Here is a 57671-nt window from a genome sequence, read left to right on the forward strand (position 1 = left end):
GAAACGATAAAAGTTATTAACACAAAAACGTTTGCGAATTATTATATAAAATAAAAACAATAATTTTTAATGTCCCTATATCGATTTATTAAATATTTAATTATCAAAAGCCTACATGATTATAAAATGAGAACCTATTGAAATTAATTTAACTAACCAAAATACCACAGCTTATGAAAAATAATACATTATTATTTGGCTCTTTATGCAGTAACTCATTACCAAGTGCTACATACAAAAATTATTTTACAGAAAAAATAACAGATAATGCCAAGAGCATTCATAAGCGATGGATGCTGATGCCATTGATGGCATTGGTATTTTTATTTACTAACGGGAATGCGTGGGGGCAGGTTGTTCAAACTTATACCACCGCGGGTTCTTATACTTGGAGATGTCCCGCTGATGTAACCTCAGTTACTGTTGAATGCTGGGGCGGTGGCGGTGGTGGTGGTGGTAATGGTGGCCCTGCAACGTCAAATCACAGTAGAGGAGGTGGTGGTGCAGGAGGCGGTTATGTAAAAAGAACAACTTACACCGTCATACCAGGAACTGTATATTCGATAAATGTTGGTTCCGCTGGTTCTGCAGGTTCTGCAGGAAATAGTTCTACTGCTGGTGGAGATGGAGGTGAGGGTGGAGCTTCTTGGTTTGAAACATCTTCGACAATAGTTGCCGTTGGAGGAAATGGAGGGAAAGGAGGAGGAATTACAAATGGTACTCACAATGGGGCTGGGGGTGCAAAAAAATCATCAGGAAATATTGGATTTGATGTAGGTATTTCTTATTATGGCGGCTCTGGAAGTTCTGGATTAGGTGCCTTTAATAATAGTTCTGCTGCAGTCGGGAATAGTGGTGCTGGTGGCGCAAGTGCTGGCACAAGTGCTGATGGGGGTAATGCAAGTGGTATCACTGCTGGAACGGCAGTTACGGATGGTGTTGCAGGTGTTGGTGGGAGAAATAGCTCTAATAATGGTATTCCCGGTAACGCTGGAGGAGGAGGAGGAGGAGGTGGTTTTAGATGGAGTTCTACTTCTGGTAATTCAGGGGGAGCTGGTGGTGTAGGTAAAGTTGTTTTAACATATTCTTATTGTGCATCTGCAGCGGTCAGTGTTGGTCAGGGTACTTGGACAAACAATCAAAATGATAACACATCGGGATTAGGTGCATGGACTTTATCTAGTGGAGGCGGAGGAGGACACTTTGCTGCCGGTTCTGGTAGTGGAAACGATATTCTTAATGGAGGAACTAACGCCTGGGGTATGTTCGCCAACGGGACCAATCCTGCGTCTAACTTCTCCAATGCTACTCGAACGGTTACTATGAATGTAGGCAATGTGCTTAGTTTCTCAATGGACAATATGGGTGTAAATACGGGTAGCTCCGTTGGTATTAGTCTGCAAAATAGCAGTGGAAATAGTATTATGGAGTTTTATTTTCGTGGTGGTCAATCTATCTATGAAATCGCTGATAATGCCGGTTCAAATATTTCAACGGGTGTCCCTTATACAACAAATGGCTTGAATATTACTATTACTTATGTTTCTACTACCACTTATGATATAAGCATCACTCCCAGAAATGGTTCTACGACAACTATGTCAGGTAGAACTTTTTCTAATCCTCCAGGAGGTCGTGTGCCTGGAATTATTCGTTTTTTCAATGCCGGTGCAGGAGGTTCTGGTGTTAATGTGTATTTTAATAGTCTGACCATAAGTCGTCCAATCATAACGGCTCATCCTTCTACTGGTTCTCAAAGCACTTGTAACGGTAGTGGTACAGATTTGTCTGTAACAGCAATAGGCGCATCTTCTTATCAATGGTTTAGCGCTACTGACGCTGGAGGAACTACGGGTGTTACCAGTCTGGGCAGTAATAATGGTGCGCAAACAGCAACATATACCCCAACAAGTGCGTCTGCGGGCACATTATATTACTATTGCGTAGTAACAGGTTCTTGCGGATCTACTGCCAGAAGCAATGTTTCGGGAGCAGTTACTTTCAATGCGCCAGCAGTAGGGGGTACGGCGTCTGCGACATTTACTTCTCTCTGCTTAAATTCAAGTACGGGTTTAAGTTTAACGGGGCATACAGGAACGATTCAATGGCAAAGATCAGAGGATAATTCAAGTTGGAGTAACATCAGCGGGGCAACTTCAACTAGTTATACAACCCCCAATCTCATTGTTACCAACTATTATCGGGCTGTGCTTACAAACGGGACGTGTACTGCAAATTCAAATGTGCTTACATTAACTGTTCCATCGGCAGGATATGTAAGTAATGCGTCTCTTTCAACTTACAACAGTAGTTGGTCAAATTCCCAAAATGATAATACAACCGGATTTGGAGCATGGACATTATCAACAAGCGGTACTGCAGGATTTTTTACCGGATCTTCAGACATCAATAACGGAGGATCCCGTTCTTGGGGGTTATTTGCAAATAATGGTTCTGTTGCTAATGCTGTGCGTACTGCATCAATGTCCATTGGAAATACAATCAGCTTCTCAATGGATAATAACTGGATTGATAATTCATATAGTGTTGGCTTTAATCTGCAAAATGCAAGCGGAGAAAATTTAATGGGCTTTTACTTTACAGGCGGCGGATCAAATTATATGATCAGTGACAACGCCGGCGCAAATTCATCAGGAGTTGGATATACAGCCGGTGGTTTGGATGTATCAATTGCCTATACCGGAGCCAATACTTATGCTATTTATATAACCGGTAAAGGAGGTACAACAGTATCTCTTACAGGTAGAACCTTCACTACACAAAGTGGTGGACAAGTGCCTGCACAAATTCGTTTTTACAATGGCGGTTCGGGTAATGGCTCCAACTATGACTTATTTTTCAATAGTCTTTCTATTAGCAATCCTGTCATCACTGCGCATCCTTCTACAGATATACAAAGCGTTTGTCAGAATACCTCTGCTATAGCTTTGAGTTTAACTGCATCGGGAGCTACTTCTTATCAATGGTTTAGTGCTACTAATGCGGCGGGCACAACAGGCGTTACCAATTTGGGCAGTGGAAACGGAGCACAAACAAATTCTTATACACCATCTACAGCATCAGTAGGCACACTCTATTATTATTGTCAGGTTACGAATAGCAGTTGTGGAACTGTAATCAGTAATTTGTCTGGTGCGGTAACGGTAACAGCTAGTAATGTCGTTAGTGTAACCATAGCTTCTAGTGATGCGGATAATATTATTTGTTCTGGCACAAGTATAACTTTCACAGCTACACCAACCAATGGTGGAGTTTCACCATCCTATCAGTGGAAGTTAAATGGCGTAAATGTTGGTACAAACAGCGCAACCTATACGACTACCACATTGGCAAATAATGATGCGGTAACGGTTGAGCTGACATCAAATGCAACATGTCCAACTGGTTCACCTGCGACATCAAATAGCATATTAATGACTGTTAATACTAATTGGATTGGAACTACAACATCATGGACAACACCAGAAAATTGGACTTGTGGTGTTCCTTTAACAACAACAGAAGTTAGGATTAGTTCGGCAGGAGCTTATCCTGAAATTAATTCAAATGTCACAATCAGTAGTTTAATATTAGATACAGGAACAACATTAAAAGTAAACCCAACATTCAATCTAACCGTTACAGATGTGATTGCTAATAATGGTATATTGACCATTGAAAATAATGCTAACTTATTACAAACAAATAATGTGGCAAATACAGGTTCTGGTTCAACAATTGTAAAACGAAATTCCAATCCTTTAATCCGTTTTGATTATACGTTGTGGTCATCGCCAGTTGCTGGACAAGGATTGTACGCTTTTTCACCATTTACGTCTGTAGTTCCAAATATTCGTTTTTATGAATACAATCCAATTATCACTTCACCAGCTACAACTGGTGTTTACAGCAATGATTTAGGTTTTACTCTTTCAGGCTTAGATGGAAATAATGTTAATGGCACAGATACATCGAACATTCCTTTTGCAACTGGAAAAGGATATTTAATACGTTTGCCATGGAATCACCCAACAGTTGCGGCTGTTTGGAATGGTCAATTTACTGGTGTACCTAATAATGGTACTCAAAATGTTTCTATTATAAATCAAGGCGATCGATACAATGCCGTGGGAAATCCTTATCCCTCACCCATAAGTATTTCGCAATTTGCATCAGATAATAGTGATAATATTGAGACTACTTTATATTTTTGGAGAAAAACTAACAATGCTGCTAGTCCTTCTTATTGTACTTGGAACACTGCAACGAGTACTTATGGAGATAATGGTCAGGCATATACAGAAAATCCTGCAGGAGTTATACAAACAGGTCAAGGTTTTTTTGTACGTGCAAAAGTTGGAGCAACTACCATAGCTTTTAACAATGGGCAAAGAATTGGGAATAATGCTAATCAATTTTTTAGAACACCTGAAAACTCTTTAACAACTATAGAAGCGAACAGAATTTGGTTGAATATGACAGGTGCTACTGCCGGATTTTCACAATCGGTAGTGGGATACTTTTCCAACTCTGAACTTGGCTTAGATGATACTGATAGTAGATTTTTTAATGACGGTCCTATTTCGCTCACAACCACTATTGCTGGCGAAGATTATGTTATTCAAGGAAGACCATTGCCGTTTGATGCCACTGATGTTGTTCCAATGAAATATAAAGTTACTACTGCAGGAATTTATACTATAGCTATTGATCATGTTGATGGATTATTTATTACAGGGCAAGAAATATTTTTACGAGATAATTTGAACGCTGTAGTGCATAATTTGACTGCTGGCGCCTATACTTTCACATCAGATGCTGGTACTTTTAATAACCGATTTGAAGTGGTGTATCAATCTCAGTTAGCTGTTGACGACCAAATATTCAATAGCAATCAAGTTATCATTTACAAAAACGAAATAAATGACTTTGTTATTAATTCAGGAAATGTTATTATAGCCAATGTAAAAGTATTTGATGTAAGAGGCCGATTGCTTCAAGAGCATAGAAATGTTAATGCGTCTCAAACCACAATAAGTGTTGGTTTAGCCAATGAAATGTTATTAATTCAGATAACTTCAAAAGATGATGTTACAGTAGTTAAAAAAGTGGTCAGATAATAGTTAAACAAAACAATAATATAAGCTGTATAAGTAGAAAAAGTAATGGGGTTTTTAAAACCCCATTACTTTTTTTTAATTTAAAATTTTAGACTGTCCATTGAAAAAAAAAGGTAAGCAAATAAAATCGGACTAAAGCAATTTGAACAAATAAAAAAACTTGAGTAGAAATTGGAAAGATTACAAGACATGTATGTTGGATGGTGAGATTGCTAAAAGCGATTACCAAACAACCAAAACACGATATGAAAATATAATTACGGAATTCAAGGAGAGACAAAATAGGGCTACAGACGAAAAAGGTATTTTTGATTTATATCAGGAAAGCCATAAATAAAATAGAAACATTAGTCAACAATTCACTTATGCTGATATAAAAGATAAATAGCTATTAGTTGGTTCGATATTTCCAAATAAAATCCACTTTGAAAATAAAAAAGTTCGAACCGCGGATATAAATCCTATTTTCAATGAAATTGCTAGAATCAATAAGTCTTACGGTGTAATAAAAAAAGTGGGACAAGTCTAAAAAAAAACAGACTTGTCCCATTGAGTGACCTCGACTGGATTCAAACCAGTAACCTTCTGAGCCGTAATCAGATGCGCTATTCAGTTGCGCCACGAGGCCTTTTTTGTGGGTGCAAATATAGAGAATATTGTTAATGATGCAAATAAAATTAGATATAAAATTTAAAATTTTAAATATAAATTACTCTATATAAATTAACATTCTCAATATCAACTTCAAAAGTCAACTTCAAAAATCAAGTTAAACTTCCAACTTCCAACTCCAAACCTCTAAATTCTATATTCCAACTTAATCCAAAGCCCTAGAAGTAATATAATACCGCCAAGCAATAACAGTCAATTGCCATTTCTTAGCTTTAGAAACATCCAATCCTTGCTTAGTAAAGCTAGGAAGAAGCAGTTTATTGAGTTTTGCCAGTAGTTTATACATTCGGCAAATATAGGGAAAAGAGTGAAAGGCTTAACTACTATAGGATTTTTGGAATTGAAATTGAGGTTGATTTTAAAGTTGAAACAAGTTGAAAAAAAAGCCGCTAATAAAATTAGCGGCTTTTTAATATAAAGTGGTAAGTGTTACGCTTTTTTGACTTTGAGTATGGATTTAGCTTTCTCAACTTCTTTGTTTGGTTCTATTACTTTTTCTTCACTTAAACCGTTTTTCTCCATAAGCTTATTGATTTGTTCTTGCATTTTCTCTATTTGCTTAGACAAATCTTTTTGCTCATTAAAATTAAAGTCAGAGAAAATACTGATTTCATCATCTTCATTGGTTCCAAATTCTTCTTTGATTTTTTCTAATTCATCAGCAGTATAATCATCGCCACCTTCAACAACTTGACCATTTTCTATAATCAATGGTTTTTTACCGTCTTTTTTGTAGATACTTCTTTTTTTGGTTGTAATCGATTTTTTTCCCGGCGTAGAAAAATTAAACGACGGAATGCTATCGTTGTCAAAATTGAAGTTAAATTGCTTGAACGCTTCGCCATTTCCAAAATCGCTAAATGCCATTACATCTTCAAATGAATTGGATGGATTTCCAAAACCTACTTCGTCGTCTTGTTTGTAGAATTTAATCGTTGCAATAGGTTTGTTGTTCTTGTAACTCAGTGAACCTTTGCTTCCGTTTTTATCTTCGTAGGAAACGTCGATAGCGGTGATTTGGTTTTTGTCATTACGCTTCACATTAGCATATTTGATGGTTACGCCATATTCTGCCAAGGCTTTGATGTCGTCTTTCATTTCTTGCTCTGGCGTGGTTGCATTCCATGTCATGAATACATTTTCTTTGGAAGGTTTTTTATCCCAAGTAAACGATTTACTACTGGTTTGCGCAAAACTAAAAATAGAGGTAAGCACTAAGGCTAAGGCTAATTTCAATTTGTTTTTCATATTCTAACGTTTTAAAATTATTGCTTTATTTTATATTCAAACTTAAAAAGTTGTCATAATTTATGAAATAGTGTTTACAAAAATTTAACGTTTGGCTTATTTTTTAGCTTTAGTTTTTTCTTTTTTTTCCATCATTTTGGCTTCTAGTTTTAAGACATAGATTTCCATTTCTCTTTCAAATGCTTCCATCTTTTTTTCAAAAGCTTCCATTTCTTTTTCAAAAGGTTGCATCTGTTCGTCAATATTAGTCATTTTTTCAGCATATGCCTCAATTTGTGGTTCTATGGCTTCCATTTTCTTTTCAAACTCTTCTATTTGTTTCTCAAACTTCTTCCATTCTTTTTCATTGTTTAATGGTGTTCCGCTTGGTGGAGTTGGAGCAGTTGGCATGTTTGGAAAAGTGCCTACATTTACCTTAATTATGGGTGCAACTGGCGGAACTGGAGCAACAGGTGGAACGGGAAAATCAGCATCATATTCGTAATTATATGAATAAGCATAAGTTTCATTTTCGTTATCACCTTGGCTGTTGTTATCATTTTCTTCAGAGCGGTCCAATTGTACTAAACGAGAACTTGAGCTAGTAGTGCTTTGTGTTTTAATTTCGATCGCATTTTTAGTTAGGTAAACCAAAATTGGTGTGATTGGCTCACTACTGTTGATGTGAGAACTACTTTTGTTACCATCTTTACTTTTACAGTCAATTTTGATAGCTGTAATTTCACCATTTGAATTTCTTTTAACTTTAGAGAATTTCACAATTGCACCAGTAACATTTTTTAATCTTTCGGCTTCAATTTTCATTTCGGTGTCTGTAGTATTTTTGTCAATTTTGATACCGTTTTTAGAGTTGTTAGGTGCTTGCAATTTAGAATAATCATTTCCCTTTACTTGCGCAATGGTTTGAATTTGAAACAGTAAGATAAAACCAATTAAAGCAGGAATGATGAGTGCATACTTTAATGAATTTCTTTTGCGTGATTGATTTTTGTTTAACATAACGATTCGTTTTTTGATTAATGATTGATAAAAATTATTAGTAATGGACAAGCAGTTTTGATTAGTAACTACTTTCAATAAAGCGCGTTGATACGATTTTTTGTCTTCCATTTGTTGCATCGCTTTTTGGTCGGCAATGTATTCTAGGTTTTGCAAAATGGCTTTTTTGTACAACCAAACAAAGGGATTGAACCAAAACACAACACAAAACAATTTGGCTACTAAAACATCGATGGAATGTTTTTCTTGGCTATGGATTTTTTCGTGTAATAAAATACTTTGCAGTTCTTCGTTTGTATATAAATCAGGATTAATAACTATGTAATTAAAGAACGAAAAAGGAGCGATGTTTTGGTTTAGATTAACTAGTTTAAAATGTTCTTTTTTAATAATTTGCTGTTGAAAAAGCATTCGATAAAGCGAGATAAAACTCAAGATGATTTTGATCACTAAAAACGAAGCGATGATGATATAACTAACACAAACCAATTGCATCCAATCGAATGCTTCAACAGCCGAAACTTCTTTTATTGCTACTGGATTTTGATTGGAAAAAGCAATCAAATCTTCCATGGTATATTTAGGTCGTTCTACATAAACCACTTTCTTAATAAAATATAACGGCAATAGGAGAGAAGTTATCAATCCTGATAATAAAAACCATCGATTGCTATCGAAAAAAGTTTCTTTTCTAAGCAAAAAATGATACGCCAAATAAAACATAGCAATCAATCCGCTGGATTTTAATAAGTAAATGAAAATGGTTTCCATAGTTTGTTAATTAAAAATTGAGAATTTAGAATTTAGAATTCAGAATGTGTAACATCCTTTATCTATCGTCTTTCTTCTCTATGATAGCTAAAATTTCTCTTAGTTCGTCAGCCGAAATCTTTTCTTCTTCGGCAAAAAAGGAAACAAGGTTTTTATACGAACTATCAAAATAGTTTTCGATAGCGGTATTCATAAAACGTTTTCTGTAATCTTCCATTTGAACAATTGGAAAGTACTGATGTGTATTTCCAAAGGCATTGTGTCCAACAAATCCTTTTTCTTCTAAGTTTCGGATGATGGTAGAAAGTGTATTGTAATGAGGTTGATCTTCGGTGATTTCGGCTAACACTTCTTTTACAAAAGCTTTTTTTAGCTTCCATAAAATTTGCATAATCTCTTCTTCTTTGTTTGTTAACTTTTGCATAGTCATTTCGTTTTTTATATTTCTTCCAATTGGACAGAACAAACGTATAACTATATTTTTAGTTACACAACTATTTTTATAGTTATTTAACTATTTTTTAAGAGAGTTGTTTTTTAAGTCTTTCTTTTTGAACTAATTGATAGGTTATAATTCCTAAAATTGTTCCAATTAATCCAAAGCTTCCCATTAAAATCCAGTTGGATGAGAAACTAAATTTATCAATCATTTCCATTCCAATCATTGGACTAAAAATATGAGCCAAACTAAAACTCATCGTATAAATTGCCATGTATCGACCTTCGTGACCTTTTGGTGCGCGACTTAATGCCACAGAATTAGAGAAAGGAAAAGCAAACATTTCGGCAAAAGTCATTACAATCATCATCATCACTAAAACAGAGGTAAACCCTGAAACAAGTAACAAAAAGAAACTAATTGCCATCAAAAAACAACCTAAGGTTACCACTTTGATTTTATTAATACTTTTTCGTTCAACATAGCTTACAATCGGCATTTCGAGGAAGAAAATCATTATTCCGTTCATGGTTAATAATAAGCCGGTTTGGAATTCGGTTAAACTAAATTGTTTCTTGTGATACAACGGAATGGTGTTAAAGAGTTGGAAAAATAATATTCCGGTTATCAAACACATACTGAGAAAAAACCAAAACGGTTTGTCTTTAAAAACGGAAGTCGTCAATACTTCGCCAGGATGTTCTTTGTCTTGAAACTTTGATTTTTTCTTTTCTTTTACCAAAAGCCAAAATACCAAAATAGCTACAATACACGAAGTTCCGTCAACCCAAAACAATCCTTCGTAGCCAATTCCCATAATGATTAATCCGCCCATTGCTGGTCCAGCGGCAAATCCTAGATTGATGGCCAATCGTACTAAAGTCAACGCTCGAGTTCGGTTTTCAGGTTTGGCATACGCGCCAAGCGAAACAAACATTGCTGGTCGAAACATATCGGCAATACTCATTAAAATAAACATACCAATACATAAACCCGTAAAACTTTTGATGAAAACAAGTGTAAACATTCCTAATCCGCTAAAAAGCAAACTAAAAATCATAATACGATAGAACCCAATTTTATCGGTCAGTTTTCCACCAAGCCATGAACCAAGAAGCGAACCTGCGCCAAAACACACCATAATCCAACCTACTTGACTATAGGAAAAATGTAAATCTTCGTTTAAATATTTGGACAAAAATGGTAAAACCATTGTTCCAGCACGATTGATAAACGTGATGATGGTCAATATCCAGATTTCTCTTGAAAAACCTTTGAAGTTATTGATGTAGCGTTGAAGAGCAGTTTGCAGCATGATGATTGATTGATACAGCAAATTTACAAAGTTCTAGTTCACTTTGTTGTGTTAACTTTAGGACTTTTGAACTATTTTTGTTGAAAATACTTTTTTATGAAATCATTTTTTTCAATCGTATTCATTTTTGCAAGTTCGTTGTTTTTTGCGCAGGAAAATGCTACTCAAACAGCTCAGGAGTTTCAGGATGAACTCAATAAAAGTTACGCCGATAAAGAGAAAAGTCCGTTGACGGAAGAAGATTTTAAAACGTTTACCCATTTGGATTTTTTTCCTATATCGGATGAATTCATCATTAAAGCGAAATTCATTCGAACGCGAAAAGAAAAGCCTTTTGAAATGAAAACCACAACAGCGCGACTTCCTGTTTATAAAAAATATGGCGAGTTACATTTTACTTTTGAAGGAAACGAATACAAGTTGAGCGTATATCAAAATTTGGATTTGATTAAAAAAGAAGGTTATGAAGATTATCTCTTCTTGCCGTTTTCAGATACGACAAATGGCGAAGAAACTTATATTGGCGGACGATATATTGATTGTCGCATCCAAAAAGAACTCGAATGGACGATTGATTTCAACAAAGCTTACAATCCCTATTGTGCTTATAACTACAAATATTCATGCCCAATTGTTCCAATGGAAAACGATTTGCCAATTGCCATAAAAGCCGGAGTTAAAAAATTCCACGACTAATGAAATTCTACAATTTACATACACATAAATTCATCAACAATCCAGATGTTTTTGAACTGGTTAATCAATATCCGTGGGAATTTGACGAAACTATTTCAAACTATTCAGTTGGTATTCATCCTTGGTATATTAATGAAACTCGATTAGCAACGGATTTAAAAATAATAGAGGAGAAGTTACAACTTTCTGAATGTTTAGCACTTGGCGAATGTGGTTTAGATAAACGAATTGAAGTTCCAATGGATTTGCAAATCGAAGTTTTTGAGAAACAAATCGCTTTAGCCGAAAAGTATCAAAAACCATTGGTATTGCATCTGGTTGCTGCTTTTGATGAATTGATTGAAATAAAAAAACACTTAAAAGTTTCAGTTCCAATTGTTATTCATGGTTTTTCTAAAAGTGAACAACTCGCCAAGCAACTAATCGATAACGGATTTTATCTTTCGTTTGGGAAATATTTACTTCGTAATAAAGAAATGGAAACCGTTTTTAAATCCATACCAAACGATAAATTCTTTCTCGAAACCGATACTATAGAAGAAACCTTGGAAGAAGTTTATCAAAAAGCGGCTTTGTGTAAAACTATTTCTGTGGAAGAATTACAAGAAATGGTTGAAAAGAATTGGAATACGGTTTTTTAAAATCCTTCAAAAACACCCAATCCAAATAAAGCAAAATCATATTTTACAGGATCGTTTTGGTCTAATGATTTTAGGTTAGTGTCTAATTCTGATAATGCTTTCGCATCATTTTGCTTTCGGGTTAACAAGTTTAATTTTCTGGCCACATTTCCCGAATGAACGTCTAACGGACAAGATAATTTTGATGGTGAAATACTTTTCCAAATACCAAAATCAACGCCACAATTATCCTGACGAACCATCCAACGGAGAAACATGTTAATTCGTTTGGCAGCCGAACCTTGCAATGGATCCGAAATATGTTTGGTTGTTCGATTGCTATGTGGAATTTCAAAAAACAATCGCTTGAACTCGCTGATATTTTCTTGCATGGTTTTTTCTGTTGAAGCAAAAACAGCTTCTAAACCATTGTGATTTGTATAAATATTTTTTAACCCAATGATAAACGTTTGAAAATCAACAGAATTAAATGTTCGATGTACAAAACCGTTCAATTCTTCAAGTTGATGTTCGTTATGGTTCATCACAAAATCATAAGGCGAATTTCCCATCAATGTCATCATTTTTGAAGCATTGTTGATAATCATTTTCCGATTTCCCCAAGCAATAGTTGCGGTTAAAAATGCAGCAATCTCAATATCTTCTTTGGTTTCAAACCGATGCGGAATTTGAATAGGATCGGTTTCAATAAAGTTGGGATTGTTATATAAAATGACTTTTTCGTCTAGAAATTCTTTGAGTTCTGATGCATTCATATTTTAGGTAATCAATCCATCAACCATAACCAATTTTCGATCTGCCATGTTTGCCAATTCTTCGTTATGGGTAACAATTACAAAGGTTTGGTTGAATTCATCACGAAGTTTAAAAAACAATTCATGTAAATTTTCCGCCGAATGCGTATCTAAATTTCCCGAAGGTTCATCGGCAAAAATGACTAACGGTTTGTTGATTAAAGCGCGAGCAACGGCAACACGCTGTTGCTCACCACCCGAAAGTTCGCTAGGTTTATGTTCAATTCTATGAGAAAGTCCAAGATATTCTAATAATCTTTTGGCTTCAACTTCTGTTTCTGCTTTTTCTTTTCCAGCAATAAAAGCAGGAATACAAACATTTTCTAAAGCTGTAAATTCAGGTAATAATTGATGAAACTGAAAGATAAATCCCAAATGCAAATTTCTAAATTTAGAAAGCTCTTTGTCTTTCATATTCAAAATGTTTTCACCATTTATTTCAAGTAAAGTTTTATTGTTTTTTGAAGGATTATCCAATGTTCCAAGTATTTGTAACAAAGTGGTTTTTCCTGCACCAGAAGCACCAACAATGGAAACAATTTCGCCTTTAGCAATGTGTAAATCAACTCCTTTTAAAACTTCTAAAGTATCGTAGAATTTATGAATATTTTTTGCAGTAATCATACCGATGTAATTTTTACAAAGAAACGAAGTATTTTATAATTAATATCAATTTTATTTATGGTTGTATAATTAATAAAGTTCTGTTAATAATTATTTTTTGTTTAATATTTATCTATATTTGTTAAACAAAAAAATATATAGATGGAAACTGTTATTGAAAAAGAATTATACGATATTTTAGGTGATAATCATCAAATGACTTCTGCTGAAACACCAATGAGAAAAGATGCTTTCTTAAAATCAGACGAAGAAAAAATGAAAGTTATTGAAAACCATTTCTACGAAATTATGCATGAAATGGGTATGGATATGACAGATGATAGTTTGAAAGGAACGCCACATCGTGTTGCTAAAATGTTTATCAAAGAGATTTTTTCTGGCTTAAATCCTGCAGCCAAACCAAAGATATCCGTTTTTGAGAATAGTTATCACTACGATAAAATGCTGGTTGAAGCTAACATTAGTTTTAATTCTACTTGTGAGCATCATTTTTTACCCATAATTGGCAAAGCACATATTGGTTACATTTCTAGCGGAAAAGTAATTGGGTTGTCAAAATTAAATAGAATAGTCGATTATTATTCGCGTCGTCCACAAGTGCAAGAGCGATTAATTATGCAAATTTTCAATGAACTGAAATCGGTTTTGGAAACAGAAAATGTCATTGTTGTTATGGAAGCTAAACATTTGTGTGTTTCTAGCCGAGGTATTAAAGATGAAAGTAGTTTTACATCAACCATTCAGTATGGTGGCGTTTTTAATGAAAAGGAAAATCGAAATGATTTCTTTAATTTATTGAAGTCGGAATAAGTTGGCATTAGTTTTGATAATTATTTAGTGTTTACATAATTATTATATTTTTTACACATTGGAAACACAAATTAAAACTATTGAGAAAAGCACTTTTGAAGCTGACAAAAGCCAAAAACTAATGCTTAGTATTGTTCTAGATTTAGTAGGAATGGCTACGTTTTTAATTCCTGTTTTAGGTGAAATAGGCGATTTGTTTTGGGCACCAATTGCTGCTTATATGATGGCAAAAATGTATAAAGGTTTATCAGGAAAAATGGCTGGAGTTATGACATTTTTTGAAGAAATCATTCCATTTACTGATTTTATTCCGTCGTTTACCTTGATGTGGATTTACACTTACGTAATTAAAGGTGAAATGGAGGAAAGCAACTGATTATTTTTCGAAAAAATTTAGAATAAAACCTAACTTCATTCGATTAATCATTTTTTTAGAAAATGGATAGAAAAATTTCGATTGACCAAATAAATATCCAAATACAATCAACATAAATGGATATAACGGTAGTACTAAAATTAGTAAAATAGGATAGTAAAAATACCAAGCCATGCTTTCGTCGATACCAATGTAATCCATCAGATATTTGGAAATTCTAGCTGATAACGATCCGTTAATTGCAAAAACAATGAATATAATTATTAATTGGAAATTGGAAGTAATATTCCAGCGTTTTTTTAAGTTATTCATTTGAAATCATTGTAATGCAAAATTAACAAAATTATCGGTTAGGCACAAACCCTGCTAATCTTTGATTATAGGTGTTTTGAAAATAAATAAAGTAATTATAAATTAAATAATTCACTTCGTATCCATAATTTACATTTTGATCATAATCAATTCGCATGGTGTATAAATTTGGATCATATTGATACGGATTTTGCGCTCTAATATTCCATTCGGTAACATATCGTATGTTTTTCATTTTCATAAAATTTTCTGAATGATAACCACGAGGAAAAGCACGACCATTAATCCAAGAACTAAAACCAGGATCGATAATTATTACTTCATATTCTAAACTATCGTTGGCAATTTTTACTGTATCAGAAACTTTTTTTGAAGCAATATCATTAGAATTTGTTCCAATATCTTTTGTGCTGTTACAACCAATAACGGAAAGAAGAATAATCAATATTGAAACAATAGATTTCATCTGAAAAGAATTTCTATAAAATTAGTGAAGTTTTTCGAATGGTTTTACTGTTAAAGTGTTAAAAAAAACAGGTCTTGTTTATGAGACAAGACCTGTTTAACTAACCAAAACAAAATTTATTAAAAGCCTAAACCAACCGCCATAGCAGTAGTTTGTATATTGAAATCAGCTCCTTTTGTTGCTACACCAGTAGTTAAGTTTATAGTGTAAACAGATGTAACTCCGTTAACTTTTAACAATGCATAAGCATTATTACTGTTTCCACCAATGTCAAAACCATTATCTGCTTCAACATTAACACCTAATGAACCAACTGGAACTAATGTACCATTGTTAGGTGGATTTTGAGTGTAAAGCATATCCGTTGTTGAATCTATTACAAATAGAGTAGTTGTAGTAGCACCAGCTATATTGTTTGTATAAGCAGCTGCATTTACAAACGGAGTTCCTGGATTTAGCATTCCATCTGTAAATACTACAGTTCCCAAGTCTGGATGTAATCTTAGATTTTGTCCAGTATTACTAACTAATCTAATTCTATCTACAGTAGGATTAAAATCAAAACCAAATGAAGATCCAGATAAAGCTGGCGATAAATCAGAACCAACTTGAGTTAATTGTCCATTTGCAGTATTCACTTTGAAAAGGCGACTTTGATTTGAAACCGCATATAGCGTTCCGTTAGCAGGTCTGAAATCTAGTCCTACAATCATTTCACTTGCCATTAAACCTGTAAATGCAACGGAATTAGCCATTGGACTCATAGGATTAAAACGGTGTAAAAGATTATCTGAAGAAGCAGCAAAAGCAACAGGATTAGTTTTAAAAGCTAAGCTAATAACTTCTGTACCAAAAGTACCAACATCTACTGCTTTTCCTGTAGTCAAATCAATAGTATATAATTTTGACATACTATTATTGTTCGTAACAGCAAGAGCTGCAGAATTATCAGGAAGAATATCAAAATCACCTTGACCTTGGAAGTCAACGGTTAAATTTCCAACTAATTGTAAACCTCCATCGTTTGGTGGATTTTGAATGTATAATTTGTCTTCACCAAAATCAATATCAAAAAGCATAGTTGAACTTGCTCCAGCCATGCTATTTGTATAGGCAACAGCTCCAATTTTTGTATTTGAGTTACCACTGATTTGTGTGTCTGTTGCTGCTACAGCACCAGTTTCTGGATGTAAACGTAAATTCTGTCCTGCCTCTGTAACCAATCTAATTCTATCTACTGTTGGATTAAAATCAATAGAAGCATTCATTCCATTAACTTCAGGAGTGAAAGAAGATGTACCTAATGCAGTAGCTATGCCACTTTGTTCATTAATAAAATACAATCTACTTAAAGAACTCAATGCATATAATTGACCCGTTGCAGGTCTATAATCTATACTAATGATTTGTTCTCCGCTGGCTAATCCTGTAATTGGAGTAGTTGAAATGGCACTATTTAAGTTTCGTGCATTGAATACAGCAATACTGTTGTTTTTTGTTAAAGCTGTAAAGTTTACGTTAGGAGCAACAACTGTATTGTTATTATTGTTATTGTCGTCATCTTCACATGAAATAAAAGAAGTTGATAAACCCACCATCAATAATGATGTCCCAATTAAGTTAAAAAATTTGTTGTTTTTCATGATAAAATTATTTTAAGTTTTGTTTATCTACGAAATGAAAAGCAACTTGGTTTTTTATTTTATAAAAAAAGTCGTGTTTGATAACACGACTTTGAAAACATTAGTATGATTTTAGTTTTATTTTCCAAATAAACGTCCAAGCAATCCGCCTAAACCACCTTTTTTAGAAACCACAGAAGTAACATCTTCCATATCAACTTTTCCGTCATTATTTTGGTCAAGACCGAATTGTCCGCCATATTTAGAAACAGCGTCCATTAAACCGCCACCATTTCCACCAGAAATTGAATTGATTATGTCTTGAATATTCAAACTGCTATCATTTGGATTTTTTGCTTTGTTAATTAAACTCTCTAAAACTTGAGGAATTAAACTATTGGCAACTCCAGTTGAAGCTTCATTACTTAATCCAAATTTTGAACCTAAATTTCCCGAAACTTGCTCGATTAGATTTTTAACAACAGGATTTGAAGCATTTCCTGCATTATTACCTTGAAACATTTCAGCCAATTCAGATATATTTCCACCGGCAACCATATTTTTTAATCCATCTACAATAGATGAACTAGCTTCGTTCATTACTGCATCGTTTTGTTCATTTGGAACAGCTGGATTATTAACAACTGCATTGCCACCATATTGTTTTACTAATTCTGTTAATTGCTCAAACATCTTCATATTTTTTAATGATTAACTATCAAATTTATAAAAAAAATAGCTAGTAATACAATTTATATTATTTTTCGTTCTTTAGTAAACTAATAATTTGCTCCGCTAATTCAGTACCAATTCTATCTTGCGCTTCCAGAGTTGCCGCACCAATATGTGGAGTTAACGAAATGTTAGGATGCATTAGTATTTGAATTTCTGGAGTTGGTTCGTTTTCAAAAACGTCTAATCCAGCAAAGGCTACTTTATTAGAGTCTAATGCTTTTAATAAAGCTACTTCGTCAATAACACCGCCACGAGCACAATTTACAATTCCCACACCATCTTTTAGCAATTGAAATTCTTCATTTCCAATTACATAACCTTCCTGAGCAGGAACGTGAAGCGTTATGAAATCAGCATGTTTGAATACATCTTCCAACGGTTCCGTTTCAAACTCAACATTGATGAATTGACCATTGTAAAACTCAACTTTTACTTCCGCTTTGTCTACAAATTTATCGGCAGCAATAACTTTCATTCCTAATCCAAGTGCCATTTTGGCAACGGCTTGACCAATTCGTCCAAAACCAACAATTCCTAATGTTTTGCCACGCAATTCAATACCGTTAGAATAGGCTTTTTTCAATCCGTCAAAATTGGTGTCGCCTTCCAAAGGCATATTTCGGTTGGCATCATACAAAAATCGTACACCTGTAAACAAATGTGCAAAAACTAATTCAGCCACACTTTCTGATGATGACGCTGGCGTATTAATTACATGAATTCCTTTGCTACGAGCATATTCTACATCAATATTATCCATCCCAACGCCACCGCGACCAATAATTTTTAATCCTGGACAGGCATCAATAATATCTTTTCTCACCTTAGTTGCGCTACGAACCAAAATCACCGAAACGTTATTTTGATTTACATAATTGGCAACTTGTTCTTGTGCAACTTTAGTGGTAATAACCTCAAAACCACCTTTTTCTAACGCTTTAATTCCACTTTTTGAAATTCCGTCGTTGGCTAATACTTTCATTTTTTATGCTGAATTTAGTTCAGCATCTTTCGATGCTAATTATTGTTTATGCTGAATTGAGTTCAGCATCTTTTTAAATTATTTTTTTAGGAGCTGATTCCCGCTTTTCGTTTCAATCTTTTTTGCTTGTTCTCGATACTTGCTTCGCAAACTCGAACTGACGCAAAAAAGGATTTCCACTGCAATCGGGGCTATTTTTCTGCTAACTGCGACTGAATGCTAACTACTTCTTCTAGTTTTTTCATTACGTCAACTAAAACTTGCACGCTTTCTAGTGGCAAAGCATTGTACATTGAAGCACGATAACCGCCAACAGAACGATGACCAGCAAGACCAGAAATTCCGGCTTCTTTCCATAGTTTGACAAATGCTTCTTGATGTTCAGGATTTACTAATAAAAATGTAGCATTCATATTGCTTCGGTCAGCAACATTTGCTGTTCCAATAAACAACGGATTTCTGTCGATTTCATTGTATAATAAAGTAGCTTTGGCTTCATTTATTTTTTCGATAGCTGGAATTCCACCTTGATTTTTCAACCATTGTAAGGTTAATAAACAAGTGTAAACCGCAAAAACAGCAGGTGTGTTGTACATACTTTCAGCCTTGATATGTTTTTCATAATCCAAAATACTAGGAATAGTTTTTCCTGATTTTCCTAGAATTTCTTCTTTTACCACAACCAAAGTAGTTCCGGCTGCACCCATATTTTTTTGTGCTCCAGCATAAATCAAATCAAATTGTGAAAAATCTAAACTTCTAGAAAAGATATCCGAACTCATATCGCAAACTACTGGAACATTTGTCTTTGGAAACGATTTTATTTGCGTTCCAAAAATAGTGTTGTTACTCGTGCAGTGAAAATAATCCGCATCAGCAGGAATTGTATAATCGGTTGGAATATGATTGTAGTTTTGCTCTTTTGAAGAAGCAACGATAATCGTTTCTCCAAATAATTTGGCTTCTTTTATAGCATTATTTGCCCAAGTTCCCGTATCGAGATAAGCGGCTTTTCCACCAACTTTCATTAAGTTTTGGGGTACCATTAAAAATTCTAAACTTGCGCCACCTTGTAAAAATAATGCTTGGTAACCTTTTCCTTCTAAACCTAAAAGTTCCAATACTAACGAACGAACTTCATCCATAACCGCAACAAAATCTTTACTTCGATGGGATATTTCCAAAATGGACAATCCTGAATTATTGAAATTTAAAACGGCTTGTGCCGATTTTTCAAAAACTTCTTGAGGAAGAATACATGGTCCAGCACTATAGTTGTGTTTTTTCATAGTTTGATTTTCAAAAAATTAAAGATGCAAATTACGGAAACTACTATAATAAAACCGATTTTAATTTGCTTTATATCAAAAGGTGTTATTAACGAAAACGGTTTCGTTAATAAGATTTTAATGATGTTATTATTTTAAAATTTTCATTTAAAGAGTAGGGCTTAAATTATTAATTCGTTTCATAAAAGAAAGTAATTTAGTTAAGCTCTCAACATTATGATAGTCCAATAGACATTCAGTTTATTGAAGAAAAAACAATATACTTTTAACTATATTTGAAAACAAATCTAAATATGCCTAATAAATGAAAACAATCCTTTTAATAATAGTAATAATTATAGCATTGATACTACTGGTTGCCTTTATGGTGCCTTTTGTAGGGTTTGCGGCAATGATTGGATACATTATTAAAAACGCTTTACAAAAAAAGACACCCGAGTTTTTAGCGAATGAAAAAATAGAAATGGAAAATAAAGTTCTTGATTTAAAAACGAAATTACAACCAGATCGTATATTTTCAATTTATGAACTAACCAATGATATAGAATACAGCTATAGTAAAGCTATGTCTAATAAATTATCAGGACATATTTTTTCAGAAGATGGTTCCCCAATGATTGCTTTTCAGCGCATAGATAGAGGAATTTATACTAACAGCAGGATTATAGCAAGTGCTACCGATTTTAAAATTTATTTTGAATATAAAAATAACGAAAACTTGGTCTTTTATAATGAGCAATATTTAGGCAAAATTATAAACAATACTACTATTGTTGATGCAACTCATCAACCACTTGGAAGTTTTAACAGAAATCATCTTGATAACGAAAATCGATTTTCAATAGTACTAAACGGAAAGCCATTAGCATTACTTTTTAAAAATTCTGATAGAAAAAATTTTATAGAAAATCCAAGTTTTAGGAAAGTTAATGATCCAGTAGAGTTTAGAAGAAGAAGAAAAATCTATAGAGAAACACCTCCTATATCTAAAATAGTAATTCCATTAAACGAAACTAACGAAACAGAACAAAAATGGATAAATGCATTGTCAGTTTTTGAAATAATTTATTATGGTTTCGAATTTATTTCATAAAATGAAATAAATCATTAAAACTAGCTAATAAAGATTAAATATGAGGCACTTTTTTTGTTAAAAGCTTACTACAAGCAACTAATCCTATGGCTATTGAAAGAAAAACGAATACCAAAACACTACTGTTTATAAGAACTTTTTGCAAACCGAGTTCAGTAACATTTACAAAAGGATAGGGATAAAAATTAGAAATACTACCACGAATCAAGATGAAAGCCAAATAGAAAAGCGGATATAATAACCAACTCGGAATGGATTTCCATGAAGCTTCATTATGCTTTTCATATAAAAACCAATATACAAGGGTAAAAACTGGAATTATAGAATGCAGTAATTCATCAACTAGTTTTTGTATACCAACTGGCGACCAAATGCTTCGTAAAACAATTTGATATACTAAACCAACCACAGCAATATATAACGTAATAGCCGAAAGAATACCTGGTTTTTGTAAACGAAATAGGAGTGAAGTTGGTTTTTGAAGCCAATGTATTGTGTAATAAACTGCTACTATCAAGTTGGTCAAAATAGTAAAAAAACTAAAAAAACGAACTATGGTTTCTGGAACTGATGCTGCACGATTATTTATCATCAAAATAAATTGAGTGATAACGGCAAACCATCCAAGAAAAGCACCAAGTACCAAAAAGTTCTTTTTAGTCATAGATTAGTTGCAATTTGTTTTAGTCAACGGCATAATGGAATTAAACCTTATTTTACTGATATCTATAAATTTTGTACCATCAGCAGTTAATTCGCCACAACCTTTAACCAATTGGTCATCTTGAAGGTGAAAAGCAATTTGACGAACACTTTTTTTTCCTTCCGATTGAAATGTATAATCGGCAATAAGGATATTGTTTTCAAAAGTGCCTTCAAATGTTCCAGTGTTTCTATCTTTTTTTGCTAAAGCGTATTCTATTGTTCTGCTGGCTTTTTTTTTAATTAATTGAAGTTTAATTTCAATTCTAGTGTTGTTTTGATCATACAAATAACAATCTGATTTTGCTTTGGTTTCTTCAACGGTTGGATTTTTTGTTTCTAGTTTTGCTTCCTCTTTTTTACAACCTGTTAAAAGAAATGGTACTAAAAATACAATTAAAAAGATGTTTTTTGTTGTTTTACTTTTTGGTTTTTATTTTTCTAAAACGCATCATCGGAACATCATCCATCATCAAGAGTAGTTTTCCATCACTATCAATAACGGGTTTGCTTATTTTTTTTAGCATCCCAAAAAAAGCAGACTCACCACCGCCTTCGCAATATCTCATTGTTCGAGTGGTTTCACCAAACTGGAGTAGGTTGTTTTCATAAGTAAAGTTGCCAGTATAAGTATTGCAACTAGAGTTTCCGCCATAAGTCATTTCTTTTTCGTTTAGAATAAGCGTTGGTTTAACTTCTGGATACAATCCTTCAAATGCAATACGAGTTCCCGATAAATATTCTAATTCCCAAGTGGTGTTATAGATAGATACTGTAGCAGTACTACTTTTTGCAGTGTTACATCCAACAACGACTACAACCACTACTAATAAAACCAAAATAGCATTTTTCATAATAAAGAGTTTAGTGTATACTGTAATTACAATAAACTGTTTAGCACTGATAAGTACACTACAATTATACCTTTTGTTTAAAGGTGATTTAAAATAACAACAATTTCATTATCAAATATACCAAAAAAAGCTAACTTATAAAAACTATTATAATTTATAACCATAACCATTCATTAGTTATTCATTTTTTGCTGAAACAATAATAGCAGGACTGAGTTGTTTAGTGTTAATATCCGTTCTGCCAGTTAGTGCATTGGGTTGGTAAAACAGCAACTTGGCGTTGATAGTGCTAAGATAACCTAATGGTGGCGCAGAAACAATCCATTCGGTTTCAGGTAACGATTGGTTTTTGGTAATTGGCAGCAATAAATGGCTTTGTATGATTTGGGCATTGGTATCAAAATTAGTTGCCATAGCATAGAGCAACAAATCCACATGGGTTGTTTCGGGCGGAAATGTAATAGCTGATTTAGCTTCAAATGGCGCAATGCTAACCCTAATCTGGTTTTCCGCCGTAGGCGTAACGGTAATTTCGGGTAAAAAATAGGAGGTAAACAAACTGTTGGTGTTCATTTCAAAACCGTTTAAGTAACTCATGTCACTGTTTTGTGGCGTTCGTTCCCCTTTTGGAACGGTTGTGTTGTGCAAAATGGCTTTATAAATTGCTGCGGTTAATCGCCCATGAATATAACTGTCGGTCATTCCTGCTAAAAACGAGAAGTAGCCGTTGCGCAGTATTTTAGCCCATTGGCTACATTGTCTAAACTCGGAACCACTGATTTTAGTAGCATCACTTTGCTGAATAGGTCCGCTTTTCGATTGGAGAATTTGCTTGCCATTGACGGTTCTAAAAACAACATTGCCAATAGCACCACTGATTTTGTTGTTTGCTTTTAATTGTGCCATAACTATCTATCTTTCAGTAAAATTAGCAATTTATTTTATATAAATAAAAATTTTTTAGCAGTTTAATCTGTATTAAATATTTAAAAATACAGACTAAACACAGACTAAATACTGTAATACTATAGATTTAGTAGCACTTTAATTTATCTTTATAAGTAAGAATAAAATTAGTTAGCCAACCGCTACCCAGCAAATGGTTTGCAAAAAGATATTTTATTATAATTTGTTGTTTAAAAGTTGTAACAGGTATAAATATCTATTGTCTATATAAAAAAATAAAAATACAATTCGTAATTTTGAAATTCTATAAAATACCGCTATGAAAATCGTTATATCGCCAGCTAAATCGCTAAACTTTGAGAAAGCACTTCCAACTGCTCGTTTCTCTGAACCTAGGTTTCTAAAAGAAGCCACGACTATCCAAAAGACGTTGAAAAAGATAAAACCAAAGCAATTGATGGAATTAATGGCTATCTCCGATAAACTAGCAGAACTCAACTGGCAGCGCAATCAAGATTGGGAAACACCTTTTACTACAAAAAATGCACGTCCAGCGGTTTATGCTTTTGATGGCGATGTTTATCAAGGTTTAGATGTTTACACGCTGCCTGAAGATAAATTAGACGTTTTACAGAATAAACTTTTGATTTTATCTGGCCTGTATGGTTTGTTGCAACCGCTTGATTTAATGCAACCGTATCGCTTAGAAATGGGAACTTTTTTACCCATTGGAAAAAACAAAAACTTGTATGAGTTTTGGAAAAAAACAATTACCAAGCAACTGAATGATGAATTGCAAAAAGACGAATTGTTTATCAATTTAGCGAGTAACGAATATTTTAGTGCAGTAGATAGTAAAGCATTGAAAGTTCCCGTTATTACTCCAGAATTTAAAGATTACAAAGATGGAAAGCTTAAAATGATTAGTTTCTTTGCCAAGAAAGCTAGAGGATTGATGGTTCGATATATTATCGATACTAATGCTGAAACTATAGATGATTTGAAAGCGTTTAACTACGAAGGTTATGCCTTTGATGCCAATTTGAGCAGCGGCAATAAATTGGTTTTTACTCGATAGAAAATCCCATCTTCTGTTCGAGTGATTTTCTGTTTTAAAAATGTTAGTTTTTGAAATAGAAGATTGTATCGAAAACCTCTGTTAAAGCAATGATGATTATTTTAGGTAGCTTCTCGATACAATTTTACTCCATTGCATTACTTAAAATCACTCAAAGTGACGTGTATAATGAATAAATTAAGTGTGTAAATATTCTTGATATTCTCGAATAGTTTCTTGGGTAGCTTTTTTTTGATCGCGAGCTAATTCTCTCATGGCTTCAACTCCTTTTTTGGCGCAGCGTTTTACTTTGTACAATCGAGTAGAAAAGGAGTTTAGTTTCTCAACGTCTTCTGGCGAAAGTTTTTTGGATAATTCGCTAACAAAGGTGTTGAACTCGGAAATAACAACTTTGTTTTGGTCATATTCTTCTTTTAAGTCATCAAGAAATTCGTGTATCTCCTTGCTGATATCATTACTGATGTCTTCGCTTTTTTTGCAAAGAGCTTCAATAACTTTTTTGTCATGATTGTTGAAAATTCCCATAATGTGCGAGTTTAATTGGTAATTTGCTATAAATCAATCAAATATAGTTAAATAAAATGTATTGATGTATATATTGTTAATAAGTTGTTATATAGCAGCGAAACTAAGCTCTATAATTGGGAGTAAAGTAAAGAAAAGATGATGTTTGGGTTAAATAATGGAATATAGATAAAATCTATATGCTTTATTTAAAAAATTAATAATCAATTTATTGACTATTATATGTTAAAGTAATAGATTAAAATATTGTTACAAGATTAGAATATGATTTTGTTAATGTGTACTTTGGGTAAATGGATATGAATTAGCTATTAATGAGCCAGTTTTTCAGGATGGTTTTACCAAATGGTGTCAAAATGCTTTCGGGATGAAATTGAATTCCTTTGACATCAAATTCAATATGGCGAAGCGACATAATTCTTCCATCGGTATCAACAGAAGTTACTACTATTTCCTCTGAAATAGTATCAGGATTAACCACCCATGAATGATAATGTCCAACTTCAATTTGGTTAGGTAAACCGGTAAACAATCTCTCGGTTTCCTCTAAAATAGTTACTTTAGATGAAATTCCGTGAAGTGTTGATTTTAAATTTATTAATTCGGAATTAAAGACTTCTGCAATGGCTTGATGACCAAGACATACGCCAAGAATGCTTTTGGTTGGTGCAAAGGTTTTGATGACTTCTTTTAGTAAACCAGCTTCATCGGGAATTCCTGGTCCAGGCGAAAGGATGATTTTATCAAAAGCTTCAATTTCCGTCAGCTCAAATTCGTCATTTCTAAAAACAGTTACGGCTGCATTCAAATCTTCAAGATAATGAACAAGATTGAATGTAAAGCTGTCATAATTATCGATGATTAAAACCTTTTGCATTTATTTTTTATTTACTGCAAAGATTAGTTATTTTTTTAGCATAAAAAAACCTCGAATTTCTTCGAGGTTCATTCTTCATAGCAATTCTTCTTTTCTTAGTATTAGAACTGTAAGTTTACAGTTAATTCAAACTCATCGTTGATAACGTTATCACCAAGGTTTTCAAAGAAATTTTTTGATTTATATTTGATGTCATATTTTGTTCTGTCAACATTTAGTTTTGCAACCGCAGTGTTTCCTTTAACCGCAATAACAAATGTGATAGGTTTAGTAATTCCTTTGATAGTCAAATCAGCAGTTACATTGTAAGTTCCATCGCCATTATCAGAAATTAATTTGAAATCTAATTTAGCTGTTGGGTGTTTTTCTACACCAAAGAAATCGTCTGCTTTTAAATGTCCGTCAAGGTTTTTCTTGTAATCACCTGTTAAATCAGTAGTGTTGATTGAATTCATGTCAACAGTAAAACTTCCACCTTTCAATTTGTTTTTTTGGAAAACTAAAGTTCCTTCTTTAAAATTGATTGTTCCGCTGTGTTCACCAGTTAGTTTTTTTCCAACCCAGTTGATTTTACTTTTCTCAACGTTGATTTTTTTGTTTTGTGCTGTAGCTACAGTTGTTCCAAAAGCTACTAATAAGGCAATTGCAATTGTTTTTAAATTTTTCATACTATTTGTTTTTGATTTATAAATTGATAAAAAGTTCTTCTTTTGATTTACGCACTTTAGCGTAGTGTTGAGTAGCGTCTTCTTCATGACGGTAACCTACAGTAGCAATTAAGCTAGCGTTTAATCCTAGTTTTTCAAAACCAAGAATTTCATTTACTGCGGCAGGTTCAAAACCTTCCATTGGAGTAACGTCTATTTTCAATTCAGCCGCAGCATTTAATAGATTCCCTAATGCTAAATAGGTTTGTTTAGCTGTCCACGTGTTTCTAGTTTCTACTGGAAGTGTTGTAATTTTTGATTTCATAAAATCGGCGTATCCTTGAACACTTTCAACAGGAATTCCTCTTGTTTCTGCCATGTTTTTGATACTAGCATCAATTTCTGCTTCGCCAAAATTGGTAATATTAGCAAACACAAGTAGGTGAGAAGCATCAACAATTTGAGTTTGTCCCCAAGCAACTGGTTGGATTTTAGCTCTAATTTCTGGATTTTCAATGATGAATACTTTGTAAGGTTGTAATCCATACGATGAAGCCGATAATTGAATAGCTTCTTTTAAAGTTTCAAAATCTTCTGCTGATACTTTCTTTGTAGCATCAAATTTTTTGGTTGCATAACGCCATTTTGCGTCGTTTATAAAATTACTCATAGCTTTTTGATATTTATTTTAAGTTTCTAAATTTTTCTAATAAATGATTTAATTCTGATAATTCTTCTTGTGATAAGTTATTTGCAAACATTTTTTCATGTTCAATTACTTTTGGATCAAGTTCAAGTAATAACTCTAATCCTTTGGGTGTAATTTGTACTTCAATCTTTCTTCTGTTGTCTGGACAAACTTCTCTAGTTACTAACTCTTTTAAAAGTAATTTATCAATCAATCGTGTAGTGTTGCTGTTTTTGGCAATCATTCGCTCTTGAATCACACACATGTTGGCAGGATTTCCTTTTTGACCTCTAAGAATTCTTAAAACGTTATATTGTTCGCTTGATAGTTCGTAGGGTTTTAAAACTTCAGCAAATTTCTCACCAATTACACTTTGTGTATAAATAATGTTGAGGATAACTTTTTTGCTATCGTCTATATTTACAGTTGATTTTATTACGTCTTCGATTTTCATATTTGTACTATCGATATTTGTAGGTACAAATGTAAATACTTTTTTATTTGTATATACAACTGTTGTGTTATTTTTTTGTTAAAATAATTTTTAACAGAAAAGAGAAGAAGTTTTCAATCGATAACAAATGATTAAAAAAATGTATCTTTGTTATAGAAAAACAAATAACTATGAATTTATCACAACAAGACTGGATTTCACAATTAGAAGCCGATACAAACGCTGTAATTCTTGACGTAAGAACCGAAGACGAATGCAACGAAGGTATTATTCCCAATGCCATTATGATTGATATTTACAAAGGTCAAGGTTTTATTTACCAAGTAGAAGAATTGGATAAAACAAAAAACTATTATGTGTATTGCAAAGCTGGTGGAAGAAGTGCTCAAGCTTGTGCTGTGATGAACCAACTAGGTTTTGAAAACACATTTAACCTCGAAGGCGGTTTTATGCAATGGAAAGGCGAAGTTGCTTTTCCAGAAGAAAAATAAAAAATCATGAACATTCCTGTTTCAAAAAATCCTAGAATTGTCATTATTGGTGGCGGTTTTGCTGGTATTGCTTTGGAAAAAAAACTAAAAAACACCAATTATCAAGTTGTGATGTTGGATAAACACAATTATCATACATTTCAACCGTTGTTGTATCAAGTGGCAACTGGCGGATTAGAAGCAGGTTCGATTGCTTATCCAATTCGAAAAGTCATTCAACAATATCATGATTTCTATTTCCGATTGACTTCAGTAAAAGAAATTGATACTGAAAACCAAAAGATAATTTCTGAAATTGGTGATTTACATTATGATTATCTCGTTATTGCTACAGGTTCTAAAACCAATTATTTTGGCAATAAAGAAATCGAGCGCAACGCTATGTCAATGAAAACCATTCCGCAATCATTAAATATCCGAAGTTTTATTCTCGAAAATTTTGAACAAGCGGTTTTAACTAAAGATGAAGCCGATAGAAATGCTTTGATGAACTTTGTGCTCGTTGGTGCTGGTCCAACTGGTGTTGAACTGGCTGGAGCTTTGGCAGAAATGAAAAAAGAAATTCTACAAAAAGATTATCCCGATTTGGATATTTCCCAAATGCAAATTAATTTAATTCAAAGTGGTGATCGAGTTTTGAATACCATGAGTGAAAAATCATCCGTTGCAGCTGAGAAATTCTTGGATAATCTGGGTGTGAAAGTATGGAAAAACGTCCGTGTAACCAATTATGATGGAAGAACTATTTCAACCAATTCTGATTTAAGTTTTGATTCCGCTACTGTGATTTGGACTGCTGGTGTTCAAGGTGCAATTGTTCATGGATTAGATGCAAAATCGTTGGTCGAAAGAGTAGAACGTATTCGAGTAAATCAATTCAATTTGGTAAATGGTTATGATAATATTTTTGCCATTGGCGATATTGCTTCGATGGAAACCGAGAAATTTCCACAAGGTCATCCAATGATGGCACAACCAGCAATACAACAAGGCGATTTGTTAGGAGATAATTTTATCAAACTTTCTCAAAACAAACCCATGAAACCTTTTGAATATAATGACAAAGGTTCAATGGCAACTATTGGCAGAAACAAAGCTGTTGTTGATTTGCCTAAATACCATTTCAGCGGATTTTTTGCTTGGGTTGTTTGGATGTTTGTGCATTTATTTTCGCTAATTGGTTTCAAGAACAAAGCAGTCGTTTTCATGAACTGGATTTACAATTACATTCGTTTTGACCGCGAAGGTCGATTAATTGTTCGTCCATTTAAAAAGAGAAGTTTTACGACTTTTACTTCGGATGAAATTTGAATTACCATATAAGGCATTTAAGATCATGTGAGTTTGATGTTTTTTTTCTTATATGAACTTAAATGCCTTATATGGTTCAAAACTTAACATTAAATTTGTGTAATCTGTGTTTTTAATGAAATCTAAAAAAATACTTTTTCTGCTGATGATTTCAGGAATATTATTTTCCTGCAAATCGTATCTTGATTCAACCAAATCAGCATCACTTTTGGATATTACTACCGAAACGGATGAAAACAAATTCGTCAATTTGAAAAATTACAGTAATGATTTCGTTTATGATATGAAATATGCTACAGCTGATAATTTCCTGAAAGAAAAAGTATATCCGTGTGACGAGTGTTTTCTTCGTGTGAAAACCGTTAAATCATTATTGGCTGCTAATAAATCGTTTGTTGAAAAAGGATTTAAAATCAAATTGTACGATTGTTATCGACCTCGAGCAATTCAAAGAAAAATGTGGAAAATCGTTCCTGATGCTAATTATGTTGCCAATCCTAAAAAAGGTTCTATTCACAATAAAGGCGGCGCAGTTGATATTACGCTAATTGACTCGCTGGGAATTGAACTTGATATGGGAACAAAATTTGATTTTTTTGGAGAAGAAGCATCACATAATTATCTGAATTTAAACGATACAATTATCCAAAACCGAAAGTTTTTAAAAGAAATTATGCTTCAAAATAATTTTTCTTCCTTCGACTCCGAATGGTGGCATTATAATTTGAATGGAAGTAAAGCCGATAAAGTGGAAAATCTTAAATGGAAATGCAATTAGTTTTCAAAACATTTTAAATCCTCTATAAAATACTTTTCAGGTTCATAGGTTTTGTTATCCATTTCGGATACTAACGAAGTTTTAAACGGAAAATCAATTGTTTCTCCAGCAAATTGAATTCGCATAAAGGTAACTCTGCTTGTTTTTAAATCTTCAAAATTTTCTTTTGAAAATAAAAATGAAGCTGATGTTATTCTGTTGTTTGCACCATCATCACTTCTAATTAATGTGCCGCAAGTTTCGTTACTTGAAAGTAGTAATGTTACTATTTTTCCATTGGCTAGTTGCAAGTAAATTTTAGATTTTGGGTCCAAACAATTGGCTTTAATAAAGTCATTACTTCGCTGTAAAATTTCTGTATCTAGCGATAAAACTCCATTATTTGTTGATAATGAAAAGAAAATTCGAGTAGAATTTCCTGCAAAGTTTCTTTCGAAAACTAATTTTTGTTTTAAGGATTTGTATGTTCCTAAACTATCGGTAAAAGAACTTTCTATCTCGCATGGTTTTTGAGCAAAAGAGCTAATTGAAGTAAGTATAAAAAGTGCAAAAAAAATCTTTTTCATGGTTTTATTTTAATTTCTCGCAAAGTAATACAATTTTCGAATTTGTCATATCGGTTGTAAAAAAAGAATACACATTTCCGCCATCTTTTATTTTCCATTTTTTTCGAATATTTTCTACTGTTTCTGGAAAATTTCTGGTTGTAATATTGGCTTTTTGATTTTCTAAATACGATTTCATGTTGGTTTTATTGTACTCCAATGTGTTTTGGATTTCAAATATCCTGCCAGGAAAATCTAGTAGTTCATTCGAAGTATAAAGATGTGAATGTTGGTGTAGTTTTTCTAATTCAAATTGAGTAGCAATTGAATCAAATCCGCCCGATTTCATGATGGCAGCATTGGGTTCGAAAAGATACTTTTTTGGAGCAGCATAATTAGTTTTTTTAGCATCTGAATTCATTTGAAATTGAAAAACTTCTTTATTGTCTTTTAGTAAGTTAACGGTTTTTATTTCAATGGTTGATTCGTGTTTTTTTTTCAAAATAAAAAGTAATTCTTTGACTTCGTTTTCTAAAGCAACAATATGAATTTCTGCTATATTTTTCAATTCAGAAATTCCGGCAGAAATATCCAAAATGGGTGCGGTTTTTATCATAATATTATCCGAAAAACTGAAGTAAAAGTCAAGTAATTCAGGAACATTTGGCAAACAATCTTTTAGCATAAAAACTTTGCCTTTAGAATCATTTCGCCGAGATGGATCAATATAAATCCAATCGAATTTTTGATTTAATTTCTGTAAAACTTCTGAACTATCATCGGCAAAACAGTCTATATTTTTAACATTTAATTGTTCGAAATTATGATTTACAATTTTAGATAATTCGGTGTTGATTTCACAATGAACTACCTTTGCAACGGTTTTAGAAAAATAGAAATCATCTACGCCAAATCCTCCAGTTAAATCGATTAAATTGTCTCCTGAAATTAAAGAAGCTTTGTAATGAGCTGTTTTTTCGGAAGAAGTTTGTTCGACAGAAATTTTACTTGGATAATAAATATTTTGGGTTTTAAACCAAGTTGGGAGTTTACTTTTCGCTTTTTGTTTGGCTGCTAATTGTTGCAAAACAAGATTCCATTCCACTTCAGGAAAAGGATTTTTTTGCAATGCTAATTTTGTAACATCAGCATTTATTTTATCATCAATATAGTGTTGAATTTCCTTTGATAATATGGATTGAACCATACTAGATGTTTTTGGTTAACAATTTTATTATAGTGTTTTCAGGAAAAAATTCTTTGCCAAAAACTTTCAGAATTGTATAAACAGGAATTGCCACAATCATTCCCATAATTCCAAATAAAAATCCTGCAATCAAAACTACTAAGAATATTTCTAGTGGATGCGAGCTGACACTTTTTGAGAAAATAATAGGAGAGGAAACATTGTTGTCAATCATTTGAACTATCCAAAAACCAATCATTACGTAGATTGTCATAGGTAACATTTGAGTTTGAAAATCGCCACCTAAGTTGCTCAACATTGTCAAAAGTGCCGCAACAAATGATGCGATTAGTGGTCCGATGTAAGGAACAATATTCAGAATTGCACACAAAAAGGCAATTACAATGGCGTTTTGAACTCCAAAGATTAATAAAACTATCAAGTACAAGATGAAAACAATAAAAAGTTGAATTAATAAACCGATGAAATATCTCGATAATAAATGGTTGATTTTGTGCAACGAGTTAAGTATTTTCTCTTCTTGCGAGTCGGGAATTAATTCTTTTGCTCCGATGATAAAATTTAATCGATCTTTCAAAAAGAAAAAAGTAATAAATAAAACCGAAGCCAATCCAATTCCGAAACTACTTAAAGCATTAATGACATTGTTGAATAAATCAGGAATAAAGCCAAAATCTAATTTTGAACCTAAGTTAGCTTCTTTAAAAACTCTCTTCGAGTCAATGTTGTGATTGTCTAAATAGGCAGCAATTTTATCAATTAATTGAACAATGTTTTTCTCAATTTCGGCAGTATTTAAAAGAGATAAACTTTCACCTTGAGAAATAATTAGTGGCACAAAAAGTAAAACCAATCCAATAATAATTAAGAGATAAACACTTAAAGTGGCAATTGTTGCAAAGGTGTGATTGAACTTGAGCTTACTTTTAAAAAAATCCAAAATAGGATTTCCAATAAGGGTTAAAATAAATGCTACAACCAAATAAATTAATACGGATTGAATTAAATAAAGTACATACAATCCTAGTGCTGTCAATAAAATAATTCCAACGGCTTTCACTATTCCTAATGCAATTGTTTTTGAAGTCATAGGCTTAATTGTTAAAAATATAATTCAAAATATTAGCACCCATTTTTAGTGCTTTTTCTCTAACTTCTTTGGGGTTGTTGTGTACTTCGGCATCTTCCCAACCATCACCTAAATCAGTTTCATAAGTATAAAGCAATACCAACCGGTTTCCTTCAAAGATACCAAAAGCTTGCGGACGTTTATTGTCGTGTTGATGAATTTTAGGAATTCCACCAGAAAAAACATTTGGTTTTTGAAAAATTGCATGATTTGCTGGAATTTCAACTAATTGATTATTAGGAAAAACACGCTTGATTTCTCTACGAATGTATTCATCCATTCCATAATTATCATCAATATGGAGAAATCCGCCAGATAGCATATAGTTTCTCAAGTTTATGATTTCAGAATCGCTAAAGACTACATTTCCATGACCAGTCATATGTACAAACGGATAGCCAAAAATGTCGGGACTTCCGGGTTCTACAGTTGCTGGTTTGGTTCTAATTTTTGTATTGATAGTTTGATTGGAATATTTAATCAAATTAGGTAACGAAGTTGGATTAGCATACCAATCGCCACCACCATTGTACTTTAATAGTGCGATTTCTTGGGAAAAACAAAAAGAGGCAAACAATAAAAATATAGATAAGGTTTTTAAGTTCATTGATACGATTATTTTTTTACTAATTTGAATGATTTACTTCTGTTTTCGGATGAAATTTTAAAAAAGTAAACACCAGAACTAAGCGTATTCAAATTGATTGTATTTTGTCCGTTTTCAAGTTTATAGCTATTCATTTTTTGACCTAAAATTGTACAAATATCCAAAGTTCCTGTTGTGTTTTTGTAATTGAATGTAACAAAATCGTTAAAAGGATTTGGTGAAATTGAGATGTCGCTTAATTCAAAATTATCAGTATTCAAACTTGAAGTTACTAAAACAGCCAATCTATCTGATGCAGCCATTCTACTTTCACAATTATTAACAGTTTGACTAGCATAATAAGTTGTATTGTCTTGCACTAGAGTTGTTCCTGGTAATAGATTCCCGCCTTCTGGAGCATCATACCAGTTAATATTTTCGCCAATTACAATTAAATCATTAAGCGTTTGACCTTCAATAAAATATTGAGTACTTTCTCCAGCTGGTGGTAAAACATCTTCAAGTATTGTAAGGTTAAATGATTTTGTATTTGTACAATTAAAGGCTATGTCAAAAATACCTATATATATTGTCTGATTTTCTGAAAATGAATAATTGACAGGATTTGAAATAGGATTTGCAAAATTTGTTGCATCTTCAAGAGTTGTGAAATAATATACATCGAAATCTATCGGATTTAAATTTCCTAAAACTGCAGTGTTATTTTGAGTTAAATCTACAGTATAATTACTTTCTGAATTAAAGCATACAGTTAAATCAGAAGGATCTTGAATTTGATAATCTCTGACATAGATTTCAGCATTATTACTATCAACACTAAAACTACTTCCACATAAATCATATGTAGCTTTAGCAACATAATTTCTGGTTTCAGTAGGACAAACAGCTATGCTTAAATCAGTTGAAATTGGTGTTCCATTTTCTAACCATTGGAAAGAATAAGGAACATTTGGTCCATTTGGAGTAAAACGCCAAGCTTCATTAGTTGCAGTCCAATTTCCTGAATCTCTACCAGGCGCAACTGCAAAAGGTGGATTTGCTCCACTTCCTTTTATTCCAATTACACCTCTACCACCTTGCCAAGTATTACAAGGAGTTCTATTTTTAACATATACTTCAACAATATTAGAAATTTCATAAAGTACAATTTGTGAAGATTGTTCGCCATTATTGTAACCACAATTGAATTGACCTAAATTAAAATTAACAATCAGTTTTCTGCATGGATAAACTCCAATCAATTGATAATTAACACTTCTTACTAAGCCTGTTGGCGGAGCAACGGCTGTATTTGTGTCTTGAAAAACACCACATATTATATTTCTAAAAGGAGAATCAGCACCTTGAGTTCCATTATTAGGAAACAATGGATTTGAAAATTGTAGAGATTGAGAATAAGTATTTTCACCAAAAGTGTTAGCTAGATAATTAGTCCCAAAACTAATTACACCATTATCACCAATTTGTACAGAACTAAAATTATTTCCATAAAAGCAAAAGTTAAAAGGCAGATTAAATACTGGAGAATAAGTGTCATCAGCAGTTAATGGAAATTGTATAAATGAAGGATCATTAAAAGGTGCTTGTGGACAATATGGTATTGAACTTACTTCGTATGATGTAGTTGATGGAACTGGCGTTGGAATTGCTGTTAAATTAACGCATTCGCCTATATTACAGATTAATGGATTATCATTTTGGACTGTAACGTTTACATTAGTGCAACCATTAGGAATAACACTTATTGTTACCGACACACCTGTTATTTGCGTGGTAATTTGTGTAGCAAATTCTTTAATTTCAATAATTGAAAACGTTGTGGTTTCTTGTAAAATCGGAGTTGTAAACAAAACAGTTCCTGACTGTGGAATAAATACAGTATTTACCAGAAAGTTACTGTTGGTAATTGTAACTGTTGAGTTTGGTGTTCCAATTATGGTTAGTATAGCGCTATTTCCTGGACAGATAGTAGCCTCGCCAGTCATGGTAACAATTGGGTCTAAAGTGTTTTTTGTATGCAAGTTAGTTACAGACTTTGCTAGAACTACATTCAACATTAAAATCAAAATAGAAGAGAAAAGTAATTTTGTTTTCATAAATATTGATAATCTTTAGGTTAGTTATTCATTTTTAATAACCACACTATGACAAGCTACAATAGCTGCGGTTTCTGTTCGTAATCTTGTGTTTCCCAAAGATACAGGAATAAATGAACTTTCAATAGCTTGTTGAATTTCTTTTACCGAAAAATCACCTTCTGGACCAATTAAAATGGTAACATCTTCACAAACTTCTAATTCGTTTTTCAATGATTTTTTATCGGTTTCTTCACAGTGTGCAATAAATTTTTGACCGTTGAATTCTTTTTTGATAAAATCTTTGTAAGCAATCGGTTCGTTTAGTTTTGGCAAATAATAATGCAACGATTGTTTCATCGCACTTTCCAAAATCTTCTGAAATCTATCAGTTTTAATCACTTTTCGTTCAGAATGTTCGCAGATGATTGGCGTAATTTCTTGAATGCCAATTTCAGTAGCTTTTTCTAGAAACCATTCATAACGTTCGTTCATTTTGGTTGGCGCAACGGCAAGATGTAAATGGAATTTAGATTTTTCCTGTTTTTCAAACGAGTTGATTTTTACTGTACATTTATTATCCGAAGCAATTGTAATTTCAGTTGTAAATAAATAGCCAAAACCATTGGTTACATATAAAATATCGCCTTCTTTTTTACGTAAAACTTTGATCATGTGTTTGCTTTCTTCTTTGTCAAAAACAAATGAAGTTGCGGTTTCGGTTATATTTTGGTTGTAGAATAGTTGCATTTTTCAGTTTACAGTTATCAGTTTACAGTTTTCGGTTAAAAAAAGACTCGTATTTAAAACTCAATTCTTGCTTTGGAAACCGTTGATTGATCGACAAATTTATCGTGTAAAAACTTTTGATAACCTACAATTCCTATCATTGCAGCATTATCTGTTGTGTATTCAAATTTAGGAATAAAAGTTTTCCAACCATATTTTCCTTCTGCATTTTTCAACGTAGTTCTAATACCAGAATTAGCTGAAACGCCACCGCCAATGGCTATTTGAGTAATTCCGGTTTCGGCAACAGCAAGTTTCAGTTTATCCATCAAAATATCGATAATAATTTGCTGAACGGATGCACAAATATCAGCTTTGTTTTCTTCAACAAAATTTGGATTTTCGGCTGCATTTTTTTGGATGAAATATAAAATTTGCGTTTTCAAACCTGAAAAACTAAAATCCAATCCTGCAATTTTTGGTTTGGTAAACGAGTATTTTTTTGGATTTCCTTCCTTGGCAAATTGGTCAATTAATGGTCCGCCAGGATAGGGCAAACCAAGTATTTTTGCGGTTTTGTCAAAAGCCTCACCAACAGCATCATCCGTGGTTTCGCCAATAATTTCCATGTTGAAAAAATCGTTTACTTTCACAATTTGAGTATGTCCGCCAGAAATAGTCAAAGCTAAAAATGGAAACGTCGGTTTGTCAAATCCTTCTTCATCAATGAAATGCGCCAAAATGTGAGCATGCATGTGATTTACAGCAATCAAAGGAATGTTCAAAGCCATTGATAATGATTTGGCAAAAGACGAACCCACCAAAAGCGAACCCATCAATCCTGGACCTTGCGTAAATGCAATAGCCGAAAGTTGGTTTTTAGTAATATTTGCTTTTTTCAGCGCTACATCAATAACAGGAACAATGTTTTGTTGGTGCGCGCGCGAAGCTAACTCGGGAACAACACCACCATATTCTTCGTGAATATTTTGTCGTGCAACCACATTTGAAAGGACTTTGTCATTTTGTAAAACAGCTGCTGCAGTATCGTCGCAAGAACTTTCGATAGCTAGAATAAAAACTTCATTTTGTTGCATAAAAGGCACAGATTTTGATTTATATTTGACAATCCTAACGGAAAAGTAAAAATAGTATTTTCTGCAAAGGTAAATTTCTTTCCTAAGCCATTAAACTATTTGGAGAAAAATAAAGAAAATAACAGATTTAAAAAATTCAAAAAGATTTTTCTTCGCACAATTGTTGTGCTGCTTTTGCTATTGCTTTTATTGAGCATTGCACTTTCTACACCATATGTCCAAACGAAAATCGCTCGATATGCAACGGACGAAATCAATAAATCTTATGGAACCGATATCAATATTGAGGAAGTTGCCGTTACGGTTTTTGGTGGTGTAAAGCTTAAAAAAGTCTTCATTCGTGATCATCATAAAGATACTTTGATTTTTATTGACCGCGTAAAAACAAATATTCTTGGCGTAAAAAACATCTTGAATAACAAACTAATTTTTGGTGATTTAGCTGCTGATGGTTTCTTTTTGAACATTAAAAATTACAAAAACGAGAAAGATACTAACCTTGATTTATTTGTTGCCGCTTTTGATGATGGTAAACCAAGTTCAGGAAAGTTTCTTTTAAAAGCTGATAATCTTACGTTGCGAAACAGCCGTTTTGCAGTGACGGATTATAACCGAGAAAATCCAAGAGATGTTGATTTTACTAGGCTAAATGCTCATTTGAAAAATTTTAAAATTAAAGGTCCAAATGTGTATGCTGCTATAAAAGAAATGTCATTTAAAGATCATCGGGGTTTGTTTGTTGAAAATTTGATTTCCGACTTTACGTATACAAAGAAGAATATTAAACTCGAAAATTTATCGCTTAAAACCAAGAATTCCTTCCTCAAAGGAAAAACAATTTTAAGTTACAATCGAAAGGATTTCAGCAACTTTAATAACAAAGTAATCTTTGATGTAAAAATTGACAGTTCTACATTGTCGACTAATGATATTCGCTATTTTTATGCAGAATTGGGTAAAAATAGAACTTTTGAATTAAAGTCAAAAGTAAAAGGAACGCTCAATGATTTTTATGTTACCAATTTGAATTTAAGAGATGATAAAAACTCGATTATTCGTGGTGATGTTAATTTTAAAAATCTTTTTCCAAGAAGTCCAGGCGAATTTTATATGAATGGTGATTTTAAGAAAATCACATCCAATTATGATGATTTGACCACACTTTTGCCTAATGTTTTGGGTAAAAAACTCCCAACTTCGTTGAAAAAACTTGGACAATTTCAGTTTACCGGAAAAACAGAAGTAACTCAAACCTACATTAATGCCGATTTTGTCATGAATACCGCTTTAGGATTAATAGAGTCCGATTTGCACATGGAAAACATAGACAATATCGATAATGCAAAATATAAAGGAAATGTAATTTTAGACAATTTTGATGTTGGTGCTATTTTGAACCAAAAAGACGTTGGTCGAGTAACGATGAATATTGATGTTGACGGAAAAGGATTTACCCAAAAACTTCTAAATACAACCTTCGTTGGCGATGTTAATAAAGTTACTTACAACAGTTATACATATCAAAACATTATAGTTGATGGCTATTTTAAACAGCCTATTTTTCAAGGAAAAGTGTTTGTAAACGATCCAAATTTATATATGGATTTTGATGGAAACATTAATTTAAGTAAAAGAGAAAAAGTAATTGATTTTAATGCAAAAATAGATTTTGCAAATCTTGAAAAACTTAGAATTATTAATGATAGTGTTGCCGTTTTTAAAGGCGAAATCGATATTCAAGCGGTAGGAAATAATTTGGATAATTTTAAAGGCGATGTTACGCTGACCAATGCTTCTTATCAAAATAAAAAAGACCTTTATTTTGTTGATTATTTAAACATCAATTCAAGTTTTGACCAAAGTAATGAGCGGACTATTTTAGTTTCTTCGCCTGATGCGGTTGAAGGAAAAATTGTGGGTAAATATCAGTTTGCTCAGTTGCCAAAAATGGTTCAAAATTCGCTAGGTTCATTGTATACCAACTATATTCCAAATAAAGTTCAAAAAGGTCAGTATCTCAATTTTGACTTCGATATTTACAGTAAAGTAGTTGAGATTTTCTATCCCGAAATTTCGTTGGCAACTAACACTAAACTCAAAGGAAATATAAGCTCTGATTCCGACGATTTTAAACTCGATTTTACTTCACCACAAATCAAAGCCTACGGCAATACTTTTGATAATTTATTGCTACAAATTGATAATCGAAATCCGCTTTACAAATCGTATGTTCAGCTGGATAGTATTAAAACGAAGTATTATAAAATCCGTGATTTTAGTTTGATTAACACAATGGTTAACGATACTTTAAATTTTAGAACCGAATTTAAAGGTGGAAACCATGGCAATGATTTTTATAATTTGAACGTTTACCATACGATAAATAAAGACAATAAAAACGTAGTTGGTTTTGACAAATCCGAAGTGCAATTCAAGGATTACCTTTGGTACATTAACGAAGAAGATAAAGGCAAAAACAAAATTGTATTTGATAAAAATCTAGAAAATTTCTCTTTTGAAAACATCACAGCTTCACACGAAGGCGAAAAAATAAATTTAAACGGATTGCTCAGTGGTAAGTTGAAAAAAGACTTAAAGCTTACCTTTGATAATGTCAATTTGAACAAAGTTACACCCGATGTTGATAAATTCAAATTTGATGGAAAACTCAATGGTATAGTCGATTTTAAACAAGATGGCGAAGTCTTTCAACCTACATCATCGTTGTTGATAGAAGATTTATTTGTCAATAATATTGCACTTGGAAATCTGGATTTGGATATTAAAGGTGATGAAAGTTTGCAGAAATTCTACCTTTCTTCATCGCTTGAAAACGAAAATGTAGATTCTTTTAATGCCGATGGTTCGCTTGAAATTATTGATAAGAAAACTTTGCTCGACATCGATTTGAAATTTGATAAATTCAATTTGGGAGTTTTAGGAAAAATTGGTGGCGATGTTATTACAAACATTCGTGGTTTGGCTTCAGGAAATGCTCGAATTGATGGAAACATTGACGATTTAGACTACAATGGAAGATTATTTGTTAATGAAGCAGGAATGACTATTCCGTATCTAAATGTAGATTATGTTTTTGAAGATAGAACTATAGTTGATGTTACCGAAAACAAATTCATTATTAGAGAAACCGATATTACTGATACTAAATTCAATACCAAAGGTTCGATTAGCGGATTTATTAAGCACAAGCAATTTGGTGATTGGGAATTGGATCTAGGCATTGATACCAAAAGACTTTTGGCTTTAAACACCGTTGATCATGAAGATGCGGCTTATTTTGGAACAGCTTTTATGAACGGTACATCTACCATAAAAGGTCCAACAGAAGCATTAGTTATAACGGTTAATGCTGAATCGGAAAAAGGAACCGATATTAAAATTCCAATTAATGATTCCTATGCTTCCGAAGAAAATGGGTTTATCCGATTTAAGACTCCTGACGAAAATAAGAATAATAAGGTAAAAGAAGAACGAAATTATGGCGGATTGGAACTTAAATTCAATTTTGATATTTTAGAAAATGCCGATATTGAAGTAATCTTAAATCGAGACTCTGGTCATGGAATGAAAGGAAAGGGAAGAGGAACTTTGTTTTTTGAAATCAACACGCTTGGTAAGTTCAATATGTATGGCGATTTTCAAGTCTATCAAGGAAGTTATAACTTCAAGTATGGAGGATTAATTGATAAAAAATTTGAAGTAAAAAAATACGGTTCAATTGTTTGGAATGGCGATCCAATGGCGGCAACACTAAACTTGGAAGCGGTATATAAAGTCGTTGGCGGTGCAAATCCTGGTGTTTTAATAGACAATCCATCGTTTAACAGAAAAGTAGATGTTGATGTAATTATAGGTATCAACGGAAGTTTGATGAATCCTGAACCCGATTTTAATATAGAATTTCCAGGTGTAGCTTCTACGTTGCGCTCTGAGCTGCAATATAAATTAGACGATAAAGATACTCGACAAACTCAAGCATTATCGCTGTTAACATCTAATTCTTTTTTAAGTTCCGAAGGATTGAGCCAATCGCAACCAACCAATCTTTTATTTGAAAAAGCAAGAAGTCTTTTTGCAGATATATTTGCCACATCTGATGGTAAAATGACTATTGCACCAGATTATGTTGGTGCCGATAATCGACCAGGTTCTGAAACCGATGGACAAATAGGATTGACAGTTTCTTCAAAAGTAAATGATCGTATAACTATAAATGGTAGAGTTGGTGTTCCTGTTGGAACTAGTGTGAATGAATCTTCTGCAGTTGTGGGCGATGTAGAACTTCAATATAGAGTAAACGACGACGGAAGTTTAAATCTTAGAGTATTTAACAGAGAAAATGACGTAACTTACATCGGTCAAGGTGTTGGATATACACAAGGTTTGGGTATTTCGTATCAGGTAGATTTTGATACTTTTAAAGAATTGGTTGCCAAAGTGTTTAAAAATAAAAAACTAAAAACAGCTTTGCCAACTCAAACTGAAATCGAAGATTCATCCATGCCAGAAAATATTCGTTATCTAAATCCTCCAAAACAAGAAAAGAAAACTCCAGTGGAAACCAAACCAAATTCCAATAAAGAAGGTGTTCCTAATAAGGAAGATTAATACTTGTTTTCTAATAAATCAAAAACTTATCAACGAAAACGTTTGAATTTTACCAAGTTTATTAAATTATTAATAATAGGGGTAAGATAATGGTACTTGTTTGTTAAATTTACATTTTAAAGTTAAAAAAATGTCGAAAACGATAAAAAAAATAGGTGTACTTACCTCAGGTGGCGATTCGCCAGGAATGAATGCAGCCATTCGTTCTGTGGTTAGAACTTGTGCTTTTCACAACGTAGAATGTGTTGGAATTTATAGAGGTTATCAAGGAATGATAGAAGGCGATTTTAAAGAAATGGGACCAAGAAGCGTTAACAATATCGTTAATAAAGGTGGAACTATTTTAAAATCGGCTCGTTCCAAAGAATTTATGACCAAAGAAGGAAGACAAACGGCTCACAAAAATCTTGTTGCCGCTGGAGTTGATGCTCTAGTGGTTATTGGTGGCGATGGTTCTTTTACTGGTGCCGAAGTTTTTAATGAAGAATTTGGTTTCCCAGTTATGGGAATTCCCGGAACGATTGATAATGATATTTTTGGAACAAGTCATACATTAGGTTACGATACCGCATTAAATACAGTTGTAGATTGTATTGATAAAATCCGTGATACAGCAAGTTCGCACAATCGACTTTTCTTTGTAGAAGTTATGGGAAGAGATGCAGGTCATATTGCTCTTAACGCTGGAATTGGCGCTGGAGCAGAAGAAATTCTTATACCAGAAGAAGATTTAGGTTTAGATAGACTATTAGAATCTCTTCAAAAAAGTAAAGCTTCTGGAAAATCATCTAGTATTGTTGTGGTAGCAGAAGGTGATAAAATGGGCAAAAATGTTTTTGAATTAAAAGACTACATCGAACAGCATTTGCCAGAATATGACATTCGAGTTTCGGTGCTTGGACACATGCAACGTGGTGGTGCGCCATCATGTTATGATAGAGTTTTAGCTTCACGATTAGGTGTAAAGGCGGTTGAGTCTTTATTGGAAGGAAAATCAAATTATATGGTGGGAATTCTTCAAGATGAAGTAACCTTAACACCATTGGAACAAGCAATTAAAGGTCACTATCCAATAGATATGGAATTGCTTAGAGTTTCTGATATTATGTCAACGTAATTCAAATTCAAAAGTCAAATTCAAAAGTCAATATCAATTACAATTTCAAATTCAATTTCAATAGAGTTTGAAAATTTAATAAAAACAAATAAAATAAAATTTAAAATAAAATGTCTAAAGTAAAATTAGGAATAAACGGTTTCGGAAGAATAGGAAGAATTGTTTTCAGAGAAACATTCAACAGAGATAATGTAGAAGTTGTAGCTATCAACGATTTATTAGATGTAGATCATTTAGCTTACTTATTAAAATATGATTCAGTTCACGGTCGTTTTAATGGAAAAGTTGAAGTTAAAGACGGGAAATTATATGTAAATGATAAATTCATCCGTGTAACTGCTGAGCGTGATCCAAAATTAATCCAATGGGATGACAAAGACGTTGACGTAGATATCGTAGCAGAATGTACAGGGTTTTTTACTACTGTAGAAACTGCAAAAGCTCACATTGAAGGTGGAGCAAAAAAAGTTATTATTTCTGCGCCATCAGCTGATGCTCCAATGTTTGTAATGGGAGTAAACCACAACGAAGTGAAACCAACAGATACAGTAGTTTCAAACGCATCTTGTACAACTAACTGTCTGGCTCCATTAGCAAAAGTAATTCACGATAATTTTGGAATTGTAGAAGCTTTGATGACTACAGTTCACGCAACAACTTCAACTCAAATGACTGCTGATGGTCCATCAAGAAAAGATTGGCGTGGTGGTCGTGCGGCAAGTGTAAACATCATTCCATCATCAACAGGTGCTGCAAAAGCGGTTGGAAAAGTAATTCCAGCCTTGAACGGAAAATTAACTGGAATGTCTTTCCGCGTACCAACGGTTGACGTTTCTGTAGTAGATATGACAGTAAAAGTTGCCAAAGAAACTTCATATGAAGAAATTATGGCAGTATTGAAAAAAGCATCAGAAAACGAAATGAAAGGAATTTTAGGTTACACTGAAGATGATGTAGTTTCTCAAGATTTCGTTGGAGATTCAAGAACTTCTATCATTGATGCTAAAGCTGGAATTGGATTAAATTCTACTTTCTTCAAATTAGTTTCTTGGTATGATAACGAGTATGGATATTCAAGCAAATTAATTGATTTAGCGGTTCATATTGCTAACGTAAAATAATTATATTTACAAAATCCCGATTGGAGTAAAATCGGGATTTTGTATTTTTAAAAACTAACCCAAAACGCATGAAATTATTAGTAGACAGCGGTTCAACCAAAGCTGATTGGATAGCAATTGACGATAACGGAAAAGTATTATTTACCACACAATCATTAGGTTTAAATCCCGAAGTGCTCGATATAGATGCCGTGATTGAACGATTAAATGATCGTTTTGATATAGAACACAACAAAGACAAAGCTACTCACGTATTTTTTTACGGCGCGGGTTGTGGAACGGATAGAATGAAGAAATTTTTAACGGCTGTATTTCAAGGTTATTTTAGAAATGCAATAGTTGAAGTTCACGAAGATACCTTTGCTGCAGTTTATGCTACCACACCAAAAGATGAACAAGCCATAGTTTGTATTCTTGGAACTGGTTCAAACTGTAGTTTCTTTGACGGCAAAGAATTACATCAAAAAGTACAATCCTTGGGTTATATTGCCATGGATGACGGTTCTGGAAACCGATTTGGAAGACATTTATTAAGAGGTTTCTTTTTTAATAAAATGCCTGAAACACTAGCAGAAGAATTTAGAACCGAATATAACTTAGATGTTGATGTAGTAAAAGCAAATCTTTACAAAGAAGACAATCCAAATGCCTATTTGGCTACGTTTGCTAAATTTATCATCAAGCACAAAGACCATGAGTTTTGTAAAAAAATCATCAAAAAGGAATTAAAATCATTTGTGAAAAACTACATCATGCAATATGAAAACTACAAAGAAGTTCCAGTACATTTTGTAGGTTCAATAGCGTTTTACTTAAAAGAGGAATTGGAAGTAGTGCTAACAAAATATAATATCAAAATTGGTAATGTACTTCGAAGACCAATCGACGGATTGATTGCGTATCATATTTTGAATAAATAAGATTTTAAATTTTATACATAAAAACAAGACCTCAAGATTATTATTTTGAGGTCTTTTTTGTGAATGGTAAAAAAAACTTTGTGGACTTTGTGAAAACTTTGTGAACTTCGTGGTTAATATTTTAACTTGCATCAAAATAGAATTAATATGGAAATAGCCATCATTGCACACGACGGAAAAAAAGCTGACATGGTTCAGTTTATCAATAAAAACAAGCATTTGTTGCAAAAAGAAAATGTAAAACTAATTGCTACAGGAACTACCGGAGGAAAAGTAGAAGCCGTAGGTATTAAAGTAAAGAAAATGCTTTCTGGTCCGCTTGGAGGCGATGCCCAAATTGCCGCTCGCGTAGCCGAGGGAAAAACTCAAATGGTTTTATTTTTTAAAGATCCAAACTCAAGTCATCCGCACGAACCGGATATTAATATGCTTATCCGAATTTGTGATGTACATAATATTCCATTAGCAACCAATGAAGCTACTGCGCAGTTGCTATTGTTGGGATTGGATGAGATAGAGTAGTTGCTAGAATTATTAAACCTGTAAAGTTTAAAAAAGAAACTTTTATTAAATTCCATCAAGAACTTTATTTTTTGAAGGGATTGTTCTTTTATAAAGATTGAAATTTTAATTTTTTATTGTGGTTGTGCAACAGCTTCGGTTGTTAGCGGTCTGGTGGCGTTGTTTAATTGTCATTACTCTCACTAGTTATAAGCTCTCCATTTTCATCATACAATTCAGCTAAAAATTTTACGCTTTCTTTTCGGAAAATATCTAACAATGTCTCGTAATTTTCGTTAGTTTTTATTGAGCCTTTCAATAAGGAATTGTTGTTGTCATTCAGTAAATTTAATTCACTCCATTGATTATATAATTCAAAATCTTCCCAACTTTCTTTTCTACTTTTCTAACCGTTTCTTTCCAGTAATTCTTTGAGTTCATTCGGACTTTTGTTGTCAAAGGAAGAATAAAAATTTACATAATCAGGAAATTCTTTTTGCATATTTGCTTTTTTAATACTGAATTCATTTGTTTAACGGACGAGCCACTTGCCACTAACGTCAGACTGTGAAAAAACCTCCACAATCCTAGTTCCAAATATAGTAAAATAGTTGTAAGAAAAAGATAAATTCATTATTTTTAGTGATGCAACATATACAAGGAATAGCTCGCAACCAACTACAAGTAAGCAGTCTAGAAGACAGTATTAGTCAGGACAATCCTGTTCGATTTATAGATGCTTTTGTTAACAGTATCGACTTAGAGAAAATAGGATTTACACCAAGAGTATTAAAAACCATCCTTTTTAACCCAAGTTGTATCCTTAAAACATGGGAAGAACTTGGCTTTTATAAAATCAGTCTTTTTAGACTTCAAAAACTCGTTTGTAAGCACTCCAAGTTTTACAACTTTGAATTATAACTAAAAAAACAAACTTCCTTAAAATAGCTTCTAAAGAGGTTATTTTTTATAAATATTTTAAAATTTTAGTTTTTTATTGAAGTTGTGCAACAGTTACGGCTGTTATAAGCCGTTTTTTTTTAGCCTCTATTAAAAGGATTTAAATTACTGATTTCAAATTCTGTCACATCACTTTTGCCGTGTATGTCTTTGCGAATTTCCACTAATACTTTGCCAAATAAATCAACTTCTCTATTTATATCGTGATCTTCTTTGTCAGCATATTCAATCCAATTGTGATATGCTTGAATTACTTTGTCATTAGCATACAATAGAAGTTGATTTCTCGCAAGCATTCTTTCTCTATCTTGCTTTATATTATCAACATCTTTGTCGTGCATAATTTTCACGGCTCTTTCTGTGAAATCCTCTAAAAATTTTGAATACGCATCTCTTTTGCTCTTTATTATCTTTTCTTTGAGTTCTTTCTGTTTCTGGTTTAGATATTTCCAAATTAAAACAATTGCACTTATTAAAGCAATTAACAAATCAATACTTGGTTTGAAATATTCTGACCATTTGGAACCGTCATCTTTTGATGCTACTTTTTTTCGATTACTTTTTGTTTTTTCATCACAACAATTTTCTTCTTTGGGTAAATTATTATTAGCGCTATGAGAATTGTCAATAGTAATATTTATATCAGGATTTTGTTTAGTAACAGATTTAAACTTTGTCTTTTGAGAACTTTTTATTGTTTTGCTCTTTGCCAATTTCATTAAGGAATCACAACAGTTTATATTTTGTGAATTTCCAGTTGAGATTATAAAAAGGAAAATTAAAAGTAATGTAGAGCTATTTTTCATTTTTATGATTTTGGTTTTTAGAATTTCGGTTTTCGGAAAATGGCTTATAACGTCAGACTGTGAAAAAACCTCCACAATCCTAGTACCAAATATAGTAAAATAGTTGTAAGAAAAAGATAAATTCATTAATTTTAGTGATGCAACATATACAAGGAATAGCTCGCAACCAACTACAAGTAAGCAGTCTAGAAGACAGTATTAGTCAGGACAATGCCGTTCGATTTATAGATGCTTTTGTTAACAGTATCGACTTAGAGAAAATAGGATTTACACCCAGAGTATTAAAAACCATCCATTTTAGCTCAAGTTGTTTCCCTAAAACAAGGAAAGAACTTGGCTTTTATAAAATCAGTCTTTTTAGACTTAAAAAACTCGTTTATAAGCACTCCAAGTTTTACAACTTTGAATTATAACTAAAAAAACAAACTTCCTTAAAATAGCTTCTAAAGAGGTTACTTTTTATAAATATTTTAAAATTTTAGTTTTTTATTGAGGTTGTGCAACAGTTACCACTGTTAGTAGCCGTTTTTTATCCGTGATATTTGAATGCTCTTCTAAATCCATTTTTCATTGCTTGTTCAACTGTCAAAGCATACATTTCTCCTTTGTTGTTTATTTGTGTTACATCATATTTTTGGTCGAAAGGTAAATGATAAATTTTGTTGTCGCCATTTACATTGCATTTTATTCTTGGAAATTCTTTTAAATCCATTTTAATTATTTCAACTTTCAACATTTTGGCGAACTTTTCAGCAGTTTCAGATAATTCTATATTCGTCATAAATACTGGTTTGAAATTATGAAATAAGTCGGATTTGGATATTTCTAAAATGTGAGTTGTAGCAAATAATTGTAAAATATGTTTTTCGTGAATTAGTTTTTCCTTTGACCAATATTTACATTGAATAATGTGTATTTCACTTCCTTTTTTTGCTATTAAATCTCGACCTAAGTCATTTAGTTTTTTTTCCATTCCGAAGTAGCTTACTTCCCAACCTTTACGCTGGTAATATTGACCACAAAACAACTCATAATCTCTACCAATTTGCCAATTTGTCTTTTTCCCTTTCACGTAGTTGTCCAAAGCTAATTGATTTCTTTGGATTTCATTTAAAGATGAGTATTCAATTTTCGATATATATTTTTTTACATAGTCAAATTCATCTGTTAAATTTTCTAAATCGGTATACTTGTCAAGTTCTTTAATAGATTCAATATCTTCAACGTAATCGTTAAGTTCTGGAAAAATATTTAGCAAATATTCATATTTATAAACCATCAGTTTATACTGTTCGATATAACTTTTTGTTTGTTTTTTTAGTTCATTAATTCGTTTTGCTTCTTTTCGTGCTGGTCTAATTTTCCCAATTAACATTTTAGCACTTAAATCATATTGAAGTAATGAATAGTCAGCAAATAAAGATGTAATTTTTTTAACTGATTTATCATTTATGTTATTTATTTCAAGAAATAATTTTTCTTTTTCTGCTAACGTTTGTAATATTTTTTTATTTTCGTTTTCTATCTTACTAATTTGTAAGTCACAATCTTTCTTAATTATACTAATTTCTTTTTGAAAATTATTTGCCAAATTTTCTTGCTTTCTCTTTTCTGTTTTTATTTTACCCTCCAAATCCAAATATATTCCAACTAAAAATGCTGAAATTCCAATAACGATGAAGATGATTAATTCTGTTGTCATTTTGTTTTTGAATTCGTCGTTTCTGAGGTAAAATGGCTACTAACTTATATATATGTATGACAAAATCATACAAAGCCACCCATTTTTGGATGTATAGGTATGACAAACGTTATACTTTATTTGTTTATCAAATATATAAAAAAGTCATTACAAAACCCACCACCACACAAAATCAATCCGTTAAAATCAGTGCAATCCGTGGCAAAAACATAGTGAAACTTTGTGTAAACCTTGCGCAACATAGTGCTACGAACCCCAAAACCCACCACCACACAAAATCAATCCGTTAAAATCAGTACAATCCGAGGCAAAAACCTTGCGCAACATAGAGCTACAAACCCCTAAAATCCAAAAACCCAGCAAAATCAACCCTTTGCAGACTAGTCAGACACGTTTGCAGACCCGACAGACACGTTTGCAGACCCGACAGACGCGTTTGCAGACCCGACAGACGCGTTTGCAGACCCGACAGACGCGTTTGCAGACCCGACAGATGCGTTTGCAGACCCGACAGACACGTTTGCAGACCCGACAGATGCGTTTGCAGACCCGACAGATGCGTTTGCAGACCCGACAGACGCGTTTGCAGACCCGACAGACACGTTTGCAGACCCGGCAGATGCGTTTGCAGACCAGTTAGACACGTTTGCAGACCAGTTAGACAGGATTAAGTCTGAATAGTATTGCTACAACGCAGCATAATAGTAGTGTTTATAGGTCTTTTGCAGGTTTTTTGATTTTAAATTGATTGTGATTATGTTGAAAAACATGGCAATTTGGAGACTTTAATTGCGAATTTGGGGACATTAAATGTTAATCTGGCGACCTTAAATGCCAATTTGGGGACTTTAAATGCTAATTTGGAGACCTTAAATGCGAATTTGGGGACCTTAAATCTCAATTTGGGGACATTAAATGCCAATTTGGGGACATTAAATCTCAATTTGGGGACTTTAATTGCGAATCTGGCGACATTAAATGCCAATCTGGGGACATTAAATCTCAATTTAGAGACATTAAATCTCAATCTGGGGACATTAAATGTCAATCTGGGGACATTAAATGTCAATCTGGCGACATTAAATTGCAATCTGACGACCTAAAATTGCGATTTTTTGACCTTATAACGTCATTTTTGGCTGTTGTATTTGCAAAAACGGCTTGTAAAGGATGTTTAAAAGTTAACCCCAGATGAAGGGATGGCTTGGTTAAACGTTTTTTAGAGTTGGACTAAAAATTGGATAGTATCCACATTATCCGCATAATCCCAAAGTTCTGGTTTTTGGGTTTTTCCAAATGGAATGCTGTTTTCAATAATGTCATTGGAAACAACACATTGAATTTGCTCTGCGTCATTTTTTAATTGTGATTTTAGCACTTCAATATCATCGTAATATTCATAGAACACTGATGAGATAGGCGAGGCATAACTGCTATCTTCTTTTAAAGTAAGAAACTCATTGTCCAATAATTTAAAATTACTCATCAGGAAAACCGCTTTGTTGTAATCGTAATTGTTGGAATATTTTTCATAATAAATCACATCTTTATATTCGTAGATGGCTTCAAAAAAAGCTTTGAAATCATAATCTTTTGGAACAAATAATTTGGAAACATTTCTACAACCTAAACCAAAGTATCTAAAAATATCTTCACCAAGATTAATTAAATCCTCTTTAGTTTCATCACCAGTCAAAACAGCAACCGAATTTCGGTTTTTACGAATAATACTTGGTTTATCTTTAAAGTAATATTCAAAATATCTTGCCGTATTGTTGCTTCCGGTGGCAATTACAGCATCAAAATTTTCTAGTTTTCCGTCAGTAAAAGTGATGTACTTTTCAAAATCAGGATTTACAGCCATTAGATAATTCGCTAAAAACTTAATCAAATGCTGATCATTGGAAGAAGTTTTTACCAACACTTTATGTCCAGAAATCAATACAGAAAGAAAATCATGAAAACCAACTAGCGGAATATTTCCAGCAAGAATTAATCCAACGGTTTTTGGTTTTGTTTCAATAAAGTTATAACTAGATAACCATTGATTTAGGTTTTCTTCTGTTAACGCATTTGCCCATGATTGAACAGAAAAGCAAACTTGTTCTGGAGTAAACCAACCGTTGTGCGATTGCGAAAGCTGAATTAAATCTACAAAACGGTCAAAGTACAAATCGTTATGAAGTACAGTTTCGTTTTTAGTGTAGTTTTCGAATGAAAATTGACTTAAAAAACGACCTAATTCAATAAAACATTTTTTTTTATCGATTTGTAACATTTGTTTATTTGTTTATGAATGGTTTTGATTGTAATTTTGCACAAAATTAGTGAAAAGTGTTCAGTTTACAGTTTACAGTCGCAGTTAAAGCGTAAAAAAAAAGCGCAATAGCTAAATGCAAAGTAAAAACTGAGAACTGACAACCGATAACTATAAACTAGAAAAAAAATGGCAATCATAATAACTGACGAATGTATCAATTGTGGAGCATGTGAACCAGAATGTCCAAATACAGCAATATATGAAGGTGCTGACGATTGGCGCTACAAAGACGGAACCGCTTTAAGAGGAAAAGTAATTCTTCCAGATGGCGCCGAAGTAGATGCTGATGCTGCCCAAACACCAATTTCGGATGATATCTATTACATCGTTCCAGGAAAATGCACGGAATGTAAAGGTTTTCATGAAGAACCGCAGTGTGCAGCGGTTTGTCCTGTGGATTGTTGCGTTCCGGATGATAATCATGTGGAAAGTGAAGAAACACTTTTAAACAGACAAGCTTTCTTACATAATGAGTAAAAAATCTTCCCTTCAATTACAGAAGGGATTTTTTTTGAAATATTTTTTGTTAATTTGTTACAAATGAACAATTAGTGAAAAAAGCAATACTCTTATTCTTTTTAGTTTTTAGTTTCACTATTTCCGCTCAGGAAGTTGAGCATACTATTATTGTAAAAGATGCCGATACCAATAATCCTATTGAAGATGTTTCGGTATATATAACCAAAACAAAACAACTACTTCTCAGTAATTCTGAAGGAAAAGTGACTTTTGATTTAACTGGAATTTCAAACATTCAAGTATCGCATTCGTCTTATGTTACCGTTAATATTCGTTCCTCGGCATTATTGAAAACCGATAACATCATTTATCTGAAGAATAACACCAAAGATTTGGATGAAATCATAGTTACCAAACAACATCCACAGAAAATTTTAAAAGCATTAGTTCAAAATTCCATCAAACAACTTACCGTTCCAGCGCGATTAAAAGTATATTCCAGAGAGTTTTTCAAGATGAACGGAACATATTCTTATTACAACGACGGATTGATGAATTTTCAAATCTTTGGCAGAGATAAAAACTTTAAAAGCAATATTTTAGTAGAGCAAAATCGTTCCATTGGCTTGATAAATGAAGAAATTGGTGGTGATGTTTTAGGTTATAATCTAAACAACATCATGGAGAATTATTACAATTTCAAATACTTAGAACCTATTCTTGTTGAAAGAGCAAAAAAAGACTATGAATTTGTGATAAAAGTCTATTCGGCTAACAATAATTACAACTTAATTTCAGCAACGCCATTAGACGAAGGCAAAGGATTGAAAGACGATTTTACGATAATTTATGATCCCAAAAAGAAATTAATCATCGAAGTAAGTTCCATCATTGCACCATCTAGTTTAACTCGTTCCAAAGAAAAAACAGCAGTTGGTTCCAAAAATATTTATAAGTCTATTTTCAAAACTATTTACCGAACCGATACTCAAAACTATTATTTAGCTAGTTCTAAGGAAGAAATTGGTTTTGAACGAGTTGACAAAAATAATATTACAACGGATATTGAAGTTCGCAATTACTTTGTCACGACTAATTTTAGCAATCAAAATTACATTTATAAAGAAAGCGAAGTCTTTAAAGACAAAACACTTTATAACAAGAAAAACGTCATCCTTTCCGACTATTGGAACGTTTCTGGATTAGCCGCAACTGCTGAAGAAAAAGAAATAATTGATAAAATTGAATAGTATTTTGATTTTTTTATGCTTTTCAATTACTTAGAAGTATATTTGCAAACTTTTAAAAATTACTTCAAAAATGAAAGCAGGAATTGTAGGATTACCAAACGTTGGAAAATCAACGCTATTTAATTGTTTATCAAATGCTAAAGCGCAAAGTGCTAACTTTCCGTTTTGTACCATCGAACCAAATATTGGCGTTGTAAACGTTCCCGATCCAAGAATAAATCGTTTAGAAGAATTAGTAAAACCAGAACGTGTTCAAATGGCAACCGTTGATATTGTTGACATTGCTGGTTTAGTAAAAGGCGCAAGTAAAGGCGAAGGTTTAGGAAATCAATTCCTTGCAAACATCCGCGAATGTAACGCAATTATTCACGTTTTACGTTGTTTTGATAACGACAATATTGTTCACGTTGATGGCAATGTAAACCCAATTCGCGATAAAGAAACTATCGATATCGAGTTGCAATTAAAAGACTTAGAAACGGTTGAAAAACGTTTAGAAAAAGTAAATCGCGCTGCCAAAACAGGAAACAAAGAAGCACAAGTTGAGCAAGCATTATTAAATAGAATTAAAGAAGCTTTATTGCAAGCCAAATCAGCTCGAACCGTAATTCCGCAAAACCAAGATGAAGAAGTTTTGATGGAAGAATTTCAATTAATTACTACAAAACCAGTTTTATACGTTTGTAACGTAGATGAAGGTTCGGCAGCAACGGGAAACAAATACGTTGACCAAGTTCGTGAATTAGTAAAAGACGAACAAGCCGAAGTAATTGTGCTTGCCGTTGGTACAGAAGCCGATATTACGGAATTGGAAACCTATGAAGAAAGACAAATGTTTTTAGAAGATTTAGGGTTAAAAGAACCTGGAAGTTCAGTTTTAATTCGTGCCGCATATAAATTATTAAAACTACAAACTTATTTTACAGCTGGTGTTAAAGAAGTTCGCGCTTGGACAATCAATATTGGCGATACAGCACCAAAAGCTGCCGGAGTAATTCACACCGATTTTGAAAAAGGATTTATCCGTGCCGAAGTTATTGCTTTTGAAGATTATTCAACTTTAGGATCAGAAGCTAAATGCAAAGAAGCTGGAAAACTTCGCGTAGAAGGAAAAGAATACATCGTGAAAGATGGCGATGTGATGCATTTCCGTTTTAATGTGTAGTTGAGAGAAAAGAAAAAAGAATACAGAAAATAGATTAACCGCAGAAGAGATTTTGCGGTTTTTTTGTTTAAAGTATTTTGGAATTAAAAGTTATCCCAAAAATCCGGATCTTGTTGGTCTAAATCTAAATTTTCATTGTAATAATCATTCTCTCTTTCGTATTCATAACTTGCTACTTCATGTTCGTTTAATAGGTCATTTAATTTATTTTCTTCATCCATTATTTTCACATGATAAAATGAGTTAGTACTATTTTCAACTTCAATAAAAAAATCTCTATTTTGATCAATCATTTTTGTGAAATCTTTTATTAGGTTTACGATAGGGTAATTTATCAAACCATCTTTATTAATTTGCATATCAACAACATTAATATAAAAACTTATAAAGTTTGAAATGTTTGCACTTTTGTAATAAAAATAGTTTATTAAAATGTTATTCAATTTTTCTTCATCTAATATTAAATAATTTGGATTATCTATTTTTTTATACATTTCATATAAATAAAGTAAGGAGTTATAATCCGTATAATTTTCTACAAAATTTTGATGAATGATTTGAATATATTTAATTCCATTACTTTTTTTAATTTTAGCACTTAAATACTTTAGAAAAGTATGTTCTTCTTGAAATTTAATGGTTTTTTCATAACTTATTTTTAAGTTATAATCATCTTCCAACTGATGTAAAGCGATGGTTTTTAGTAAATTTCCAAAAAAATCTTCATTAGATTTTAGATAAATATCTACATACTTTAAAGTCCAATGCTCATTATTATTTGTACAAAATAAACTAACAAAAGCTAATGAAAAAACTAGTTCGTCATCTTCTGTTCCGTTTAAATCTTTGAAAAAAAAAATCTTCTAACTCGGAATCAATTTGTTTACGATTTAAACAATTTATAAAAATTAAAGCTTTTTTGAAATATTCAGATGAATTAAGATAGTTTGTTTTTTTATAAAAATTCAAGCCAATCTCTAAATAATATCTACCCAAAGACTCAAAGTTTTTAGTTAAAATATAGTTATTTTCACGATAAGGATTTTTGTTTTTCATTTTTAAGAGATGATGTCCAAATCAAATGTAAATAAATTTTTATTGTAAAAAATAAAAGTTCAAATATATTCTAAGTAATTAACATAGTTTTTTTAATTTCGAGTACTTTTTTTGTCAATATCATTCTTAATAACTTCTTATTGCGCGTCTTTTAAAAACGCTCGTTTTCTACTATATTAGCAAAGAATCGATAGTTTTTAAAATGGCTCAAGAAACACAATATAACGAAGATAATATTCGTTCACTCGACTGGAAAGAACACATCCGAATGCGTCCAGGAATGTACATCGGAAAACTTGGCGACGGTTCTTCGCCCGACGATGGAATTTACATTCTTCTAAAGGAAGTAATGGACAACTGTATCGATGAATTTGTCATGGGTGCTGGAAAAGTGATTGAAGTAACCATCAAAGATAAAATGGTTACCGTTCGCGATTATGGCCGTGGAATTCCGCTAGGAAAAGTGGTTGACGTAGTTTCCAAAATGAATACTGGAGGAAAATACGACTCCAAAGCCTTTAAAAAATCGGTTGGTTTAAATGGTGTTGGTACCAAAGCTGTTAACGCGTTATCCAATTATTTCCGTGTAGAATCAGTTCGTGATAACCAACAAAAAGCTGCTGAATTTTCCGCTGGAAATCTTACTCTCGAAGAAGATATAACCGAATCAACTAAGCGAAAAGGAACCAAAGTTTCTTTCGTAGCCGATGAAACGATTTTCAAGAATTATAAATACCGAAATGAGTATATCATCAAAATGCTCAAAAATTACTGTTATTTAAATCGTGGTTTGACGATTTATTACAACGGTGAAAAATACGTTTCGGAGTTTGGTTTAAAAGATTTGTTGGAAGAAACCATTACTGAAGAAGACATGCAATATCCAATCATTCATCTGGAAGGTGATGATATCGAAATTGCTTTGACACACAGTAAATCACAATATTCCGAAGAATACCATTCATTTGTCAACGGACAAAACACAACGCAAGGTGGAACGCATTTGGGTGCTTTTCGTGAAGCAATTGTAAAAACGATTAAAGAGTTTTACAACAAACCTTTTGAAGCTTCGGATATTCGTAAATCGATAGTTTCGGCGGTTTCCATAAAAGTGGAAGAACCTGTTTTTGAAAGTCAGACGAAAACGAAATTAGGTTCAACGGATGTAGGTCCAAATGGTCCAACAGTGCGAACGTTTGTAAACGATTTTATCAAAACCAAACTCGATAACTTTTTACATAAAAATCCCGAAACAGCCGATTTATTACTTCGTAAAATCCTTCAAGCCGAACGCGAGCGAAAAGAATTATCGGGAATTAGAAAATTAGCCAAAGACCGAGCAAAAAAAGCCAGTCTTCACAATAAAAAACTACGCGATTGTCGAGTGCATTTGACCGATGCTAAAAATCCACGAAGTTTAGAAAGTACACTTTTCATCACCGAAGGAGATTCGGCTTCGGGTTCGATTACTAAAAGTCGTGATGTGAATACGCAAGCTGTTTTCAGTTTACGTGGAAAACCGTTGAATTCCTATGGAATGACGAAGAAAATTGTATATGAAAACGAAGAATTCAATTTGCTTCAAGCGGCTTTAGATATCGAAGAAGATATGGGCGATTTGCGTTATAACAATATCGTAATTGCAACTGATGCCGATGTTGACGGAATGCACATTCGCTTGTTGTTGATTACGTTTTTCTTGCAGTTTTTCCCAGAATTAATTAAAGACGGACATTTATACATTTTGCAAACGCCATTATTCCGTGTGCGAAATAAAAAAGAAACGATTTATTGCTACAGCGAACAAGAACGTATTGACGCTATCGAAAAATTAAAACCAAAACCCGAAATCACTCGATTTAAAGGTTTGGGAGAAATTTCACCCGATGAGTTCAAGCATTTCATTGGCGAAAGCATTCGATTGGATCCGGTTATGTTAGACAAAGCCACAAGTATTGAAA

56 protein-coding genes and 1 tRNA gene (1 of these 57 running past the window's edge) are annotated in these 57671 nt (G+C 32.8%); 23 read left to right on the forward strand and 34 right to left on the reverse strand.

The features are described 5' to 3' along the window. Positions 1–173: 173 nt before the first annotated feature. Both IAI56_RS02280 and IAI56_RS02285 read left to right on the forward strand, forming a co-directional pair. Positions 174–5120 (forward strand): glycine-rich domain-containing protein, encoded by a 4947-nt coding sequence (locus tag IAI56_RS02280; protein ID WP_187656324.1) that lies wholly within the window; start codon positions 174–176, stop codon positions 5118–5120. Positions 5121–5280: 160 nt separating this feature from the next. After that, complete coding sequence (locus IAI56_RS02285; RefSeq protein WP_187656325.1) at positions 5281–5457, forward strand: hypothetical protein; 177 nt, start codon at positions 5281–5283, stop codon at positions 5455–5457. Positions 5458–5674: 217 nt separating this feature from the next. Here the strand turns inward: IAI56_RS02285 and IAI56_RS02290 are convergent. The 6 genes from IAI56_RS02290 to IAI56_RS02310 form a co-directional block, all read right to left on the reverse strand. Continuing rightward, a tRNA-Arg gene (locus IAI56_RS02290) sits at positions 5675–5748 on the reverse strand. 189 nt (positions 5749–5937) lie between these two features. Beyond that, positions 5938–6078 (reverse strand): SsrA-binding protein, encoded by a 141-nt coding sequence (locus tag IAI56_RS16205; protein ID WP_239106973.1) that lies wholly within the window; start codon positions 6076–6078, stop codon positions 5938–5940. 143 nt (positions 6079–6221) lie between these two features. Further along, positions 6222–7040: an aspartyl-phosphate phosphatase Spo0E family protein gene (locus tag IAI56_RS02295; protein ID WP_187656326.1), complete on the reverse strand. Its 819-nt coding sequence runs from the start codon at positions 7038–7040 to the stop codon at positions 6222–6224. Positions 7041–7136: 96 nt separating this feature from the next. After that, positions 7137–8810: a M56 family metallopeptidase gene (locus tag IAI56_RS02300; protein WP_187656327.1), complete on the reverse strand. Its 1674-nt coding sequence runs from the start codon at positions 8808–8810 to the stop codon at positions 7137–7139. 58 nt (positions 8811–8868) lie between these two features. Further along, complete coding sequence (locus IAI56_RS02305; protein ID WP_169522486.1) at positions 8869–9234, reverse strand: BlaI/MecI/CopY family transcriptional regulator; 366 nt, start codon at positions 9232–9234, stop codon at positions 8869–8871. A 97-nt stretch (positions 9235–9331) separates the two neighbouring features. After that, positions 9332–10564 (reverse strand): MDR family MFS transporter, encoded by a 1233-nt coding sequence (locus IAI56_RS02310; RefSeq protein ID WP_187656328.1) that lies wholly within the window; start codon positions 10562–10564, stop codon positions 9332–9334. Positions 10565–10660: 96 nt separating this feature from the next. Between IAI56_RS02310 and IAI56_RS02315 the strand changes: the two genes are divergently transcribed. Both IAI56_RS02315 and IAI56_RS02320 read left to right on the forward strand, forming a co-directional pair. Beyond that, on the forward strand, positions 10661–11260 hold the full coding sequence (locus tag IAI56_RS02315; RefSeq protein WP_187656329.1) for a DUF1684 domain-containing protein: 600 nt from the start codon (positions 10661–10663) through the stop codon (positions 11258–11260). Next, a complete protein-coding gene (locus IAI56_RS02320) occupies positions 11260–11901 on the forward strand; it encodes a TatD family hydrolase (protein ID WP_187656330.1) in 642 nt (213 codons plus the stop codon). Before IAI56_RS02315 ends, IAI56_RS02320 begins: the two co-directional genes overlap by 1 nt. Here the strand turns inward: IAI56_RS02320 and IAI56_RS02325 are convergent. Beyond that, positions 11898–12656 carry a TIGR02757 family protein gene (locus tag IAI56_RS02325; RefSeq protein WP_187656331.1) on the reverse strand — a complete coding sequence of 253 codons (759 nt, stop codon included), beginning with the start codon at positions 12654–12656 and terminating at the stop codon, positions 11898–11900. The two genes, IAI56_RS02320 and IAI56_RS02325, sit on opposite strands and share 4 nt — an antisense overlap. A gap of 3 nt (positions 12657–12659) precedes the next feature. Further along, entirely contained in the window at positions 12660–13319 is a 660-nt protein-coding gene (locus IAI56_RS02330) for an ABC transporter ATP-binding protein (protein ID WP_187656332.1), read from the reverse strand. Positions 13320–13460: 141 nt separating this feature from the next. On the opposite strand from IAI56_RS02330, the gene folE reads away from it, so the two are divergent. Both folE and IAI56_RS02340 read left to right on the forward strand, forming a co-directional pair. Then, a complete protein-coding gene (gene folE, locus IAI56_RS02335) occupies positions 13461–14129 on the forward strand; it encodes a GTP cyclohydrolase I FolE (protein WP_187656333.1) in 669 nt (222 codons plus the stop codon). Between the two features lie 58 nt (positions 14130–14187). Next, a complete protein-coding gene (locus tag IAI56_RS02340; protein ID WP_239106972.1) occupies positions 14188–14505 on the forward strand; it encodes a hypothetical protein in 318 nt (105 codons plus the stop codon). On the opposite strand, the gene IAI56_RS02345 is transcribed toward IAI56_RS02340, so the two are convergent. From IAI56_RS02345 to serC, 6 genes are all read right to left on the reverse strand, one after another. Next, positions 14506–14817, reverse strand: a complete 312-nt coding sequence (locus IAI56_RS02345; protein ID WP_187656334.1) for a DUF6787 family protein — start codon at positions 14815–14817, stop codon at positions 14506–14508. It lies immediately after the preceding gene. A 31-nt stretch (positions 14818–14848) separates the two neighbouring features. Next, entirely contained in the window at positions 14849–15283 is a 435-nt protein-coding gene (locus IAI56_RS02350; RefSeq protein ID WP_187656335.1) for a DUF6146 family protein, read from the reverse strand. Between the two features lie 119 nt (positions 15284–15402). Continuing rightward, entirely contained in the window at positions 15403–16926 is a 1524-nt protein-coding gene (locus IAI56_RS02355) for a DUF4394 domain-containing protein (protein ID WP_187656336.1), read from the reverse strand. Positions 16927–17043: 117 nt separating this feature from the next. Beyond that, entirely contained in the window at positions 17044–17598 is a 555-nt protein-coding gene (locus tag IAI56_RS02360; RefSeq protein WP_187656337.1) for a hypothetical protein, read from the reverse strand. 64 nt (positions 17599–17662) lie between these two features. Then, complete coding sequence (locus tag IAI56_RS02365) at positions 17663–18622, reverse strand: D-2-hydroxyacid dehydrogenase (protein ID WP_187656338.1); 960 nt, start codon at positions 18620–18622, stop codon at positions 17663–17665. 191 nt (positions 18623–18813) lie between these two features. Then, entirely contained in the window at positions 18814–19911 is a 1098-nt protein-coding gene (gene serC, locus IAI56_RS02370; protein WP_187656339.1) for a 3-phosphoserine/phosphohydroxythreonine transaminase, read from the reverse strand. 304 nt (positions 19912–20215) lie between these two features. Here serC and IAI56_RS02375 point away from each other — a divergent pair, with 304 nt between their 5' ends. Further along, entirely contained in the window at positions 20216–21004 is a 789-nt protein-coding gene (locus IAI56_RS02375; RefSeq protein WP_187656340.1) for a hypothetical protein, read from the forward strand. 34 nt (positions 21005–21038) lie between these two features. On the opposite strand, the gene IAI56_RS02380 is transcribed toward IAI56_RS02375, so the two are convergent. The 4 genes from IAI56_RS02380 to IAI56_RS02395 form a co-directional block, all read right to left on the reverse strand. Then, positions 21039–21668 (reverse strand): Pr6Pr family membrane protein, encoded by a 630-nt coding sequence (locus tag IAI56_RS02380; protein WP_187656341.1) that lies wholly within the window; start codon positions 21666–21668, stop codon positions 21039–21041. Between the two features lie 3 nt (positions 21669–21671). Further along, positions 21672–21995, reverse strand: a complete 324-nt coding sequence (locus IAI56_RS02385; RefSeq protein ID WP_187656342.1) for a hypothetical protein — start codon at positions 21993–21995, stop codon at positions 21672–21674. 130 nt (positions 21996–22125) lie between these two features. Beyond that, positions 22126–22560, reverse strand: a complete 435-nt coding sequence (locus tag IAI56_RS02390; protein ID WP_187656343.1) for an META domain-containing protein — start codon at positions 22558–22560, stop codon at positions 22126–22128. Positions 22561–22737: 177 nt separating this feature from the next. Then, entirely contained in the window at positions 22738–23466 is a 729-nt protein-coding gene (locus tag IAI56_RS02395; protein ID WP_187656344.1) for a hypothetical protein, read from the reverse strand. 319 nt (positions 23467–23785) lie between these two features. On the opposite strand from IAI56_RS02395, the gene yaaA reads away from it, so the two are divergent. Next, the gene (gene yaaA / locus IAI56_RS02400; RefSeq protein WP_187656345.1) at positions 23786–24544 is read left to right on the forward strand and encodes a peroxide stress protein YaaA; all 759 of its coding nucleotides are present in this window, start codon (positions 23786–23788) and stop codon (positions 24542–24544) included. Positions 24545–24721: 177 nt separating this feature from the next. Here the strand turns inward: yaaA and IAI56_RS02405 are convergent, their stop codons facing one another. The 5 genes from IAI56_RS02405 to IAI56_RS02425 all read right to left on the reverse strand — a co-directional run bounded on the left by IAI56_RS02405 (position 24722) and on the right by IAI56_RS02425 (position 27735). Further along, the gene (locus IAI56_RS02405; RefSeq protein WP_187656346.1) at positions 24722–25069 is read right to left on the reverse strand and encodes a hypothetical protein; all 348 of its coding nucleotides are present in this window, start codon (positions 25067–25069) and stop codon (positions 24722–24724) included. A 304-nt stretch (positions 25070–25373) separates the two neighbouring features. After that, positions 25374–25946, reverse strand: coding sequence for an anthranilate synthase component II (locus IAI56_RS02410; RefSeq protein ID WP_187656347.1), 573 nt, complete (start codon positions 25944–25946; stop codon positions 25374–25376). 101 nt (positions 25947–26047) lie between these two features. Next, complete coding sequence (locus tag IAI56_RS02415; RefSeq protein ID WP_187656348.1) at positions 26048–26614, reverse strand: YceI family protein; 567 nt, start codon at positions 26612–26614, stop codon at positions 26048–26050. A 16-nt stretch (positions 26615–26630) separates the two neighbouring features. After that, positions 26631–27263 carry an NAD(P)H-dependent oxidoreductase gene (locus IAI56_RS02420; protein WP_187656349.1) on the reverse strand — a complete coding sequence of 211 codons (633 nt, stop codon included), beginning with the start codon at positions 27261–27263 and terminating at the stop codon, positions 26631–26633. Between the two features lie 13 nt (positions 27264–27276). Continuing rightward, complete coding sequence (locus IAI56_RS02425) at positions 27277–27735, reverse strand: MarR family winged helix-turn-helix transcriptional regulator (protein WP_187656350.1); 459 nt, start codon at positions 27733–27735, stop codon at positions 27277–27279. A 170-nt stretch (positions 27736–27905) separates the two neighbouring features. On the opposite strand from IAI56_RS02425, the gene IAI56_RS02430 reads away from it, so the two are divergent. The 3 genes from IAI56_RS02430 to IAI56_RS02440 all read left to right on the forward strand — a co-directional run bounded on the left by IAI56_RS02430 (position 27906) and on the right by IAI56_RS02440 (position 30315). After that, positions 27906–28226 carry a rhodanese-like domain-containing protein gene (locus IAI56_RS02430; protein WP_187656351.1) on the forward strand — a complete coding sequence of 107 codons (321 nt, stop codon included), beginning with the start codon at positions 27906–27908 and terminating at the stop codon, positions 28224–28226. Positions 28227–28232: 6 nt separating this feature from the next. Continuing rightward, positions 28233–29537, forward strand: coding sequence for an NAD(P)/FAD-dependent oxidoreductase (locus IAI56_RS02435; RefSeq protein WP_187656352.1), 1305 nt, complete (start codon positions 28233–28235; stop codon positions 29535–29537). Positions 29538–29652: 115 nt separating this feature from the next. Next, positions 29653–30315: a M15 family metallopeptidase gene (locus IAI56_RS02440; protein WP_187656353.1), complete on the forward strand. Its 663-nt coding sequence runs from the start codon at positions 29653–29655 to the stop codon at positions 30313–30315. Here IAI56_RS02440 and IAI56_RS02445 read toward each other — a convergent pair. From IAI56_RS02445 to tsaD, 7 genes are read right to left on the reverse strand one after another with little or no spacing between them, the layout of a single operon-like run. Then, positions 30312–30881 (reverse strand): hypothetical protein, encoded by a 570-nt coding sequence (locus tag IAI56_RS02445; RefSeq protein ID WP_187656354.1) that lies wholly within the window; start codon positions 30879–30881, stop codon positions 30312–30314. The two genes, IAI56_RS02440 and IAI56_RS02445, sit on opposite strands and share 4 nt — an antisense overlap. A gap of 4 nt (positions 30882–30885) precedes the next feature. Then, a complete protein-coding gene (locus IAI56_RS02450) occupies positions 30886–32067 on the reverse strand; it encodes a THUMP-like domain-containing protein (protein ID WP_187656355.1) in 1182 nt (393 codons plus the stop codon). Between the two features lies 1 nt (position 32068). Further along, a complete protein-coding gene (locus tag IAI56_RS02455; RefSeq protein ID WP_187656356.1) occupies positions 32069–33157 on the reverse strand; it encodes an AI-2E family transporter in 1089 nt (362 codons plus the stop codon). A gap of 4 nt (positions 33158–33161) precedes the next feature. After that, positions 33162–33803, reverse strand: a complete 642-nt coding sequence (locus IAI56_RS02460) for a DUF4159 domain-containing protein (RefSeq protein WP_187656357.1) — start codon at positions 33801–33803, stop codon at positions 33162–33164. Between the two features lie 8 nt (positions 33804–33811). Next, positions 33812–35899: a T9SS type A sorting domain-containing protein gene (locus tag IAI56_RS02465; RefSeq protein WP_187656358.1), complete on the reverse strand. Its 2088-nt coding sequence runs from the start codon at positions 35897–35899 to the stop codon at positions 33812–33814. Positions 35900–35923: 24 nt separating this feature from the next. Continuing rightward, positions 35924–36628: a 16S rRNA (uracil(1498)-N(3))-methyltransferase gene (locus IAI56_RS02470; protein WP_187656359.1), complete on the reverse strand. Its 705-nt coding sequence runs from the start codon at positions 36626–36628 to the stop codon at positions 35924–35926. 53 nt (positions 36629–36681) lie between these two features. Further along, a complete protein-coding gene (gene tsaD / locus IAI56_RS02475) occupies positions 36682–37704 on the reverse strand; it encodes a tRNA (adenosine(37)-N6)-threonylcarbamoyltransferase complex transferase subunit TsaD (RefSeq protein ID WP_187656360.1) in 1023 nt (340 codons plus the stop codon). Positions 37705–37803: 99 nt separating this feature from the next. On the opposite strand from tsaD, the gene IAI56_RS02480 reads away from it, so the two are divergent. The 6 genes from IAI56_RS02480 (at position 37804) to IAI56_RS02505 (ending at position 46913) form a co-directional block, all read left to right on the forward strand. Continuing rightward, on the forward strand, positions 37804–42333 hold the full coding sequence (locus IAI56_RS02480; RefSeq protein ID WP_187656361.1) for a translocation/assembly module TamB domain-containing protein: 4530 nt from the start codon (positions 37804–37806) through the stop codon (positions 42331–42333). 130 nt (positions 42334–42463) lie between these two features. Then, on the forward strand, positions 42464–43450 hold the full coding sequence (pfkA, locus tag IAI56_RS02485) for a 6-phosphofructokinase (RefSeq protein ID WP_187656362.1): 987 nt from the start codon (positions 42464–42466) through the stop codon (positions 43448–43450). Positions 43451–43560: 110 nt separating this feature from the next. Further along, entirely contained in the window at positions 43561–44571 is a 1011-nt protein-coding gene (gap, locus tag IAI56_RS02490) for a type I glyceraldehyde-3-phosphate dehydrogenase (RefSeq protein WP_187656363.1), read from the forward strand. 68 nt (positions 44572–44639) lie between these two features. Continuing rightward, positions 44640–45491, forward strand: a complete 852-nt coding sequence (locus tag IAI56_RS02495) for a BadF/BadG/BcrA/BcrD ATPase family protein (protein WP_187656364.1) — start codon at positions 44640–44642, stop codon at positions 45489–45491. A gap of 147 nt (positions 45492–45638) precedes the next feature. Next, the gene (locus IAI56_RS02500; RefSeq protein ID WP_187656365.1) at positions 45639–46013 is read left to right on the forward strand and encodes a methylglyoxal synthase; all 375 of its coding nucleotides are present in this window, start codon (positions 45639–45641) and stop codon (positions 46011–46013) included. A 621-nt stretch (positions 46014–46634) separates the two neighbouring features. Then, positions 46635–46913 (forward strand): hypothetical protein, encoded by a 279-nt coding sequence (locus tag IAI56_RS02505; protein ID WP_187656366.1) that lies wholly within the window; start codon positions 46635–46637, stop codon positions 46911–46913. A gap of 119 nt (positions 46914–47032) precedes the next feature. Here IAI56_RS02505 and IAI56_RS02510 read toward each other — a convergent pair whose 3' ends face one another. Further along, positions 47033–47884, reverse strand: coding sequence for a hypothetical protein (locus IAI56_RS02510; protein WP_187656367.1), 852 nt, complete (start codon positions 47882–47884; stop codon positions 47033–47035). Positions 47885–47892: 8 nt separating this feature from the next. Here IAI56_RS02510 and IAI56_RS02515 point away from each other — a divergent pair, with 8 nt between their 5' ends. After that, entirely contained in the window at positions 47893–48171 is a 279-nt protein-coding gene (locus tag IAI56_RS02515) for a hypothetical protein (protein ID WP_187656368.1), read from the forward strand. A gap of 116 nt (positions 48172–48287) precedes the next feature. Here the strand turns inward: IAI56_RS02515 and IAI56_RS02520 are convergent, their stop codons facing one another. Further along, positions 48288–49460, reverse strand: a complete 1173-nt coding sequence (locus IAI56_RS02520) for a restriction endonuclease (protein WP_187656369.1) — start codon at positions 49458–49460, stop codon at positions 48288–48290. 931 nt (positions 49461–50391) lie between these two features. Between IAI56_RS02520 and IAI56_RS16425 the strand changes: the two genes are divergently transcribed. Further along, on the forward strand, positions 50392–50655 hold the full coding sequence (locus tag IAI56_RS16425; RefSeq protein WP_425323629.1) for a hypothetical protein: 264 nt from the start codon (positions 50392–50394) through the stop codon (positions 50653–50655). Positions 50656–50679: 24 nt separating this feature from the next. Here the strand turns inward: IAI56_RS16425 and IAI56_RS02530 are convergent, their stop codons facing one another. After that, entirely contained in the window at positions 50680–51738 is a 1059-nt protein-coding gene (locus IAI56_RS02530; protein WP_187656370.1) for an acyl-CoA reductase, read from the reverse strand. A gap of 168 nt (positions 51739–51906) precedes the next feature. Between IAI56_RS02530 and IAI56_RS02535 the strand changes: the two genes are divergently transcribed. The 3 genes from IAI56_RS02535 (at position 51907) to ychF (ending at position 54654) form a co-directional block, all read left to right on the forward strand. Beyond that, on the forward strand, positions 51907–52257 hold the full coding sequence (locus IAI56_RS02535) for a 4Fe-4S dicluster domain-containing protein (protein WP_187656371.1): 351 nt from the start codon (positions 51907–51909) through the stop codon (positions 52255–52257). Between the two features lie 74 nt (positions 52258–52331). Then, a complete protein-coding gene (locus IAI56_RS02540) occupies positions 52332–53489 on the forward strand; it encodes a peptidase associated/transthyretin-like domain-containing protein (RefSeq protein WP_187656372.1) in 1158 nt (385 codons plus the stop codon). A gap of 70 nt (positions 53490–53559) precedes the next feature. Then, positions 53560–54654, forward strand: coding sequence for a redox-regulated ATPase YchF (gene ychF, locus IAI56_RS02545; protein WP_187656373.1), 1095 nt, complete (start codon positions 53560–53562; stop codon positions 54652–54654). A gap of 83 nt (positions 54655–54737) precedes the next feature. Here the strand turns inward: ychF and IAI56_RS02550 are convergent, their stop codons facing one another. Beyond that, the gene (locus tag IAI56_RS02550) at positions 54738–55334 is read right to left on the reverse strand and encodes a hypothetical protein (RefSeq protein ID WP_187656374.1); all 597 of its coding nucleotides are present in this window, start codon (positions 55332–55334) and stop codon (positions 54738–54740) included. A gap of 578 nt (positions 55335–55912) precedes the next feature. Here IAI56_RS02550 and IAI56_RS02555 point away from each other — a divergent pair. Next, on the forward strand, positions 55913–57671 hold the 5' portion of the coding sequence (locus tag IAI56_RS02555) for a DNA topoisomerase IV subunit B (protein ID WP_187656375.1). It continues 95 nt past the right edge of the window; only the first 1759 of its 1854 coding nucleotides appear in the window; its start codon is at positions 55913–55915; its stop codon lies off the right edge, out of view.

The organism is Flavobacterium macrobrachii (genome assembly GCF_014486675.1).
GTDB lineage: Bacteria > Bacteroidota > Bacteroidia > Flavobacteriales > Flavobacteriaceae > Flavobacterium > Flavobacterium macrobrachii.

What these genes read in the sequence shown, in the direction of transcription:
- IAI56_RS02510 (WP_187656367.1), bottom strand. Translation starts at nt 47,884, where the DNA reads ATGAATTTATCTTTTTCTTACAACTATTTTACTATATTTGGTACTAGG.
- IAI56_RS02355 (WP_187656336.1), bottom strand. Translation starts at nt 16,926, where the DNA reads ATGAAAAACAACAAATTTTTTAACTTAATTGGGACATCATTATTGATG.
- IAI56_RS02415 (WP_187656348.1), bottom strand. Translation starts at nt 26,614, where the DNA reads ATGAAAAATTTAAAAACAATTGCAATTGCCTTATTAGTAGCTTTTGGA.
- IAI56_RS16205 (WP_239106973.1), bottom strand. Translation starts at nt 6,078, where the DNA reads ATGTATAAACTACTGGCAAAACTCAATAAACTGCTTCTTCCTAGCTTT.
- ychF (WP_187656373.1), top strand. Translation starts at nt 53,560, where the DNA reads ATGAAAGCAGGAATTGTAGGATTACCAAACGTTGGAAAATCAACGCTA.
- IAI56_RS02450 (WP_187656355.1), bottom strand. Translation starts at nt 32,067, where the DNA reads ATGGTTCAATCCATATTATCAAAGGAAATTCAACACTATATTGATGAT.
- IAI56_RS02465 (WP_187656358.1), bottom strand. Translation starts at nt 35,899, where the DNA reads ATGAAAACAAAATTACTTTTCTCTTCTATTTTGATTTTAATGTTGAAT.
- IAI56_RS02320 (WP_187656330.1), top strand. Translation starts at nt 11,260, where the DNA reads ATGAAATTCTACAATTTACATACACATAAATTCATCAACAATCCAGAT.
- IAI56_RS02375 (WP_187656340.1), top strand. Translation starts at nt 20,216, where the DNA reads ATGAAAACAATCCTTTTAATAATAGTAATAATTATAGCATTGATACTA.
- tsaD (WP_187656360.1), bottom strand. Translation starts at nt 37,704, where the DNA reads ATGCAACAAAATGAAGTTTTTATTCTAGCTATCGAAAGTTCTTGCGAC.
- IAI56_RS02390 (WP_187656343.1), bottom strand. Translation starts at nt 22,560, where the DNA reads ATGAAAAATGCTATTTTGGTTTTATTAGTAGTGGTTGTAGTCGTTGTT.
- IAI56_RS02425 (WP_187656350.1), bottom strand. Translation starts at nt 27,735, where the DNA reads ATGAAAATCGAAGACGTAATAAAATCAACTGTAAATATAGACGATAGC.
- IAI56_RS02405 (WP_187656346.1), bottom strand. Translation starts at nt 25,069, where the DNA reads ATGGGAATTTTCAACAATCATGACAAAAAAGTTATTGAAGCTCTTTGC.
- folE (WP_187656333.1), top strand. Translation starts at nt 13,461, where the DNA reads ATGGAAACTGTTATTGAAAAAGAATTATACGATATTTTAGGTGATAAT.
- IAI56_RS02470 (WP_187656359.1), bottom strand. Translation starts at nt 36,628, where the DNA reads ATGCAACTATTCTACAACCAAAATATAACCGAAACCGCAACTTCATTT.
- IAI56_RS02410 (WP_187656347.1), bottom strand. Translation starts at nt 25,946, where the DNA reads ATGCAAAAGGTTTTAATCATCGATAATTATGACAGCTTTACATTCAAT.
- IAI56_RS02345 (WP_187656334.1), bottom strand. Translation starts at nt 14,817, where the DNA reads ATGAATAACTTAAAAAAACGCTGGAATATTACTTCCAATTTCCAATTA.
- IAI56_RS02365 (WP_187656338.1), bottom strand. Translation starts at nt 18,622, where the DNA reads ATGAAAGTATTAGCCAACGACGGAATTTCAAAAAGTGGAATTAAAGCG.
- IAI56_RS02535 (WP_187656371.1), top strand. Translation starts at nt 51,907, where the DNA reads ATGGCAATCATAATAACTGACGAATGTATCAATTGTGGAGCATGTGAA.
- IAI56_RS02440 (WP_187656353.1), top strand. Translation starts at nt 29,653, where the DNA reads ATGAAATCTAAAAAAATACTTTTTCTGCTGATGATTTCAGGAATATTA.
- IAI56_RS02500 (WP_187656365.1), top strand. Translation starts at nt 45,639, where the DNA reads ATGGAAATAGCCATCATTGCACACGACGGAAAAAAAGCTGACATGGTT.
- serC (WP_187656339.1), bottom strand. Translation starts at nt 19,911, where the DNA reads ATGAAAAAACACAACTATAGTGCTGGACCATGTATTCTTCCTCAAGAA.
- IAI56_RS02435 (WP_187656352.1), top strand. Translation starts at nt 28,233, where the DNA reads ATGAACATTCCTGTTTCAAAAAATCCTAGAATTGTCATTATTGGTGGC.
- IAI56_RS02495 (WP_187656364.1), top strand. Translation starts at nt 44,640, where the DNA reads ATGAAATTATTAGTAGACAGCGGTTCAACCAAAGCTGATTGGATAGCA.
- IAI56_RS02325 (WP_187656331.1), bottom strand. Translation starts at nt 12,656, where the DNA reads ATGAATGCATCAGAACTCAAAGAATTTCTAGACGAAAAAGTCATTTTA.
- IAI56_RS02530 (WP_187656370.1), bottom strand. Translation starts at nt 51,738, where the DNA reads ATGTTACAAATCGATAAAAAAAAATGTTTTATTGAATTAGGTCGTTTT.
- IAI56_RS02420 (WP_187656349.1), bottom strand. Translation starts at nt 27,263, where the DNA reads ATGAGTAATTTTATAAACGACGCAAAATGGCGTTATGCAACCAAAAAA.
- IAI56_RS02295 (WP_187656326.1), bottom strand. Translation starts at nt 7,040, where the DNA reads ATGAAAAACAAATTGAAATTAGCCTTAGCCTTAGTGCTTACCTCTATT.
- IAI56_RS02455 (WP_187656356.1), bottom strand. Translation starts at nt 33,157, where the DNA reads ATGACTTCAAAAACAATTGCATTAGGAATAGTGAAAGCCGTTGGAATT.
- IAI56_RS02520 (WP_187656369.1), bottom strand. Translation starts at nt 49,460, where the DNA reads ATGACAACAGAATTAATCATCTTCATCGTTATTGGAATTTCAGCATTT.
- IAI56_RS02430 (WP_187656351.1), top strand. Translation starts at nt 27,906, where the DNA reads ATGAATTTATCACAACAAGACTGGATTTCACAATTAGAAGCCGATACA.
- IAI56_RS02460 (WP_187656357.1), bottom strand. Translation starts at nt 33,803, where the DNA reads ATGAACTTAAAAACCTTATCTATATTTTTATTGTTTGCCTCTTTTTGT.
- IAI56_RS02445 (WP_187656354.1), bottom strand. Translation starts at nt 30,881, where the DNA reads ATGAAAAAGATTTTTTTTGCACTTTTTATACTTACTTCAATTAGCTCT.
- IAI56_RS02310 (WP_187656328.1), bottom strand. Translation starts at nt 10,564, where the DNA reads ATGCTGCAAACTGCTCTTCAACGCTACATCAATAACTTCAAAGGTTTT.
- IAI56_RS02300 (WP_187656327.1), bottom strand. Translation starts at nt 8,810, where the DNA reads ATGGAAACCATTTTCATTTACTTATTAAAATCCAGCGGATTGATTGCT.
- pfkA (WP_187656362.1), top strand. Translation starts at nt 42,464, where the DNA reads ATGTCGAAAACGATAAAAAAAATAGGTGTACTTACCTCAGGTGGCGAT.
- yaaA (WP_187656345.1), top strand. Translation starts at nt 23,786, where the DNA reads ATGAAAATCGTTATATCGCCAGCTAAATCGCTAAACTTTGAGAAAGCA.
- IAI56_RS02350 (WP_187656335.1), bottom strand. Translation starts at nt 15,283, where the DNA reads ATGAAATCTATTGTTTCAATATTGATTATTCTTCTTTCCGTTATTGGT.
- IAI56_RS02380 (WP_187656341.1), bottom strand. Translation starts at nt 21,668, where the DNA reads ATGACTAAAAAGAACTTTTTGGTACTTGGTGCTTTTCTTGGATGGTTT.
- IAI56_RS02395 (WP_187656344.1), bottom strand. Translation starts at nt 23,466, where the DNA reads ATGGCACAATTAAAAGCAAACAACAAAATCAGTGGTGCTATTGGCAAT.
- IAI56_RS02280 (WP_187656324.1), top strand. Translation starts at nt 174, where the DNA reads ATGAAAAATAATACATTATTATTTGGCTCTTTATGCAGTAACTCATTA.
- IAI56_RS02315 (WP_187656329.1), top strand. Translation starts at nt 10,661, where the DNA reads ATGAAATCATTTTTTTCAATCGTATTCATTTTTGCAAGTTCGTTGTTT.
- IAI56_RS02360 (WP_187656337.1), bottom strand. Translation starts at nt 17,598, where the DNA reads ATGTTTGAGCAATTAACAGAATTAGTAAAACAATATGGTGGCAATGCA.
- IAI56_RS02330 (WP_187656332.1), bottom strand. Translation starts at nt 13,319, where the DNA reads ATGATTACTGCAAAAAATATTCATAAATTCTACGATACTTTAGAAGTT.
- IAI56_RS02305 (WP_169522486.1), bottom strand. Translation starts at nt 9,234, where the DNA reads ATGCAAAAGTTAACAAACAAAGAAGAAGAGATTATGCAAATTTTATGG.
- gap (WP_187656363.1), top strand. Translation starts at nt 43,561, where the DNA reads ATGTCTAAAGTAAAATTAGGAATAAACGGTTTCGGAAGAATAGGAAGA.